General features: G+C 68.8%; 53 protein-coding genes, 2 tRNA genes and 1 pseudogene (1 of these 56 cut by a window edge). 26 read left to right on the forward strand and 30 right to left on the reverse strand.

The window, feature by feature from the left end:
- Positions 1-128: 128 nt before the first annotated feature.
- Complete coding sequence (locus AC1XX3_RS11080; protein WP_483321186.1) at positions 129-425, reverse strand: DUF6703 family protein; 297 nt, start codon at positions 423-425, stop codon at positions 129-131.
- 53 nt (positions 426-478) lie between these two features.
- Here AC1XX3_RS11080 and AC1XX3_RS11085 point away from each other — a divergent pair, with 53 nt between their 5' ends.
- The 6 genes from AC1XX3_RS11085 to AC1XX3_RS11110 all read left to right on the forward strand — a co-directional run bounded on the left by AC1XX3_RS11085 (position 479) and on the right by AC1XX3_RS11110 (position 5,980).
- On the forward strand, positions 479-799 hold the full coding sequence (locus AC1XX3_RS11085) for an antibiotic biosynthesis monooxygenase family protein (protein ID WP_483321187.1): 321 nt from the start codon (positions 479-481) through the stop codon (positions 797-799).
- A 77-nt stretch (positions 800-876) separates the two neighbouring features.
- Positions 877-2,268 carry a glycine--tRNA ligase gene (locus AC1XX3_RS11090; protein ID WP_483321188.1) on the forward strand — a complete coding sequence of 464 codons (1,392 nt, stop codon included), beginning with the start codon at positions 877-879 and terminating at the stop codon, positions 2,266-2,268.
- A gap of 5 nt (positions 2,269-2,273) precedes the next feature.
- Entirely contained in the window at positions 2,274-3,419 is a 1,146-nt protein-coding gene (dusB, locus tag AC1XX3_RS11095) for a tRNA dihydrouridine synthase DusB (protein WP_483321189.1), read from the forward strand.
- 40 nt (positions 3,420-3,459) lie between these two features.
- Complete coding sequence (locus AC1XX3_RS11100; protein ID WP_483322085.1) at positions 3,460-4,536, forward strand: HD domain-containing protein; 1,077 nt, start codon at positions 3,460-3,462, stop codon at positions 4,534-4,536.
- A 29-nt stretch (positions 4,537-4,565) separates the two neighbouring features.
- Positions 4,566-5,036 carry a hypothetical protein gene (locus AC1XX3_RS11105; RefSeq protein WP_483321190.1) on the forward strand — a complete coding sequence of 157 codons (471 nt, stop codon included), beginning with the start codon at positions 4,566-4,568 and terminating at the stop codon, positions 5,034-5,036.
- The gene (locus AC1XX3_RS11110; RefSeq protein ID WP_483321191.1) at positions 5,033-5,980 is read left to right on the forward strand and encodes a hypothetical protein; all 948 of its coding nucleotides are present in this window, start codon (positions 5,033-5,035) and stop codon (positions 5,978-5,980) included. Before AC1XX3_RS11105 ends, AC1XX3_RS11110 begins: the two co-directional genes overlap by 4 nt.
- 6 nt (positions 5,981-5,986) lie before the next feature.
- Here the strand turns inward: AC1XX3_RS11110 and AC1XX3_RS11115 are convergent.
- Positions 5,987-6,322 (reverse strand): annotated as a pseudogene (locus AC1XX3_RS11115) (thiol-disulfide oxidoreductase DCC family protein); the annotation flags it as partial.
- Positions 6,323-6,366: 44 nt separating this feature from the next.
- Here AC1XX3_RS11115 and dnaG point away from each other — a divergent pair.
- On the forward strand, positions 6,367-8,295 hold the full coding sequence (gene dnaG / locus AC1XX3_RS11120; protein WP_483321192.1) for a DNA primase: 1,929 nt from the start codon (positions 6,367-6,369) through the stop codon (positions 8,293-8,295).
- An 83-nt stretch (positions 8,296-8,378) separates the two neighbouring features.
- Entirely contained in the window at positions 8,379-9,233 is an 855-nt protein-coding gene (locus AC1XX3_RS11125; RefSeq protein ID WP_483321193.1) for a sigma-70 family RNA polymerase sigma factor, read from the forward strand.
- 2 nt (positions 9,234-9,235) lie between these two features.
- Here AC1XX3_RS11125 and AC1XX3_RS11130 read toward each other — a convergent pair.
- From AC1XX3_RS11130 to AC1XX3_RS11140, 3 genes are all read right to left on the reverse strand, one after another.
- Positions 9,236-9,308 (reverse strand) — tRNA-Asn (locus AC1XX3_RS11130).
- Between the two features lie 36 nt (positions 9,309-9,344).
- Entirely contained in the window at positions 9,345-9,878 is a 534-nt protein-coding gene (locus AC1XX3_RS11135; protein WP_483321194.1) for a hypothetical protein, read from the reverse strand.
- A 6-nt stretch (positions 9,879-9,884) separates the two neighbouring features.
- Complete coding sequence (locus tag AC1XX3_RS11140; protein WP_483321195.1) at positions 9,885-11,309, reverse strand: alpha,alpha-trehalose-phosphate synthase (UDP-forming); 1,425 nt, start codon at positions 11,307-11,309, stop codon at positions 9,885-9,887.
- A gap of 98 nt (positions 11,310-11,407) precedes the next feature.
- Here AC1XX3_RS11140 and otsB point away from each other — a divergent pair, with 98 nt between their 5' ends.
- From otsB to AC1XX3_RS11165, 5 genes are all read left to right on the forward strand, one after another.
- Complete coding sequence (gene otsB, locus AC1XX3_RS11145) at positions 11,408-12,259, forward strand: trehalose-phosphatase (RefSeq protein ID WP_483321196.1); 852 nt, start codon at positions 11,408-11,410, stop codon at positions 12,257-12,259.
- On the forward strand, positions 12,256-12,453 hold the full coding sequence (locus AC1XX3_RS11150) for a hypothetical protein (RefSeq protein ID WP_483321197.1): 198 nt from the start codon (positions 12,256-12,258) through the stop codon (positions 12,451-12,453). The genes otsB and AC1XX3_RS11150 overlap by 4 nt, the downstream gene beginning before the upstream one ends.
- A 53-nt stretch (positions 12,454-12,506) precedes the next feature.
- A tRNA-Ile gene (locus AC1XX3_RS11155) sits at positions 12,507-12,580 on the forward strand.
- Between the two features lie 178 nt (positions 12,581-12,758).
- Entirely contained in the window at positions 12,759-13,499 is a 741-nt protein-coding gene (locus AC1XX3_RS11160; protein ID WP_483321198.1) for a glycine-rich domain-containing protein, read from the forward strand.
- A 628-nt stretch (positions 13,500-14,127) separates the two neighbouring features.
- Entirely contained in the window at positions 14,128-14,580 is a 453-nt protein-coding gene (locus AC1XX3_RS11165; protein WP_483321199.1) for a glycosyl-4,4'-diaponeurosporenoate acyltransferase CrtO family protein, read from the forward strand.
- A gap of 57 nt (positions 14,581-14,637) precedes the next feature.
- On the opposite strand, the gene AC1XX3_RS11170 is transcribed toward AC1XX3_RS11165, so the two are convergent.
- Genes AC1XX3_RS11170 through AC1XX3_RS11185 form a run of 4 tightly spaced genes read right to left on the reverse strand, consistent with a single transcriptional unit; the run spans position 14,638 to position 18,670 of the window.
- Entirely contained in the window at positions 14,638-15,378 is a 741-nt protein-coding gene (locus AC1XX3_RS11170) for a glycerophosphodiester phosphodiesterase (RefSeq protein ID WP_483321200.1), read from the reverse strand.
- A gap of 20 nt (positions 15,379-15,398) precedes the next feature.
- Positions 15,399-16,775: an ABC transporter substrate-binding protein gene (locus AC1XX3_RS11175; RefSeq protein ID WP_483321201.1), complete on the reverse strand. Its 1,377-nt coding sequence runs from the start codon at positions 16,773-16,775 to the stop codon at positions 15,399-15,401.
- A gap of 54 nt (positions 16,776-16,829) precedes the next feature.
- Complete coding sequence (locus AC1XX3_RS11180) at positions 16,830-17,702, reverse strand: carbohydrate ABC transporter permease (protein WP_483321202.1); 873 nt, start codon at positions 17,700-17,702, stop codon at positions 16,830-16,832.
- Complete coding sequence (locus AC1XX3_RS11185) at positions 17,702-18,670, reverse strand: carbohydrate ABC transporter permease (RefSeq protein ID WP_483321203.1); 969 nt, start codon at positions 18,668-18,670, stop codon at positions 17,702-17,704. Before AC1XX3_RS11185 ends, AC1XX3_RS11180 begins: the two co-directional genes overlap by 1 nt.
- Positions 18,671-18,939: 269 nt before the next feature.
- Here AC1XX3_RS11185 and AC1XX3_RS11190 point away from each other — a divergent pair, with 269 nt between their 5' ends.
- Positions 18,940-19,734 (forward strand): DeoR/GlpR family DNA-binding transcription regulator, encoded by a 795-nt coding sequence (locus AC1XX3_RS11190; protein ID WP_483321204.1) that lies wholly within the window; start codon positions 18,940-18,942, stop codon positions 19,732-19,734.
- A 114-nt stretch (positions 19,735-19,848) separates the two neighbouring features.
- Here AC1XX3_RS11190 and AC1XX3_RS11195 read toward each other — a convergent pair whose 3' ends face one another.
- Together AC1XX3_RS11195 and AC1XX3_RS11200 are read right to left on the reverse strand one after the other, a co-directional pair.
- Positions 19,849-20,163, reverse strand: coding sequence for a hypothetical protein (locus AC1XX3_RS11195; RefSeq protein ID WP_483321205.1), 315 nt, complete (start codon positions 20,161-20,163; stop codon positions 19,849-19,851).
- Between the two features lie 212 nt (positions 20,164-20,375).
- The gene (locus tag AC1XX3_RS11200) at positions 20,376-21,956 is read right to left on the reverse strand and encodes an HNH endonuclease signature motif containing protein (protein WP_483321206.1); all 1,581 of its coding nucleotides are present in this window, start codon (positions 21,954-21,956) and stop codon (positions 20,376-20,378) included.
- Between the two features lie 66 nt (positions 21,957-22,022).
- Between AC1XX3_RS11200 and AC1XX3_RS11205 the strand changes: the two genes are divergently transcribed.
- Positions 22,023-22,520 carry a metallophosphoesterase family protein gene (locus tag AC1XX3_RS11205; RefSeq protein WP_483321207.1) on the forward strand — a complete coding sequence of 166 codons (498 nt, stop codon included), beginning with the start codon at positions 22,023-22,025 and terminating at the stop codon, positions 22,518-22,520.
- A gap of 3 nt (positions 22,521-22,523) precedes the next feature.
- Here the strand turns inward: AC1XX3_RS11205 and AC1XX3_RS11210 are convergent, their stop codons facing one another.
- Positions 22,524-23,195, reverse strand: a complete 672-nt coding sequence (locus AC1XX3_RS11210) for a Type 1 glutamine amidotransferase-like domain-containing protein (RefSeq protein ID WP_483321208.1) — start codon at positions 23,193-23,195, stop codon at positions 22,524-22,526.
- Positions 23,196-23,270: 75 nt separating this feature from the next.
- The gene (locus AC1XX3_RS11215; protein WP_483321209.1) at positions 23,271-24,083 is read right to left on the reverse strand and encodes a DUF72 domain-containing protein; all 813 of its coding nucleotides are present in this window, start codon (positions 24,081-24,083) and stop codon (positions 23,271-23,273) included.
- Positions 24,084-24,114: 31 nt separating this feature from the next.
- Here AC1XX3_RS11215 and AC1XX3_RS11220 point away from each other — a divergent pair, with 31 nt between their 5' ends.
- The gene (locus AC1XX3_RS11220) at positions 24,115-25,551 is read left to right on the forward strand and encodes a CYTH and CHAD domain-containing protein (RefSeq protein WP_483321210.1); all 1,437 of its coding nucleotides are present in this window, start codon (positions 24,115-24,117) and stop codon (positions 25,549-25,551) included.
- Positions 25,545-26,366 (forward strand): NAD-dependent epimerase/dehydratase family protein, encoded by an 822-nt coding sequence (locus AC1XX3_RS11225; protein WP_483321211.1) that lies wholly within the window; start codon positions 25,545-25,547, stop codon positions 26,364-26,366. Before AC1XX3_RS11220 ends, AC1XX3_RS11225 begins: the two co-directional genes overlap by 7 nt.
- 17 nt (positions 26,367-26,383) lie before the next feature.
- Here AC1XX3_RS11225 and AC1XX3_RS11230 read toward each other — a convergent pair whose 3' ends face one another.
- Entirely contained in the window at positions 26,384-27,907 is a 1,524-nt protein-coding gene (locus AC1XX3_RS11230; RefSeq protein ID WP_483321212.1) for a glycosyltransferase 87 family protein, read from the reverse strand.
- Between the two features lie 337 nt (positions 27,908-28,244).
- Here AC1XX3_RS11230 and AC1XX3_RS11235 point away from each other — a divergent pair, with 337 nt between their 5' ends.
- Entirely contained in the window at positions 28,245-29,108 is an 864-nt protein-coding gene (locus AC1XX3_RS11235; protein WP_483321213.1) for an SMP-30/gluconolactonase/LRE family protein, read from the forward strand.
- Here the strand turns inward: AC1XX3_RS11235 and AC1XX3_RS11240 are convergent.
- Genes AC1XX3_RS11240 through AC1XX3_RS11250 form a run of 3 tightly spaced genes read right to left on the reverse strand, consistent with a single transcriptional unit; the run spans position 29,099 to position 32,093 of the window.
- Positions 29,099-30,319, reverse strand: coding sequence for a glycosyltransferase 87 family protein (locus AC1XX3_RS11240; protein WP_483321214.1), 1,221 nt, complete (start codon positions 30,317-30,319; stop codon positions 29,099-29,101). The two genes, AC1XX3_RS11235 and AC1XX3_RS11240, sit on opposite strands and share 10 nt — an antisense overlap.
- Positions 30,316-31,128 carry an HAD family hydrolase gene (locus AC1XX3_RS11245; RefSeq protein WP_483321215.1) on the reverse strand — a complete coding sequence of 271 codons (813 nt, stop codon included), beginning with the start codon at positions 31,126-31,128 and terminating at the stop codon, positions 30,316-30,318. Before AC1XX3_RS11245 ends, AC1XX3_RS11240 begins: the two co-directional genes overlap by 4 nt.
- The gene (locus AC1XX3_RS11250; RefSeq protein ID WP_483321217.1) at positions 31,128-32,093 is read right to left on the reverse strand and encodes a hypothetical protein; all 966 of its coding nucleotides are present in this window, start codon (positions 32,091-32,093) and stop codon (positions 31,128-31,130) included. The genes AC1XX3_RS11245 and AC1XX3_RS11250 overlap by 1 nt, the downstream gene beginning before the upstream one ends.
- Positions 32,094-32,332: 239 nt before the next feature.
- On the opposite strand from AC1XX3_RS11250, the gene AC1XX3_RS11255 reads away from it, so the two are divergent.
- From AC1XX3_RS11255 to AC1XX3_RS11275, 5 genes are all read left to right on the forward strand, one after another.
- Complete coding sequence (locus AC1XX3_RS11255) at positions 32,333-33,412, forward strand: AAA family ATPase (RefSeq protein ID WP_483321218.1); 1,080 nt, start codon at positions 32,333-32,335, stop codon at positions 33,410-33,412.
- Between the two features lie 112 nt (positions 33,413-33,524).
- Entirely contained in the window at positions 33,525-34,508 is a 984-nt protein-coding gene (locus tag AC1XX3_RS11260; protein WP_483322086.1) for a DUF58 domain-containing protein, read from the forward strand.
- Positions 34,505-35,482, forward strand: coding sequence for a VWA domain-containing protein (locus AC1XX3_RS11265; RefSeq protein ID WP_483321219.1), 978 nt, complete (start codon positions 34,505-34,507; stop codon positions 35,480-35,482). Before AC1XX3_RS11260 ends, AC1XX3_RS11265 begins: the two co-directional genes overlap by 4 nt.
- Complete coding sequence (locus AC1XX3_RS11270; protein WP_483321220.1) at positions 35,479-36,465, forward strand: VWA domain-containing protein; 987 nt, start codon at positions 35,479-35,481, stop codon at positions 36,463-36,465. The genes AC1XX3_RS11265 and AC1XX3_RS11270 overlap by 4 nt, the downstream gene beginning before the upstream one ends.
- Before the next feature lie 42 nt (positions 36,466-36,507).
- Entirely contained in the window at positions 36,508-37,224 is a 717-nt protein-coding gene (locus AC1XX3_RS11275) for a YggS family pyridoxal phosphate-dependent enzyme (RefSeq protein WP_483321221.1), read from the forward strand.
- On the opposite strand, the gene AC1XX3_RS11280 is transcribed toward AC1XX3_RS11275, so the two are convergent.
- Positions 37,221-39,152, reverse strand: a complete 1,932-nt coding sequence (locus AC1XX3_RS11280; RefSeq protein ID WP_483321222.1) for a prolyl oligopeptidase family serine peptidase — start codon at positions 39,150-39,152, stop codon at positions 37,221-37,223. The genes AC1XX3_RS11275 and AC1XX3_RS11280 overlap by 4 nt on opposite strands.
- A 140-nt stretch (positions 39,153-39,292) precedes the next feature.
- Between AC1XX3_RS11280 and AC1XX3_RS11285 the strand changes: the two genes are divergently transcribed.
- Positions 39,293-39,790, forward strand: coding sequence for a DUF3145 domain-containing protein (locus AC1XX3_RS11285; RefSeq protein WP_483321223.1), 498 nt, complete (start codon positions 39,293-39,295; stop codon positions 39,788-39,790).
- 4 nt (positions 39,791-39,794) lie between these two features.
- Here the strand turns inward: AC1XX3_RS11285 and AC1XX3_RS11290 are convergent, their stop codons facing one another.
- The 6 genes from AC1XX3_RS11290 to AC1XX3_RS11315 form a co-directional block, all read right to left on the reverse strand.
- Complete coding sequence (locus AC1XX3_RS11290) at positions 39,795-40,766, reverse strand: beta-ketoacyl-ACP synthase 3 (RefSeq protein WP_483322087.1); 972 nt, start codon at positions 40,764-40,766, stop codon at positions 39,795-39,797.
- Between the two features lie 44 nt (positions 40,767-40,810).
- On the reverse strand, positions 40,811-41,794 hold the full coding sequence (locus AC1XX3_RS11295; protein ID WP_483321224.1) for an ABC transporter permease: 984 nt from the start codon (positions 41,792-41,794) through the stop codon (positions 40,811-40,813).
- A gap of 7 nt (positions 41,795-41,801) precedes the next feature.
- The gene (locus AC1XX3_RS11300; protein WP_483321225.1) at positions 41,802-42,740 is read right to left on the reverse strand and encodes a carbohydrate ABC transporter permease; all 939 of its coding nucleotides are present in this window, start codon (positions 42,738-42,740) and stop codon (positions 41,802-41,804) included.
- Positions 42,740-44,566, reverse strand: a complete 1,827-nt coding sequence (locus AC1XX3_RS11305; protein ID WP_483321226.1) for a twin-arginine translocation signal domain-containing protein — start codon at positions 44,564-44,566, stop codon at positions 42,740-42,742. The genes AC1XX3_RS11300 and AC1XX3_RS11305 overlap by 1 nt, the downstream gene beginning before the upstream one ends.
- A 74-nt stretch (positions 44,567-44,640) precedes the next feature.
- Positions 44,641-45,789 (reverse strand): mandelate racemase/muconate lactonizing enzyme family protein, encoded by a 1,149-nt coding sequence (locus tag AC1XX3_RS11310; RefSeq protein WP_483321227.1) that lies wholly within the window; start codon positions 45,787-45,789, stop codon positions 44,641-44,643.
- Positions 45,786-47,126 carry an alpha-L-fucosidase gene (locus AC1XX3_RS11315; RefSeq protein ID WP_483321228.1) on the reverse strand — a complete coding sequence of 447 codons (1,341 nt, stop codon included), beginning with the start codon at positions 47,124-47,126 and terminating at the stop codon, positions 45,786-45,788. The genes AC1XX3_RS11310 and AC1XX3_RS11315 overlap by 4 nt, the downstream gene beginning before the upstream one ends.
- 224 nt (positions 47,127-47,350) lie before the next feature.
- Here AC1XX3_RS11315 and AC1XX3_RS11320 point away from each other — a divergent pair, with 224 nt between their 5' ends.
- Positions 47,351-48,016, forward strand: coding sequence for a GntR family transcriptional regulator (locus AC1XX3_RS11320; protein ID WP_483321229.1), 666 nt, complete (start codon positions 47,351-47,353; stop codon positions 48,014-48,016).
- A gap of 10 nt (positions 48,017-48,026) precedes the next feature.
- Here AC1XX3_RS11320 and AC1XX3_RS11325 read toward each other — a convergent pair whose 3' ends face one another.
- From AC1XX3_RS11325 to AC1XX3_RS11350, 6 genes are all read right to left on the reverse strand, one after another.
- Entirely contained in the window at positions 48,027-49,466 is a 1,440-nt protein-coding gene (locus AC1XX3_RS11325) for an acyl-CoA carboxylase subunit beta (RefSeq protein WP_483321230.1), read from the reverse strand.
- A gap of 1 nt (position 49,467) precedes the next feature.
- Complete coding sequence (locus tag AC1XX3_RS11330; RefSeq protein WP_483321231.1) at positions 49,468-50,727, reverse strand: beta-ketoacyl-[acyl-carrier-protein] synthase family protein; 1,260 nt, start codon at positions 50,725-50,727, stop codon at positions 49,468-49,470.
- Between the two features lie 100 nt (positions 50,728-50,827).
- On the reverse strand, positions 50,828-51,073 hold the full coding sequence (locus AC1XX3_RS11335; RefSeq protein WP_483321232.1) for an acyl carrier protein: 246 nt from the start codon (positions 51,071-51,073) through the stop codon (positions 50,828-50,830).
- 96 nt (positions 51,074-51,169) lie between these two features.
- Entirely contained in the window at positions 51,170-52,168 is a 999-nt protein-coding gene (locus tag AC1XX3_RS11340) for a beta-ketoacyl-ACP synthase III (RefSeq protein ID WP_483321233.1), read from the reverse strand.
- Entirely contained in the window at positions 52,165-53,382 is a 1,218-nt protein-coding gene (locus tag AC1XX3_RS11345) for an acyltransferase domain-containing protein (protein WP_483321234.1), read from the reverse strand. Before AC1XX3_RS11345 ends, AC1XX3_RS11340 begins: the two co-directional genes overlap by 4 nt.
- Positions 53,383-53,539: 157 nt before the next feature.
- Positions 53,540-54,772, reverse strand: a complete 1,233-nt coding sequence (locus AC1XX3_RS11350; protein ID WP_483321235.1) for a PucR family transcriptional regulator — start codon at positions 54,770-54,772, stop codon at positions 53,540-53,542.
- A gap of 77 nt (positions 54,773-54,849) precedes the next feature.
- Between AC1XX3_RS11350 and AC1XX3_RS11355 the strand changes: the two genes are divergently transcribed.
- Positions 54,850-55,507 carry the 5' portion of a PHP domain-containing protein gene (locus AC1XX3_RS11355; RefSeq protein WP_483321236.1) on the forward strand. 380 nt of this gene lie beyond the right edge of the window, so only the first 658 of its 1,038 coding nucleotides appear in the window; the start codon lies at positions 54,850-54,852; the stop codon falls past the right edge of the window.

The raw sequence follows: 55,507 nt of genomic DNA on the forward strand, positions 1-55,507 counted from the left end.
GACGGGCATTACGGTGGGACATGAGGACCTCCGGACGGTAGAAGACTTCGACATCTCCACCGCACCCGGAGGTCCTCGCTACGTCAACCACCCGACCGAAGTGTCACCAACCTCTTGGCCGAGTACAGCTAGAACCGCGTGCTCGCGAGCACGACCACCAACACGATCATCGCCACCCGCATCAGCCGCCCCGACGCCGCCACCACCGGCCAGGACAGATAGCTGATCCAGACCAGGAAGGCCAGCACCACAGCGAACGCGAGCAGGGCCAGCGGCAACGGGGCGAAGGCGCCGACGGCCACCAGCACCAGCGTGGCCACCGGCACCAGCAGGCGCGGCAGCGCGTGCAGCTTGAGCAGCAGCGGGCGGCTGGCGGCCTCGATCCGGGTACGTGACGAGGGTGGGCGGGCGGGGGTGTCAGCCATGCGGGAAGTGTGCCATGAGACGGCGTCCGTCAGCCGAGCCCTACGCTGGCCGGGTGATCGTGCTCAGCAGGTTCCGTGTCCCCGAGGCCGACGTCGCGGGGTTCGTGCCGCAGGCGCGCGCCGCCGTCGAGGTGCTTCGCCAGCGTGACGGGTTCCTCAGCGCCGACCTGGGGCGCAACGTGGACGACCCGGAGCTGTTCACCATCACCACCCGCTGGACCAACGTCGGCTCCTACCGGCGAGCCTTGTCGGGATATGAGTCCAAGGTGGTCGTGGTGCCGCTGCTGTCCCTGGCGGTCGATGAGCCGTCGGCGTACGAGGACGTCGAGCTGGTCGGGGAAAACCAGGCGCGTGGTTCGGTGCCGGGCCGATAACGTCGCGACCGCTAACCTTAGACGTCCGACGCCATCCCAGCCGGGGGTGGCGCGTGTCGTGTGTTTGGAGAAGTTTCGTGGCCCCCACCAGCCGTCTCGACAATGTCATCAGCCTCTGCAAGCGCCGGGGGTTCGTGTTCCCCTCCGGTGAGATCTACGGCGGTACGCGATCGGCCTGGGACTACGGCCCGCTCGGTGTGGAGCTGAAGGAGAACATCAAGAAGCAGTGGTGGCGCAACGTCGTCACCTCCCGCGACGACGTGGTCGGCCTCGACTCCTCGGTGATCCTGCCGACCAAGGTCTGGGAGGCCTCGGGCCACCTGAACGCGTTCGTGGACCCGCTGATCGAGTGCCTCAGCTGCCACCGCCGGTTCCGTGAGGACCACCTGCAGGAGGAGTACGCCGAGCGCAAGGGTCTGCCCGACCCGGACGCCGTCGCCACCACTGAGATCCCGTGCCCGCACTGCGGCACCCGCGGCCAGTGGACCGAGCCGCGGATGTTCAACGGCCTGCTCAAGACCTACCTCGGCGTCACCTCTGACGAGTCGGGCCTGCACTACCTGCGGCCGGAGACAGCCCAGGGCATCTTCGTCAACTTCGCCAACGTGGTGAACACCACCCGGAAGAAGCCGCCGTTCGGCATCGGCCAGGTCGGCAAGTCCTTCCGCAACGAGATCACGCCGGGCAACTTCATCTTCCGTACCCGCGAGTTCGAGCAGATGGAGATGGAGTACTTCGTGGTGCCCGGCACCGACGAACAGTGGCACCAGTACTGGATCGACAACCGGACCGACTGGTACACGGGCCTCGGCATCTCCCGTGACAACCTGCGCCACTTCGAGCACCCGCAGGAGAAGCTGTCGCACTACTCCAAGCGGACCGTCGACATCGAATACCGGTTCGGCTTCGCCGGCAGTGAGTGGGGCGAGCTGGAGGGCATCGCCAACCGGACCGACTTCGACCTCAAGACGCACAGCGAGCACTCCGGCGCCGACCTGTCCTACTTCGACCAGGCCAACAACGAGCGGTTCATCCCGTACGTGATCGAGCCGGCGGCCGGCCTGACCCGGGCGATGATGGCGTTCCTGATCGAGTCCTACGTCGAGGACGAGGCGCCGAACACCAAGGGCGGAGTGGACAAGCGGACCGTGCTCCGGCTGGACCCGCGGCTGTCGCCGGTCAAGGCCGCGGTGCTGCCGCTGTCGCGGAACGAGGCGCTCTCGCCCAAGGCGCGCGACCTGGCCACCGAGCTGCGGGCGTACTGGAACGTCGACTTCGACGACGCGCAGGCCATCGGACGCCGCTATCGCCGACAGGACGAGATCGGCACCCCGTTCTGCATCACCGTCGACTTCGACACGCTGGAAGACGATGCGGTGACCATCCGCTCGCGCGACACCATGGCGCAGGAGCGCGTTGCGCTGTCGTCGGTGCGGGACTATCTGGCCACCCGTCTGGTGGGTTGCTGATCTTGGTGGCTTCTCTCCAGCGGGCGCCCGCCCTGCAGCTCGGACCGTTGACGGTGACCACGCCGGTGGTGCTGGCCCCGATGGCCGGCATCACCAACGCGGCCTACCGGCAGCTCTGTCGCGAGCAGGGGGCCGGGCTGTACGTCTGCGAGATGATCACCTCGCGCGGCATCGTGGAGCGGGACCGCAAGACGCTGCAGATGCTGACCTTCGACCCGGGCGAGACCGTTCGGTCGGTGCAGCTCTACGGCGTCGATCCCGAGACGATGGCGCAGGCGACCGAGATCCTCTGCAACGAGTACGGGGTCGGCCATGTCGACCTCAACTTCGGCTGCCCGGTGCCCAAGGTGACCCGCAAGGGGGGCGGGGCGGCGCTGCCCTACAAGCGGGACCGGCTGGCGGCCATCCTGACTCGGACCGTTCAGGCGGGTGAGCGCTACGGCGTACCGGTGACGATGAAGACCCGCAAGGGGATCGACGCCGACCACCTGACCTTCGTCGACGCCGGGCGGATCGCCCAGGACGCCGGCTGTGCGGCGATCGCGCTACACGGACGGACGGCGGCCCAGGCGTACTCCGGCCAGGCGGACTGGGACGCCATCGCCGAGCTGGCGGCAGCGGTGGACATCCCGGTGCTGGGCAACGGCGACATCTGGGAGGCGTCCGACGCGCTCCGGATGGTCGAGCAGACGGGGGTCGCCGGGGTGGTGATCGGGCGGGGCTGCCTCGGCCGGCCGTGGCTGTTCCGCGACCTGGCCGACGCCTTCGCCGGCCGCGCCACCCGGGTGCTGCCGACGCTCGGCGAGGTGGCGGCGATGATCCGCCGGCACGCCGAGCTACTGGCCGCGCTGATGGGCGAGCAGCACGGCCTGACCGATCTGCGCAAGCACATGGCCTGGTATCTCAAGGGCTTCCCGGTCGGCGGCGAGATCCGGCGCGGGCTGGGTCTGGTCTCCTCCTTCGCCGACCTCGACCGGCAGCTGGACCGGCTGGACCCGGACGTGGCCTTCCCGGTGACCGAGCTCGGTCTGCCGCGCGGTCGCCAGGGCACGCCGCGGGACCGGGTGGCGCTGCCGGAGGGCTGGCTGGACGACACCTCAGGCCGCGAGCTGGACCTCACCGAGGCGGAAGTCGGGATCTCTGGTGGCTGATCCGGAGATCTCCCCCCGGGCGCAGGCCTGGGCGACCACCATGGCGGGGCACACGACCGGTGCCCTGGTCCGCGCCCACGCCTCCTCCTCGGCTCGGGTCGAGCGGGGGACGCCGGTGCACCGCGAGCTGCGCGAGGAGCGCCAGCGGTTGCTGCTGCGTCCGGGCGCCACCTTCGCCGCCGGCGCCGGGCATCGCGCCCGAGACGAGGAACCGGACCCGGAACGGACCTGCTTCGAGCGTGACCGGGACCGGATCGTGCACTCCACCGCCTTCCGTCGGCTGGCGGGCAAGACCCAGGTGGTGGTCTATCCCGACGACCACCAGCGGACCCGGCTGACCCATGCCCTGGAGGTGGCCCAGGTCGCCACCTCCATCGCCCGCGGGGTCGGGGTCAACGTCGACCTCGCCGACGCCATCGCGCTCGGCCACGACTGCGGCCACGGACCCGGTGGACACGCGAGCGAGGACGCCTTCGACCCGTTCATCCCCGAGGGCTACGACCACGGACCCTGGGGCGCCGACGTGGTGCTGGCTGACCTGAACCTGTGTGTCGAGACGCTCGATGGCATCCGCAACCACTCCTGGTCACGGCCGGCCCCGACGACGGTCGAGGGCGAGATCGTCAGCTGGGCCGACCGGATCGCCTACTGCGCGCACGACCTGGAGGACGCCGTCCGGGCCGGCATCGTCGACATCGCCGACCTGCCGGCCGAGGTCGCCGACGTGTGCGGGCGGACCCGGCGCGAGCAGTTGAACACGTTCGTCCACGCCGTGGTCGACGCCGTCAACCAGCACGGCGAGGTGGGCATGGCTGCCGACCAGGCCGGCGCGCTGGCCGGACTGCGGGCCTTCAACTACGAGCGGATCTACGTCCGCCCGGAGTCGCTGGCCCAGTCCCGTGCGGTGGTGGAGGTGCTGCGGGCGCTGGTCGAGTTCTTCCTCGCCCACCCGGACGCGATCTCCACTCCGGTTCCGGCACCACCCGGCAGCGACGCCGCGCTTCGCGCTGCCGTCACCTACGTCGCCGGCATGACCGACCGGTACGCCTTCGCCACGGCCGTTCGCGAGCTCGGTTGGGATCCGGCGCGGCTGCCTCAGGGGATCGACCGCGCCTGACGCCGGCGGCGGTGTGTTGTAATCGGTCGGTGACCGCGACGACCCCCTCGATCGAACCCCGGGGCCGCCCCGGCCGTTGGGCGCGGGCCTGGCGGATCGCGGTGACGCTCGCCGGCATCGTTCTGCTGCTCAACGGCTCGCTGCGGATGAGCGACGACGTCTGGCCCTTCGGGCCGATGTCGCAGTACGCCTTCTCGCCGGCCGACGACGCCACCATCGTGATCACCCGGGTGGAGGGCCGGCTGGCCGACGGCCGCCGGATCGACCTGCCGCTGCGGGTGGAGACCGCAGGCATCGGGCGGGCCGAGATCGAGGCCCGGATCCCACAGATCGAGGCCGATCCGTCGCTGCTGCGCTCGGTCGCCGAGGGCTGGCAGGCCCGGCACCGCGATCAGCCACCGGTGCAGCAGCTGTGGCTGGTCCAAGACGTCACCCGGCTGGTGGATGGCCGCAAGGGCCCGACCGAGCTGGTCGAGCTGGCCACGTGGCGGATCCGATGAGCCCGGATCCGGTGCGGCCGGGTCTCGGCGAACGGGTCACCGGCTGGTTCCTGCCGGTGGTGCCGGCGGCGCGGGTCGCCATCCTGCGCAGCGTCCTCTATGTCTTCGTGCTGCTCGACATGCATCTGCTGGTTCGCGACCCCATCCCGCTCAGCGCCCAGGCCGAGCTCTACCAACCGCTGCTGCTGGCCCGGGTGCTGCACCTACCGCCGCCGAGCGTCCCGCTGGCGTACACGCTGTATGCGGTGCTGTGGATCGGCTGCCTGCTGGGCATTGCCAACCGGGCGCCACGGCTGGCCGGCTTCACCGTCGCCGCCGCCTTCACCTGGTGGACCGCGATCGGGATGAGCTACGGCAAGGTCGACCACGACCACCTGGCCCTGGTGGTCGCGTTGTGGGTGCTGCCCACGGTCGGCGCGGTCCGGGGCCGCTGGCGGTCGACCGAATATTCGGCCGCGGCCGGGTGGGCGCTCAAGTGCATCCAGATCGCGGTGGTGGCGACGTACTTCTTGTCCGCGCTGACCAAGATCCGTAGCGGTGGCTGGAGCGTCACCTCTTGGCCGCAGAGTGCCATCCTGCTGTGGGCCATCGTCCGGCGTCCGCACGGGCTCGGGCAGTTCCTGCTGCCGTACCCGGGACTGCTGCGGGTGATGCAGTGGGGCGCGTTCCTGGCCGAGCTCAGCTCGCTGGTGGTGCTGTGGCTGCGCGGCCGGGCCCTGCTGCTGGCGGCGCTGTTCTGGCTGGGCTTCCATGTCTTCACCGTCGCCCTGCTCTACATCCACTTCGCGCCGACCATCATCTGCTGGCTGGCGTTCGCCCCGCTAGAGCGCTGCGGACCCTGGTTTCGACGGGTCGTAGCCCGGCGGCGGGAGCGCGCAGGCCGGCGAGCCTCCCGGCATCCGCTGCCGGTTGGCGGCGATCAGCCGATAGACAGCCGCGGCTAGCCGGCGGACGCCGGGCAGACCCATCACCGTGCCCAGCAGCGAGTACGGCCGACCGCGATAGCGCAGCCAGGCCGCGAACGCCTCCGCACCGCCGAGCACGGTGCCGTCGGTGCCGACCCACAGCACCTCGCGGGAGGCTCGTTCGGGGGTGGTGCCGAGCGCCGCCAGGTCGCTGAACTGCCACGGCACCAGCTGGGCGTCTTCGGTCTGCCCGGGTGCGCGTCGGCGAAGCCGCTCGGCCACCCAGGTGGCCGAGGTCGTGCAGAAGCCGCAGTCCCCGTCGAAGATCACCAGTGGCCGGGCTCGGGTCGGGGTCGGTGCGGGGCTGTCCACGTTCGTCACTGTAGCTGTGCTGACGGGGGCCGCGGCGTCAGTAGACTGCAGGGGTGGCAGGGCGGATCAACGACGAGGACATCACCGCCGTACGTGACCGCGCGAAGATCGAGGACGTCGTCGGGGCGTACGTGGCCCTGCGGGGCGCCGGTGGCGGGTCGATGAAGGGCCTGTGCCCGTTCCACGACGAGAAGACCCCCAGCTTTCAGGTCACGCCGTCGCGTGGCTTCTTCTACTGCTTCGGCTGCGGCGAGGGCGGCGACGTCATCAGCTTCATGCAGAAGATCGACAACCTGTCGTTCACCGAGGCGATCGAGCGGCTGGCCGACAAGGTCGGCATCGTGCTGCGCTACACCGAGGACTCCGGCCCGCGGCAGCCCGCCGGTGCGCGGATGCGGCTGATGGAGGCGCACAAGGAGGCCGCCGACTTCTACGCCGAGCAGCTGATGACCCCGGAGGCGCTGGCCGGTCGCCGGTTCCTGGCCGAACGGGGCTTCGACCGTGAGGTGGCCGAGAGGTTCGGCATCGGCTTCGCCCCCCGCTCCGGCCGGGCTCTGCTGCAGCATCTGCGGGCCAAGGGATTCCGCGACGAGGAGATGGTCACCGGCGGGCTGATCCGGGAGAAGGGCTATGACTTCTTCCGCGGCCGGCTGCTGTGGCCGATCCGCGACTCCGGCCGGCAGGTGGTGGGCTTCGGTGCCCGCCGGCTGTTCGACGACGACTTCATGCCGGCCAAATATCTGAACACTCCCGAGACGCCGCTGTACAAGAAATCGCAGGTGCTCTACGGGCTCGACCTGGCCCGGCAGCAGATCGGCAAGAAGAGCCAGGCCGTGATCGTCGAGGGCTACACCGACGTGATGGCCGCGCACCTGGCCGGGGTGGATACCGCCATCGCGTCCTGCGGGACCGCGTTCGGCGACGACCACGCCCGGCTGCTGCGGCGGCTGATGGGCAACCACGACGCCTTCCACGGTGAGGTCATCTTCACCTTCGACGGAGACGCCGCCGGTCAGGCCGCGGCGCTGAAGGTGTTCAGCGGCGACCAGAACTTCATCGCCCAGACCTACGTCGCGGTGGAGCCCACCGGGCTCGACCCGTGCGACCTGCGGCTGCAGCACGGCGACGCCGCCGTACGCGAGCTGGTGGCCCGGCGGGTGCCGCTCTATCGGTTCGTGATGACCAACGTGCTGAGCCAGTACGACCTCGACCGCGCCGACGGTCGGCTCTCCGCCCTGCGCGCAGCGGCGCCCCTGGTCGCCAGCATCCGCGACACCGGGCTCATCGGCGGCTATGCCCGTGAGCTGGCCGGGCTGCTCGGGATGGACGTGGAGGAGGTGCGCTCGGAGGTGATGCGAGCCGCCTCGCGCTCGTCACGGAGTCGGGTGGAAGCCGGTCGTCACGACCGGCGGGAGGAGGCGGAGCGCCGGGAGGAATACCGCAGCGGCGCCGAGGTGCCATCGGACGACGACGGTCCGCCGCGTCGGGCCGAGGGTCCGCCGCTGCCCGATCCCCGCGACCGGCTGCTGGCCACCGAGCGGGAGACCGCGAAGCTGCTGATCCAGGCGCCGGGACTGTTCCGACCCGGCTGGGACGGTCTCAGCGTGGCCGACTTCACCCACCCCGCGTACGCCGCGGTGTTCACCAGCGTCGAGAAGGCGCTGGCCGAGGAGGAGAGCGGCGACTGGATCCACCGGGTGTCATCCGCCGCGGAGCACGACCGGATCCGGTCTCTGGTCGCGGCCCTCGCGGTGGAGCCGCTGCCGATCCAGGGTGAGGTGGACGCTCGGTTCGTAGTGGCGCACAGCTCAGGGCTCCAGCTGCTCACCGTGATGCGCCAGATCGCCGACCTGAAGTCGCGGCTGCAGCGGACCAACCCGGTCGAGGAGCCCACTCGCTACAACCAGATGTTCTCCGAGCTGGTGGTGCTCGAAGCCCGCCGCAAGGAGCTGCACAACCGCAGCCTGGGCGCCCTCGACTGACGCTGCTGTGCACAGCGGGTTTCCCGTCCACAGCCCGACCGGCGCCGAAGCGCGACGTCTCGTCGTCGGCCCAGGGTGGAGCCATGACGATGGTGGCGGGAGATCTGGCCCGGGAACGGCTGCTGAGCGCCGCCGACGAGGTTGAGCTGGGCCTCCGGATCGAGGCGGGGGTGCTCGCCCGGGCGGAGCTCGCTGCGGGGCTGGAGGGCGTCACCGGCGCGACGGCGGGGGAGCTGACCGCCCTGGTCGAGGAGGGCGAGCGGGCCCGGCAGCGGTTCATCGCGGCCAACCTGCGGCTGGTCGCGATGGTCGCACGGCCGGCGGCACTGCGCAGCGGTCTGCCGGTGTCCGACCTGTTCCAGGAGGGGTGTCTCGGGCTGATTCATGCCGTCCAGCGGTTCGACTGCCGTCGCGGCAACCGGTTCGCCACCTACGCGTTGTTCTGGGTTCGGGCGTTCGTGGGGGCGGCCACCGCCAGCCACTGCGGGGCCCTCAACCTGCCGTCCGGTCGCGCCGAGCAGCTGCGGGTGGCCCGGGGGGTGCAGAGCCGGCTCACCCAGGCGCTGGGGCGTCCGGCGACCGCGGCCGAGGTGGCGACGGAGCTCGGTCGGGGGGAGGCCTGGGTGTCCGACCTCTTGGCCCATCAGGCGCCGGAGTCGATCGAGGCGGTGGCGGATCGGCTGCCCGACGGCGGCGCCGATCCGTACGAGCAGGTGCTGGCGGCCGATCGACCCGGGGAGGAGCTGCTGGAGCGGCTCAGCGACGACCAGCGGTCGGTGCTGCGGCTGCGGCTCGGCTTCGCCGACGGACAGGCCCGCTCCTATGCCGAGACGGCACGGGCACTGAGCTGGCCGACCGGGCGGGTTCGCCGGTTGGAGACGGCGGCTCTGGAGGAGCTCCGCGGAATCTGCCCGCAGGAGGCCTCGGTACATCTGTGAAGCTCCCCCGGTTGGACTCGAACCAACAACCCTCCGGTTAACAGCCGAATGCTCTGCCAATTGAGCTACAGGGGATCAACGATCGTGCGGTTATGAACCCTACCAGCCAACTCACGCCATGTCGTATTCGGCCCGCACCGATGCGATCGCGGCGTCCGCGATCTCCTGCACACCCTCGGTCTGCCAGCTCAGCCCGCGGCCCAACGTGGCGTGCCAGCTGATGGCGGCAGCAGGATCTGACAGGTCGCGCCGTCCCGCGACGACCACGCCACGGTCGCCGCGGATCGGGATGAACCGCTCGACCATGATGCTCGCCGCCACGCGTTCGCGGAACACTTCTGGCAACTGGCCAGGCTCCACCAGCCGGACGGATCCGCGGCGGCCGCCGTAGCGGACCCAGCTCAAGGTGTCGTTCTCGTTGTTCCACTCACCGCGCTCGATCTCGTGCCAGGCGATGTGCTCCCATCCGTCCGCGTCGCCGACGCTGAGCACGGCCATGGTGGCGACGGCGTACCCGTCGACGGCGGCGGCCCAGGCCAGGATCCGGCGGGGCCACTTCGGTGTCGTCGCCATCGACGCGACGAACGCCTGATGGACCAGCGGAGGCAGACCGCGGCTGCGGCGCCACCAGCCAGGGCGAGGCACGACCGGTCAGCCCTTCGTGCTGCTGAGGTCCTGCAGGAACAGCGACGCCCAGCGGTCGATGTCGTTCTCGAACACCTGGCGGCGCAGGATGCGCATCCGGCGGGCCTTGGCCCGGGCGGAGTCGTTGAACGCCTCCATCAGGCGGTCTTTCATCCCGTTGATGTCGTAGGGGTTGACCAGATACGCCTGCCGCAGCTCCTTGGCCGCGCCGGCGAACTCGCTGAGCACCAGGGCGCCGTCGTCTCCGGAGCGGCACGCGACGTACTCCTTCGCCACCAGGTTCATCCCGTCGCGGAGCGGGGTGACGACCATGACGTCAGCCGCGCGATAGAGGGCGGCCATCTCCTCGCGGGGATAGGACGAGTGGAGGTAGGTGATCGGCGGACGCCCGATCCGCCCGATGTCGCCGTTGATCCGGCCGACCAGCCGGTCGATGTCGTCGCGCAGGATCCGGTATTGGTCGACCCGCTCCCGCGACGGGGTGGCGACCTGGACGAAGACCGACTCCTCCGGGTCGAGCACGCCGTCGGTCACCAGCTCGCCGAAGGCGCGGATCCGTTCCGGCAGACCCTTGGTGTAGTCCAGCCGGTCGACGCCCAAGAAGATGCACTTCGGGTCGCCGAGGTCGTGCCGGATCTTCTCGGCGCGCGCCTTCGTCTCCTCGGTGTTGGCCAGCTCCTGGAGCCCGGAGGCGTCGATCGAGATCGGGTACGCGCGGGCGAGCACGGTCCGGTTGTCCGGCAGCCGTACTTCGTCGCGGTGGGTCTGGTAATGCAGCCGCTGGCGGACCAGGCGGACGAAGTTCTGCGCGCCGCCCGGCAGCTGGAACCCGACCAGATCGGCGCCCAGCAGCCCTTCGAGGATCTGGTTGCGCCAGGGCAGCTGCTGATAGAGCTCGGTCGGGGGGAACGGGATGTGCAGGAAGAAGCCGATCCGCAGGTCGGGCCGTTGGGTCCGCAGCATCTGGGGGACCAGCTGCAGCTGGTAGTCCTGGACCCAGACGACCGCGTTCTCCTCGGCCACCTCGGCGGTCCGGTCCGCGAACCGCTGGTTCACCTTGACGTACGCATCCCACCACTCACGGTGGAACTCCGGGTGCGCGACCACGTCGTGGTAGAGCGGCCACAGGGTGCCATTGGAGAAGCCCTCGTAGTATTCCTCGACCTCCTGGGCCGACAGCGGCACCGGGACGAGCTGCAGGCCACTGTCGACGAAGGGGTCCAGCTCCTCGTCCGCGGCGCCGTGCCAGCCGACCCACGCGCCGTCATTCGCGCGCATGACGGGCTCCAGCGCGGTGACGAGCCCACCCGGCGACGTCCGCCAGTCGGTGGAGCCGTCCGGCAGCTCGATCCGGTCAACCGGCAACCGGTTGGCCACCACCACGAATGACGCGGTGGGGGTGGGGTCGGACTTCCGTGGCTTCGTACTCATTGGCTCGCGGCCTCCCTAGGCGTGTCCGACTGACCCTAACGGGTCGGCTGGGGCGAGCCGACTGGTGCCCGCGCCGACCGGTCTGAGAAGGTCAGATCATGAACTCGACAGGACCCGTCTCCGACCTGGGAATCGCCGCGATGCAGGCGGTGATGGAGCGACCCGGTGACACCTTGGTGGCCGTGGACTTCGACGGCACGTTGTCCCCGATCATCGACGACCCGGAGCAGGCGTACGCCCATCCCGCAGCGGTGAATGCGCTGTCGCGACTCGGCCACTACGTCGGCACCGTCGCCGTCATCACCGGCCGCCCGGCGCGCACCGCCGTCCGACTGGGTGGCTTCGCGGAGGTGGTCGGGCTGGAGTCCATGATCGTGTTGGGTCAGTACGGCGTGGAGCGCTGGGAGGCGTCGACCGGGGAGTTCATCATCCCGCCGGAGCCGGACAGCGTCGCGGCGGTGGCCGAGGAGCTGCCGAAGATCCTGCAGCGCCTGGGGTTGACCGGCGTGCGGGTCGAGAACAAGGGGCGGGCGATCGGTGTGCACACCCGCGAGCTGGACAACTCGGTCGAGGCCTTCGAGCAGCTGGCTGAGCCGCTCGGTGACCTGGCCGCGGCACACGGGTTGCTGATCGAGCCCGGCAAGAACGTACTGGAGATTCGCGCGCCCGGGATCGACAAGGGCGAGGCGCTGCGCAACCTGGTGGCCGAGCGTGGGGCGCGCCAGGTGATCTTCGCCGGCGATGACCTGGGCGATCTGCCGGCCTTCCGTGCAGTCGAGCAGCTGCGGACCGAAGGGGTGCTCGGGCTGTTGGTGTGTTCCGCCTCGCACGAGGAGGATGCGCTGACTCAGATCTCCGACCTCATCGTGGAGGGTCCTGAAGGTGTGGCGGAGTGGCTGTCACGGTTGGCGGACAGCCTGGAAGCGCGACGGGGTAGCGTCGGAGGATGACCACAGAGCGGAACCACGACGAGGCAGCCGACCACGACCGGGTGGAGGAGCGTGCACACCTGCTCCCCGAGGAGCTGGCCGTCGGCAGCGACGACCCCGAGGCTCAGGCGGCGGCCATCCTGGCCGAGTCCGAAGAGCGGGTGATGGATCCCGAGGGCACCCGCAAGGAGTCCAGCCAGACACTGGGTGAGTAGGTCCTCCCGGGTCGGCGCCGGTCGGGCTAGGGTGTCCGTCGGGTCGACGACCCGGGGCGGTAGCTCAGCCGGTTAGAGCAGGGGACTCATAATCCCTGGGTCGTGGGTTCGAGCCCCACCCGCCCCACTCCTGCAAGATCGGAAAGCATCACTCTGGCTGCAGCAGACCGGTCCAGCTGTGTGTCCGAAGCGCGGCAGCCTCGAACCCGTGGTGAGGTACCGTCACTGGGCCGGGTGTCGACGAGGCCCTGCCCTGACATCGGCGGCATTCGCACTGCGGGGCCGTCTTGAGAGGGAGCTTTTCCGTGCCGCTCGCCATCGTCGAGTTCTCCGTGATCACTGTTATCGCCATCGCACTTCTCTCGTTGCTCGCGTTGATGGCTCTCGTCCGCCTCGCGCTGACCGTCCGCACCCTGATTCTCCGCCGCAGCAACCGCAGGCAGGGGACGGCAGCCGCCTCCTCGTCCGGTCGGCGTGTCGACCGCGCCTTCGTCCTCGGGTACACCTTCCCCGCGGGGATGCTGGACCGGGTCCTGGAGCGGTGCCCGCGCGAGGCTGACCGGTCCGAGGTTGAGCTGGGGCTGCGCCAGTTCCTGATCGCCGCGGGAGAGGCCGCAGCTGACGGGGCGGGCGCAGGGATGCCGAGCCGGACTGTCGACGAGGCGTGGCACGAGTTCATCACCTACACCCGCGCCTACGCCGTCTTCTGCAACCAGGCGTTCGGCCGGTTCCTCCACCACGAGCCTGAGGTGACGATGACCGGTGAGCAGTCCTGGCAGGACCAGGCGGCGGCGATGGCCCGCACCTGGGACTCCGCCTGCCGGACCGAGCATTTGGACGAGCGCCGCACCGACGTTGCTCCCGCCCTGTTCCGTTCCGATGTGACTGCAGAGGTCGAGGGGGCGAGGTCCTATGTCGCATCGTGCGGCGAGAAGCCGGGCAGCTGCCAGGTCGCCGACGGCACCGTCTGCGTGGCCCACCAGCTGCGGGAACCGGCTGAGCCTGTGCACTGGCCCATGGGCAGGCACCTCGTCTGGAGCGATTAGTTCGACCGCCTCCTGTGCCGGGCGATCAGCGGAACCGTAACGTTATGAAAGGCTTCTTGCTGCGGGCGTAAGAAGTCGTCCCCTCGCTGCTGCGAAGGAACCTTGTCAACCGCTGCCGCACGCAGACCTGGGGCCCCTGGGTCGCGGTTCGAGCCAACCCGCCCCACTCGTCCTCGTCAGAAGGACGGCATCACCGTTCGGCTGCGGGTGCCGTACACGTGGTGGTGCTGGCGACCTCGCTCAGTAGCTCCCGGGCGCTGCGGGGATCATCGGCGGTGATGCCGTCGACTCCGAGAGCGATGGCACGGTCGGCGTCGATGGCGCCGCGCAGGGGCCAGGCGCAGACCCGGATCCCGTCCGCTGCGCCGACTGCACCACCTCGGCAGCCAGACCGTCCCAGCCGCTGTAGAGGAAGGCTCTGGCTAGGATCTGGGGATGACGGGGGATCGACGAACACGAGCAGTAGCACGCGCGGTATCCGGGTGATGTGATGGCAGCGCCTAGTGGACAACTTGGCACGGCGACTGCGGGTCTGGTGATCGGTCTCGGACTAGCGGTCGCTGGCTGGTTCGCCATCGGACCCGATCACCTCGCCTACGCGTTCGTTGTCCAGGGCGCCCTTCTCTTCATGGCGCTCCTGACAGGTCCAGCACTGGTGGACGTTGCCCGCTACCGCTACCGGGTCAGACCATTCGAGCCACGGATTTACACCCTGCTGGGAGCGGAGGCACTCCGACGCTTACTCGACCTCGTCGGCTGGAACAGGATCATCAAACAGATGCGTGAAACAGAGCAAGGAGCATCAGGCACAGCCCGCTTCCTTAGAGGGACCGAGCAGTCCGAAACCGGTCACCTTGTCGGCTTCTCCGCTACCGCAGTACTGGCCATCCTGGCCGCAGCTACCGCACATCCTCGAGGCGCTGCACAGATTCTGCTTCTCGGGATGATCCTTCACGTGTATCCGGTCATGATCCAGCGCAGCACCCGCTTTAGAGTCACCAGCCGTCGAACCACATCAATGGAAGCGGACGCTGAAGGGTCCCTACGGGGCGCCGAGCAAATCCACACAGGCGAGGTGTAGGCAGTCCACCCGCGCAGGACGTTCCTTATTCAGAGGGCTCGGCCAGGTGATGAGCGATCACCGTCTGGCCGCCTGTCCTGTGGACGCCGTCGCGCCGCCACCGCCGGCACCCACAACCTGGCTCAGCCACTGGCGGGCGCTGCGGGGATCATCGGCGGTGATGCCGTCGACTCCGAGAGCGATGGCACGGTCGGCGTCGATGGCGTCGCGCAGGGGCCAGCCGCAGACCCGGATCCCGTCCCGCTGCGCCGACTGCACCACCTCGGGAGTCAGACCGTCCCAGCCGCTGTAGAGGACCTCGACCCCGAGCTGACGCGCCGTGGCGCCGGCCTCGTCGGTATACCTGCTGACGATGAAGCCCCGTTCGATCTCGGGCAGAGCCGTACCGACCTCCTCGAGCACCTCAGGGCGAAAGCAGGTGATCAGCCACCGCGCCGGCTCGGGCCGATTGCGGAGCAGATCGGCGACGACCGGCACGGCGGCCGGTGCCTTGATCTCGATCTGCAGTGGCACGGTGGTGAGGTCAAGCACCTCCGGCAGCGACATCAACCGCTGCTCGCGGGGCAGCGGGACACCGCGCAGCTGTTCCCAGGTGAGCTCGCTGACCGGCGTAGCGTCGGCGGCGCCCCCCGTCACCCGGACCAACGTGGCGTCGTGGCTGATCACCGCCACGCCGTCGGCGCTGAGGCGCACGTCGAACTCGATCTCGTCCGCGCCGTGGCGCTCGGCGGTGACCATGCTCAGTGCCGTGTTCTCCGGCGCATGGGCCATCGCTCCGCGGTGTCCTGTTATCACCATCTGCTTCTCCTTCGTTGTCATCAGGCTGCCAGCTTCGTCGGATACTGCTTGGCAATCTTGTCGGTGCTTCGCTGCAGGTCTTTGGCGGTCGCCCGCATGATGGCGACCGGATCCTCGGCGCCAGCGTAGATCCGCTGCAACGACGTCTTCATCTTGGTGATGCACGTCGGCACGTACCGTCGGACCAGGTCGGGACCCGAGGCGATTTCCAGCTGCTTCACCGCCAACCCATAGTTGGGGTTGTCGGCCGACAGCTGTCGGATCACCGACGACGTGCTGGCACTGGTGGTGCAGGGCAGATACCCGGTCTGTGCAGCCCACCCGGCGGACTGCTCCTCGGCCGCCAAGAACTTGATCAGCTCGAAGGCCGCTTGCTTGCGTTCCGCGCTGGAATAGCGCAGGACTGCGAGACCTCCGCCTCCTGTCGGCACCCCGGTCTGTGCCTGCTTGGGCAAGAAGCCGGCACCGACATCGAAGGTGGCCGTCTTAGAGATCTTGGTCAATGATCCGGTCGAGGCCTGGATACAGGCGACCATGCCGCTGGTGAAGTCGTTGACGTGGTCCTGTGCGAGATAGCCCGCCTTGTCGACGTGGATGATGTCGTGCTCGAACTGGGCCGCGGCCAGCGACTCCGGTGAGTCCAGGGTCACGTCCAGGCCCTGGGAGATCCCACCATCGAAGCTCCACAGGGTCCCCTGGAAATACCAGTCGTCGGAACCGGCGTACGCCCGCATCCGCGGTGTGGCGCCGCGATAGTCGATCGTGGCGACCTCGCGCCCCCAGTCGCGGAACTCGTCCCAGGTCGCTGGTGCCCGGCGCGGCAGGCCCGCCGCCGCCAACAGGTCGGCGTTGAAGTACATCAACGGTGTGGACCGGGCGAAAGGAGTCCACCAGATCGAGCCGCCCACCCGGCCTTCGTTGAGCAGCCGTGGGTGGAAGGCCTCCGGGCTGAAGCTGGCGTCGAAGTAGCCATCGAGAGGTTCCAGGGTCTCGTTCAGGTAGTAGCGGTTCCACGAGACGTCGGACAGGACGGCCAGGTCCGGGATCTGACGTGCCTGCAGGCCGGCCGCGAGTTTCTGGTCGACGCCGTCGTAGCCCTCGAACGTCTGGACCTCGACGTAGATGTCGGACTGGGTCTGATGGAACTTGTCGATCAGGCCCGCGAGGATGCCGAGGTTGTCCCCGGTGAAGGAGCTCCAGAAGACGATCCGCAACCGCCCGGCGAACTCTCCCGGCACTCGGCCCTTCGGCTGCTTGTAGTCGACGCCGAGGCTTCCACACCCGGTGAGTGCGATGCCGCCGAGAGCAGCGGCACTGAGGGTCGATGTCAGCAGGCGGCGACGGGTGAGGGTCGCAGGCCCCGCCGACGACAGGGGAGCAGCAGATGATCCGGACATGGCGCAGAGGTTTCCTTTGCGGTAGGAGCGTGCGGAGCCGCGACGAGTGGGCGGTCAGCGGGAGACGGCGGCGCCGGTCAGGCCGGAGACGATGTAGCGGCGGGCGATGAGGAAGAGCACCAGCATCGGGGCGATCACCAGCACGGTGCCTGCCATGATCGTTCCCCAGTTGTCGACGCCCTCGTTGCTCTTCAGAAACATCAGCCCGATGGTCAGGGTGCGCATGTCGTCGGAGTTGGTGGCGATCAGCGGCCAGATGAACCCGTTCCACTCATCGATCAGAGCCAGCAGCGCGACCGTGATCACGGCCGGTCGGGAGATCGGCACCACGAAGTGCAGGAGCCGCCTCAGGTGGGAGGCTCCGTCGAGCTCTGCGGCTTCCAAGACCTCGCTCGGCAGCGAGAGGAAGTGTTGCCGCAACAAGAAGGTCCCGAACGCCGACGCGACACCGGGCAAGATGATGCCGGCGTAGCTGTTCACCAGACCGAGCCGGCCGATGGTGATGAAGTTGATCAGCAACGTCACATGTCCGGGCACCATCAGCGCGCCGAGCATCAGCAAGAAGATGATCCGTTTGCCGGGGAACGGCAAGAAGGCGAAGGCGTAGGCGGTGAGTACGGCGAGCACCAGTTTGAGTGCTGCCCCGACGATGGTGATGATCACCGAGTTCACGAGGTAGCGGCCGAACGGCGCCGCCCGCCAGGCATCGGCGAAGTTGCCGAACTCCAGGCTCGGCGGTATCAGCTTGAGCGGCCAGCTGTAGATGTCTGCGCTGGGCTTGAGTGCTGAGGACGCCAGCCAGTACAGCGGAATCACGAACACAAGTGCCACCACGACCAGCAGCAGGTAGCGGACGATCCGGCCCGGACCTTTGCGGCTGCCATGGTTCTGCTGCTGGGGCAGGGTGAGCGTCGGCGACGTTGCCATCAGTAGTGCACCTTCCGTTCGACGAACCGCAGCTGGATCGCGGTCACGACCAGCAGGATGGCGAACATGATCATTCCGCCGGAGGCGGCATATCCGGCGTCGAAGCTGCGGAAGCCCTGGTCGTAGATGAACCAGCTCAAGGTGGTGGTGGCGCCACCCGGGCCGCCGCCGGTCATCATCGCGATGACATCGAACGACTGGAAGGCACTGATGACCGTCGTCACCAAGACGAAGAAGGTGGTGGGGGACAACAGCGGGAAGATCACCTGCCAGAAGGTCTGCCAGTTGTTCGCGCCATCCAGCATGGCGGCCTCGCGGACGTCGCGGGAGATTCCCCGCAGGGCCGCCAGATAGATGATGGCCACGAACCCGACGTCCTTCCAGATCGAGACGATCAGCAACGCGGGCAGTGCCCACGTCGTGGAGGAGGTCCACGCAGGCGAGTCGACACCGAGCAGGCTGAAAGCGGCCCGCGAGAGGCCGTAGTTGGGATCGAAGATGAACAGCCAGATCGCTGCGATGGCCGCGCCGGACAGCACATGGGGCAGGAAGCCCACAGTGGTGACGAAACCGCTGCCGCGGAGGTTTCCGGCCAGCAGCACAGCGATCGCCAGTCCCAGACCGCCGCAGCCGACCACGATGACCACAACCCAGATGGCGGTGGTGCTCAGCACCTTGAGGAAGTTGGGGTCGGTGAACAGCTCGGCGTAGTTCTCGCCGCCGACGAACGTGGGCGTCGGACTGATCATGTCCCAACGGGTCAGGCTCAGATAGATGTTGCCGATCACCGGCCAGTAGGCGAAGACGGCGATCAGGATGAGGTTGGGGAAGGCGAACAGCGCGAACAGGGCGTACTCGCGGCGGCGTCGACGTCGACGGCCGGGTCTGGTGAGGCTGGAGGTTTGCGCGGGAGCGTCGGTCTGCACCGACTCCCGACGGAGGGTGGCCGTCACACTGTTGACACTCACCGGGCCATCTTCACACCGTCTTGTGATAGGAGTCAACGAGTTCTCGACCGCTATTCCGGATCGTTGCGCGGTCCCTGGGTGGGCCCGACCGGATCTTAATCCGCTAGTCAGAGAAGGATTCCGAGCAGGGCGCGGGCAGGAATGGCGGCATCAGCCCCGAAGTTCCAGCTCAGGATTCACCCGTGGTTCACCTGTTAGATATCACGGGGCCAATGTTAGATTTGGCCGCCACGCGGACCAGCCGAGAGTCGCGGGCAAAGGGGGAAGTGATGGCAGCCAACCGCGATCAGCGCAGAAGCGCGATCCTCGACCACCTGGTGGAGGTGGGGACCGCGTCAGCGAAGAGTCTCGCGGAGCGTTTCTCCATTTCGGTGATGACGGTGCACCGCGACCTCGACGAGCTGGAGCGCCGCGGCGCGGTACGGAAGTTCCATGGCGGCGCCAGCGTCGATCGGACGAGCAGCTACGAGATAGCCGCGACCATCCGCCGGAGGCTCGCCGTCACCGAGAAGGTGGCCCTCGGCCGGGCGGCGGCCCGAGGAGTACGCGACGGCCAGTCGATCATGCTCGACGACTCGACCACGGTCGCGACCATGGTGGAGTTCTTGACCGGGTTGGACGGTCTCCGGGTCGCCACCAACTATCTTCCCTCCCTCAACCGGCTGGCCCCGCAGTCGCAGCTGCTGGTGCAGGCGATCGGTGGCCGGTATGACCTGAGCCACGAGTCCTTCCTCGGTATCGGGGCTGTCCAGGCCGTGCAGGCACTTCGAGTCGACACCGTCTTCCTCTCCACGACCACAGTTGATGCCGCCGGGCTGTATCACCAGGAGGAGGCGACTGTCGCCCTGAAGCAGCAGATGATGCGGTCGGCCCGGCACCGGGTGCTGCTCGTCGACGGCACCAAGTTCGGGCAGACATCGCTGCATCGGGTCTGCGGCTGGGACCAGATCGACGAGCTGCTGACTACCGAGCCGGTCGACCCTGAGCTGCTCGCTGCGGTAGCGGAGCAGGGGGTCCGGGTGACGCGCGTGACAACCTCAGACGAAAGCACGCCTCAGGAGTGACGCGTGGTGAACCACCCGCACGCCGAAGTGGCTGCCCCCACCGGTAGCGCTCTCATCTGGTGACAGCACCTTCTGGAGTGAGGGTGCCTGCCCCGCGATCCGGCACCCACCACGCTATGGCCGCACGTTCATGTCCTGCTGTACCCGCCCGAAATACCGTGCGAGGAACATGCTCATCGCCGCGCCGCCGATGGCGAGGCTGACGCGCTCGGCGGAACTGGTACCGCCCTTGGGTAGAGCGAGCATGCCCAGGCCTGCGTTCGTCGCACTCCAGACGACATTGGTCTCGGGGGACGACTCCCCACGGCCGGGCGGGTTCCCGAACGGTGACGGGAAGCGTCGACCTTGCACCCCGCTCACGCCATGTGGCACGGCATTGACCAGCAAAGCTCCTGCGACGAAGCCACGAACCAAGCGACGAACAGACATGGCGTTTCCTTGGCGAGCCGCCGACGAGCGGCTCGGGGTGAGTGAGGGTGGATATCGAGGTGACCACGGCTGCTCCTACGTCAAGGGGCTAGGTCTCCGTGGCACGACGAACGTACCGGGGGCGTCACGGCTCGCGCCGAGGGGTACGGACTTGGGTGCAGGCCTACGTCAGCTCGCAGGTCTCTTCCTGCGACGAGGCTAGGTGGCTCAGTTCACGCTGCGGCTGTAGCAATGGCGGGAGCGCGGCGTTTCCGTTGCAGGGCGGTGGCGGTGTGCCAGATGCGGTCGGTGAAGGCGTTGTTGCCGAGGGCTTGGGTGCCTTGGTTGGTGACCAGGTAGATCCAGCCGTGGGGTGATCGCCAGAGGTATTCCCCGGGTACGGGTTGGCGGAGTCGCCAACGGCCGTGCGTCTTGAGGCGGTGGTGTCCTCGGTCGAGGGGTCCGAGGTTGGCCAGGCTGGTCTGTTGGGGTGGTCCTGGGTTGGCGTAGGGGATGGTGTGGTCGAGGTCCATGGTGCGGCTGAGGCTGGTGCTGTAGGGGAAGGCGTCGGCGGGGTTGCGGAGTCGGAGGGCTTCGCGGTGGCGGTGCGGGATCTCGTACGCGTCCACCGGCGCCGGATACGGGTCGAGCACCGGGCGGACCGTGATCGTGTTCGGGGTGTTGGCCAGGAATCGGCGGATTTGATCCACCGTGACGGGGCCATCACCCTCGATCCGACCCACGAAGCCACCGATGGTGCCCGGGCCGTCGCCTTCGGCCCCACCCCCGGTTCTGCCGACGACGGATGGATTCGCGGGGTCATGAGGGCCGGCGCCGCCGGTGTCGGGAGCGTCGGCGCCGCCGGTGTCGGGGGCGCCCTCGCGGGTTGCGGCCATTAGGGCTTCGTGGCTGAGGTGAATGTACAGCGTGGTCTGCGGCCGCGCCTTCACCGGATCCACTGTCGGTCCGTCGAACCGCACCGACTGATGCGTGTCCACCGGCTCCGGTCCTTCGGCGGTCGGTTCGACCTGATCACACGGGTCACCCTGGTGGGCTTGCAGCAGCGCCAACGCCGTCGCCGGCTGCCCGAGAATCCCGATCGCCTTCGACCGCCGCACCCCGACCGGACCGGTATCGCCTTCCAGCTGAAGAATCTCCGCGATCCGGTTGACCATGGCGACGAACCAGACCACGTCACCGGCGTTGGCCCGGGCGACTAGCACTTTGAGGCCGCCGACTTCGGTGCGGCCGGCGCGGACGAACCGTTCGGCTTCCCACAGTCGGGCCCGTGCTTCCGCTCCGACGGGGTCGGCGCTCATCACCGCCGCCTGCAGCAGGTTCTCAAACCGTGCCCAGGAGATCGCGCCGATCGGACCGGCCACCATGGCATCCACGATCGCCGCTGCGTCGGCTGACAGGTGGCGGGTGTGCTGGGCGACCTTACGCGCCTTCCACCCCCGCACCTCCCCGGCGAGGACTCGCGCCCAGAGCCGCGGGAAGCGGTGCCGCAGATCCAACGCATCGGCCATCTGCGCCGACGCAGCACCGGTGGTGGTCTCCTGCAACGCCCCCAACTCGCCAGCGGCGTACTCCGACACCAACGGTGTCCCATCGCCACCGAGCTGACGGAACCGTTCCTGCCACGGCGGCCCATCGACCAGCACAGCAGCCGGATCGGGTCCGTGCAGGTCAGCCCAGTGCGCCGCAACCACCAACAACCGTGTCTCGGCCGCCACCACCATCCGGTGCAGCTCCGCGACACACGTCGCAGTCGCCGACGTGTCAGCCGGCAGCTCCATCCCAGAATCGAACATACGTACAATTTACGACCCACCACTGACATTTCACCGCACTATCCACAGCCCTGCGAAGATGGCTGCATGCGCGTCGTCGTCCTCTCCGACACTCACAGCCCACGGTTCTGGAAGGGCTGCCCGCCGGCCGTCGCCGCTCAGCTCGAGGGCGCGGACCGTATCCTGCACGCCGGCGACGTCTGCACCGCCGAGGTCCTCACCGAGCTCGAGCAGTTCGCGCCGGTCACCGTCGTGATGGGCAACAACGATCGCCCGGAGGTCGCCCACTGGGGCGCCCCCGAGACCATCGAGTTCGATCTCGGCGGGGTACGTACGGCGATGATCCACGACTCGGGTCCGGCCGCCGGCCGGGTCCGTCGGCTACGGCAGCGGTTCCCGTCGGCGGAGCTGGTGATCTTCGGACATTCGCACATCCCGATGGACGTGACCGAGGGGGACCTGCGGATCTTCAACCCCGGCTCGCCCACTGACAAGCGACGCCAGCCGTACGGCACCTTGGGCATCCTGACTGTCGCGGACGGCGCGCTCATCGGAGCCGAGCTGGTCCCACTGCCGCGTTCCTGAGCGTCAGCCGAGGTCGATCACGGAGCCCGGAGCGAGCTGGCTGACGGTCCCGTCGGCGTCGATCCGCCACGACCCAGCTGGGCCAACGAGGCGCCCGCCGGACCCGTGCACCACCGCGCCGCCGGCTTCGGGCAGGCAGAGCACCGGGATCCCGCGCTCCACCGCCCAGGGCGTTATCGCGGTCACCCGATCACGACGTGCGTGCGGCAGCACGGCGTACGGGCCGACCAGGCCCAGACCCGTGGTGGCGGTGAGGCCGACGTCGTTGGGATCCATGGCCGCGGCGGTGTCGATGTCGGCCCCGGCCAGCACCGCCCCGGCGCTGCCGCCGTAGTACCGCCCGCCGCCGGCCAGGAACCGACCCACCGCGTCGCAAAGACCGGCACGTCGCACCGAGTCCAGCAGCGCGTACGTGTTGCCACCGCCGACCATCAGCAGGTCGAAGGCGGTGAGCTCGTCCGCCGTACGCCCATCCAGCAGCGACCACATCGCCACGCTCACCGAGGAGCCGAGCGCGCCGGTCAGCCAGGCCAGCGCCGACGGATGTCTCTCGACCGGAAGCGCGACCGGCCAGTAGAGGACTCGGTCACCGTCGCGCACCATCTCCTGCCACAGCAGACCTTCGTCGTCGGCCGAGCCGCCGCCACCCAGATACACCGCTCCCGCGTCCGTCATGGCCTCAGTGTGCCGCAAGCAGCTCCCGGGACTCGCGGCCATGACGCTGAGCAATCTTGAGCATCCTTGCCCGCGTCAGCGCACCCGCGCCAGCAGCTCCATCGCGTCGAACGGCGCCCGCACCTTCACGTCGTTGTCGAAATAGACGTACACGTCCTGACCCAGCTCTGACCAGGCAGTGATCTCCGCGGCCCATCGGTCGAGGGCCTCGGGGGTGTAGCCGCTGGTGTAGAGCTCGACGTCGCCGTGCAGCCGGACGTAGCAGAAGTCCGAGGTCAGCTCCTTGATCACCGGCCACCGGCCCGCGGTGTCGGCGACCACGATCGCGATGTCGTGCTCGCGGCAGACCGCGACGAAGTCCGGGTCCAAGAAGCTGGCGTGGCGAACCTCCAGGCAGTGCCGCAGCGGCCGGCTGGGGTCAGCAGCCGTCACCAGGGCGCGGTCTTCGGGCACCCTGGCGTCATGGCCGGCGGCGAGCGCGGCTGCCTCGCCGGCGGTACGCGGCAGCAGCGAGAAGAAGGCAGTCAGCCGCTCCCGGTCGAACCCCAGGTTCGGCGGCAACTGCCACAGCAGCGGTCCGAGCTTGCCGTCGAGCGCCAGCACGCCGGAGGCGAAGAAGTTGGCCAGTGCGGTGTCCACTCCGGCCAGCTTCTTCAGGTGGGTGATGAACCGTCCGCCCTTCACCGCGAAGACGAAGTCGTCGGGGGTCTGCGCATACCAGGACGCATAGCTCGTCGGGCGCTGTAGGGAGTAGAACGAGCCGTTGATCTCGATCGAGTTGAGCCGCTCCGCCGCATAGCGCAGCTCTTCGCGTTGCACCAGGCCAACGGGATAGAACGACTTGCGCCACCGGGGATAGTTCCACCCCGATATTCCGACCCTGATCATGGCGCCATCCTAGAGTTGCAAGAATGGGGCGATGGTCCGACTACAGCTGGAGCGCGAGGACAAGTTCGACGTCGACCCGGGATTCGTCCTTCCGGATCTGAGCGACCTGGGAGGCGACGGAGAGCGGATCGAGGTCGCCACCCACGAGCTGGAGGCGACTTACTACGACACCGCCGGGTCCGACCTGCGCCGAGCGCGGGTGACGCTGCGCCGCCGAATAGGTGGCAGTGATGCCGGCTGGCATCTCAAGGTCCCGGCCGGGAAGGCGCGGACGGAGGTGCAGAGCGGGTCTCGGCACAAGACGGTGCCACGTACGCTCGTCGACGCCGTTGCCGGCGTCACCCGCGGCCACGAGCTGGAGCCGACGGCGACCATCTCCACCACCCGGCACGTCACCCGCTTTCTCAGCCCGGCCGATGAGCTGGTCTGCGAGGTCGCCGATGATCATGTCCGCACGGCCACGCTGGGCGCCGAGTCGACTGTGCAGGAGTGGCGCGAGATCGAGGTCGAGATCGGGCCGGCCGGCACCGAGGAGATGCTGACCACCATCGGCGACCGGCTGCTGGCCGCCGGCGCGCGACGCTCCGCCCTGGCCAGCAAGGTGCAGCGAGCTCTCGGCGGGCCGCTGGAGAGCAGCGAACCGGACCTGGACACGCTCGGTGGTCTGGTCTCGGCCTACGTGGCGACGCAGTGCGACGCCGTCGTCGCCGGGGACCTCGGGCTCCGGTTGGGCCGGCCGACGGTCCACGCCAGTCGAGTGGCTGTCCGGCGGCTGCGGAGCACGCTGAAGACCTTTGCCGACGTGTTCGACTCTGACGCCGTCGCCGCGCTCGAGCCCGAGCTGGTCTGGTACGCAGGTCTGCTCGGTCACGTCCGCGACTGCGACGTGCTGGCCGAGCGGCTCGCCGCGCAGATCGCCGCCCTGCCCGCCGAGTACGTCCTTGGCCCGGTCAGTGCCCAGGTCGAGACGGACCTCGCCGGCGAGCGGAAGGAGCGACTGGCGCACGTCACCGCAGCGATGGCCACCGACCGCTACCGGGACCTGCTGGAGTCGCTGCACCGATGGCGCTACGACCCGCCGCTCACCGAGGCCGCGGCGGAGCCGGCGACCAACGCCAAGGCCTACCTGAAGAAGGCGCGCCGCAAGCTGGCCAAACGGCTGAAAGGAGCCGGGCGCGACCCCGAGCAGCTCCATCGAGCCCGCAAGGCCGCGAAGCGGCTGCGGTACGCCGCCGAGCTCGCGGAACCGGCCCTGGGAAGCAGCGCCAGCAAGATCATCTCGCGGGGCAAGCACCTGCAGACCGACCTCGGAGAGCACCAGGACGCTACAGTCAGCGCGGACTACCTGAGAGGGCTCGCGGCCCGGATCGGCACCGACGAAGGCCACAACGGCTTCACCTACGGGCTCTTGGTGGCCGACGAGCTCAACCGGGCTCAAAGGATTCGTGAAGGGTTAAAGGCATGGTGATCCGCCGTCATTCAGTCCTGCTCACCGGGGCAGCCGGGACAGTCGCAGGTCAGCTGCTGCCCGCGTTCCGGGACCGCTACGACCTCACCCTGGTCGATGTCCGCGCCACCGACCGCGACGGCGCACCCGTCGACGGAGTGCAGGTGGTCGACCTGCTGGAGGCCGACCGGTCCACGCTGATCGAGCTCTGCGGTGGGATCGACACCATCGTGCACTGCGGCTATCTCAGCGGCGACGGCTACGCCAGTGAGCGGCGCAACGTCGACCTCGCGCAGCGGCTGCTCGACGTGGCGTCGGAGACCGACGTGCAACGCGTGGTCTGTGCCAGCACCAATCAGGCCTCGAAGTGGTACGAGCAGCCCTACTACGCGGGTCGGATCGACCGGGTCGGCCCAGAGGACTACCCGCGGCCCGACAGCTTCTACGGCTGGGCGAAGGCAGCGTACGAGTCGTTGGGTTTCCTCTACGCCTGCGGATCGCTCGGCACCTCGGTCGAGGTGGCGATGATCCGGATTGTGGCCCCCCGCCGGATCTCGGCGGCGAGCTTCGCCGACCGGCCGCTGAAGCAGTACCTTCGCGACATCGCCGGCTACATCAGCGAGCGTGATCTCCAGCAGCTGTTCGTGAAGTCGATCGAGGCAGCCAGCTTGGACGACAAGTTCGGGGTGCCGTTCCAGATCTTCTACGGCGTCTCCGACAACGCGCGGAAGTTCTGGAGCATCACCAACGCCCGCGAGGTGATCGACTACCAGCCCGTGGATGACTCCGAGGTGGAGTTCGCCGACGAGATCGCGGCCATGCTGCGCCGCGGCTGAAGCGAGCCCGTTCCAGGTCAGGGCTGGGGGATCCGGAGGCGGTATTTGCCGGCCTTCTTCAGCACCGGCCAGTCGGCGATGGTGTCGGCGGTCCGGTCGGAGAAGCCGGCTCTGCGGTTGTAGCGCACCACGATGCTCGCCTCACCCGAGCGGAGGTAGCTCAGGGCGTACGCCTGCCACTGGCGGTTGTTGCGTCGCGACCCGCCTTCCGGCTTGTCGTAGGAATGGCCGCCGAGGTCGGCTTCGAACCGGCAGCCGCGCTGGAGGTTGCGGCTCAGCACGTTCATCGCGATCAACGCGCCGGCGTCGTCGGCGGTGACACAGCCGGGAAGGTCTGCCACCGCTGCGCCCAACGTCTTGCCCGGGAAGGTGGCGCCTCGGGTGTAGTCGGTCAATGGGAGGGCCAGGAGCAGCACCAGCGCGACCAGCCCGGCCGCGACTGCGAGCCCCAGCGCGCGAGATCGACGGCGCAGCAGCACGATCAGCTGGTGCGCGCCGGCGCCGAAGACCACAGCGAACGGGGGAGCGATGAACCCGGTGTAGTGGAGGAACCACGACGGTGTGACCAGAAGCATCCCGGTCAGCACCGCCAGCAGCACCGCCGGCAGCCGTCCCTGGCGCGTTCGCCAAGCCAGCACGACGATCACCGCGCACGCCAGCAGGACCAGCAGCAGCATGACGCTGAAGCGTTCCGGCAACGACCACAGCCGCAGACCGGTGAGCGAGTTGAGCCGGAAGGCAACGGACTCGCCGTCCCGGCGGCGACCCAACTGGTCGGCGACGACGTAGCGCCACATGGCCCTCGGCGCGGCCAGGAAGAAGGGCAGACAGACGGCGGACGCACCGATCACGCCGCCGAGCACCATCCACCCCGCCCGCCGCAGACCGGCGCCCCAGTCCCCGGACCGGCCGGTGACCACCAGGTAGTAGCCGGCCATAACGAGGACCGGGACCACGCCCCAGATCTTGATGCCGGCGGCCAGCCCGAGCATGATCCCGGCCAGCAACAGCCTGCGGTCGCTCGGGTACGGGCGCCGGGGGCGGGGGCGGACGATCACCAGGGCGAGCAGCAGCAAGGTGTTGGCCGGACCCTCCAACAGCGTCAGATGCTCGCTGTAGATCGCCGGATGGAACAGGGCGTACGCCAGTCCGGCGAAGACTGCGGCCACCCGCCCCAGCCGACGGACGGCCGCCATGGCCAGGGCCGCGTTCACCGCTCCGAGCGCCATCCAGGCCAACCGGGCGACGGCGAGTCCGAGGCTGTCCTCGGTGAGGCGACCGAGCAGCGCGAACGGGGCCAGGGCGACGGTGATGCCCGGCGGGTGCAGCAGCAGGAAGTCGGCGTACGGCAACCGACCGTTGACCAGGCCGACAGCGGAGGAGTAGTAGACGGTGTCGTCGTAGTTCCCGAGACCGAACAGGCCGTTGCCGCGATAGGTCGGGATGAAACGGGCCAAGAAGGCCAGCACCAGAACGGCCGCCACCGCCAGCCACCAGCCGTACCGCAGCGTCGCATCGCGCGGCGCCAACGGCTGGTCCATGCCGGCCAGTATGCTCCCGGATCTCCTGGCGACGCCGCCATCTGCGCCCAGTCGCGTGTGTCGGTGGCGCCGGCGAAGAATCCCGGGCTCAGGGATCTAGAGTGGGCACGCCTTGAGTCGGTCCGGCAGCAGTCCGTGAGCCGAACATCGGTGGAGGTGTCGGTGCAGCAAGATCTGGGCTGACATCAACTTCACCACGGCACGACCTTTGACCTGACGAAGGAGCTGGACGCTGTTGCCTGATGAAACCGTGACCACTGGAACCGTGACCAATGGAACCGCGACCACTGGAACCGTGTCTGGGCGGGGATCTGAGCGCATCCCTGCGGAGTTTGTGGTGCACGACCCGCGGTTCGCCGGCACCAGCGGCGACCGCTTCTTCGAGGTGCCGTTCCGCGGCGGCCGGTGGCTGGAAGGACCGGCGTACCACGCCGCCGGACGGTTCTGCCTGTTCAGCGACATCCCCAACGACCGGGTGCTGCGCTACGACGAGGTCACCCACCAGGTGGCCGAGTTCACGTCGTCCGACGACGCCTTCGCCAACGGCCGTACGCTCGACCGCGAGTCACGCTTCGTCACCTGTCAGCACGGAACCCGGTCGCTGACGCGGCTGGAGCACGACGGCTCGGTCACCGTGCTGGCCGACCGCTTCCACGGCGCACGGCTCAACAGCCCCAACGACGTGGTGACCACCGCCGACGGCAGCATCTGGTTCACCGACCCGAACTATGGCATCCGTAGTGACTACGAGGGCCACGCAGCCGAGCAGGAGGTCGACGGACAGTACGTCTATCGACGAACTCCGGATGGCGAGCTGGCCGTGGTAGCCGACGACTTCACCCAGCCGAACGGCCTGGCCTTCTCCGCCGCGGAGGACCGGCTGTTCGTGGTCGACAGCGAGGAGCACCACATTCGCGTCTTCGACCGGGCGGACGGCCGGCTCACCGGAGGCGAGGTGTTCGCGGCCGACCCGCGCGGCTACGACGGCATCCGGTTCGACGACCAGGGTCGGCTCTGGGGAGCGGCCGACGACGGTCTGCACTGCTACCACCCGGACGGCAGCCTGCTCGGCGAGCTCCGGGTGCCCGAGGTGACCGCCAACCTCACCTTCGGTGGCCGGCAGAACAACTTCTTGTTCCTGACCGCGACCACCTCGTTGTATCTCCTGCGGTTGAACTTCCGCGGCGCGCGCTATCCCTGAGCGGGCACGCCGGCCATCGCTCGTGAGGCCCGGCTGATCCGGCGGGCGAGAATGAGAGCCGAGACCACGACCGCGGTGCCCAGCGCGGCGGTCGTGGTGGCCAGCGCCTGCTCGTACCAGCGCCACTCCAGCTCGACGTTGCCGCCGTTCGGCAGCCGGCGAAACGGTGCAGCCACGACCCAGCCGACGAAGACCCAGCCGAGGACCAGGAACCAGTCAGGTCGAGGTGGGGTGATCCGGTTCCGATACGGCGACCCCCACAGGCACAGCGCGAACGGCAGCACCCAGACGAAGTGGTGGGACCACGAGACCGGTGAGGCCAGCAGCCCGGCGATCCCGCACAGCGACACCGCCAGCGGTACGTCGTCGAGGCGGTGCCACGCCACCGCCGCCCAGCAGCCGAGGACGGCGATGACGCCGGCCAGCAGCAGCGCTGCGGCCGACACCGCCGCCGTGACGCCGAAGATCCGGATCACATCCGCCACCACCGACTGGTTCGTGTAGTAGATGATGCTCATGCCGAGCCCGGTGTCGCCGCGCACCAGCCGGCCCCAGAAGTCGGCCGAGACCCGCGGGGCGATGATCGCCGTCACGAGGGTGGCCGCAACGGCGGTGACCAGCACCACCGTGGCGTCGCGGTAGCGACGGGCCGCCATCAGGTAGAGCCAGAAGATGGCCGGGGTCAGCTTGATGGCGGCCGCGAGCCCGGTCAGGACCCCGACCGGGAGCAGCCGGCGCCCAGGCAGCGCCCGGGGGCCGGGCACCAGGTCGAGCACCACCAACGCGACCAGCACGATGCCGACCTGACCGAAGGCCAGCGACTGGGTGACCGGTTCGACGAAGTACACCGCAGCGCTGGCCACCAGGCTGAGCGGCCAGCCGGTCAGTCCGAACCGGTGCAGGATGGCCACCACCGCCAGCGCACCGGCGGCGGTCCACAGCACCTGCACCAGGGGGGAGGGCAGCAGTGCCATCGGCGCCGCGAGGAGCGCGGCGAACGGTGGATACAGGAACGGCAGCGAGCCCGGCAGCGCGTAGATGTCGCCGCCGGCCAGCAGGGTGCCACCCGCTCGGCGGTAGACGTCGAGATCCACCATCTGCGGTCGCCAGGGAAAGAACATCGTGCCGCCGGGGAAGGTGGTGGCACCGACCCACAGCGCCAAGAAGACGGGCGCGACGACCACGGCGATGCCGCGGAGGGCGCGGTTCACCGAAGCCAGGCCTCGATCGTGCGACCCACGCCGGAGTCGTCGTTGCCGGGCACCACGGTGACCGGCAGGTCGTGCAGCAGGGGATGGGCGTTGGCCACGACGTGCGGCTGGCCGACCCAGGTGAGCATCTCGAGGTCGTTGGGCATGTCGCCGAAGGCGGCCACGTCGGACGCGGCGATGCCGAGCCGCTCGCAGCAGCGCCGCAGCATCGACGCCTTGCTCACCCCGGGGGCACTGAGCTCGACCAGCCCCACCACGCCGGTGGCGGAATGGGTCACTGTGAGCGTCTCCGCGACCACGTCGCGGACCCGTTCCAGCAGCTCGTCCGCAGCCATGCTGAGGTGCTGCGCGAGCAGCTTGACGAAGCCATCGCCGCGAACGATCTGATCCAGCGGTGCACTGTAGACGGCGGGGTCCTCGCGGACCGCATCATGCGGGAGGCGGTAGGCGGGCTCGTGACCGAACCGGTGGCCCGTCTCGAAGCCGAACGCCACGCCGGGCACAGCCGCCTGGATCTGCTGGATCGCCGTCACGGCCACGGCCGGGTCCACGCTGATCTGGTCGACGATCTCCCGGCTGCCGAGGTCGTAGAGCACCGCACCGTTGCTGCTGATCACCGTCGGGTGCGCCCCCGGCAGATCGGCGATCACGTCCAGCCAGCGCACCGGGCGGCCGGTCGCGAACAACACCGGGATGCCGGCGGACTGCGCAGCCTGCACGGCTGCGGAGTTGCGCGCGCTGACGGTGCCGTCCGGCGACAGGAACGTCCCGTCGAGGTCGGAGACGATCAGCCGAGGGACGGCGGCCATCACAGCTTCGACCCCGGAGTGTTGCCACCGCCGCCGGACTCCGTCCCCGAGGGAGATGGCGACCCGCCACCGGACTCGGTCCCGCTCGGTGACGGGGAGCCGGACGAGGGGGAGCCCGACATGGATGGGGTCTGCGACGGTGAGCCACCGGTCGGCGACGGTGAACCCGACTGGGGCGAGGGTGAGCCGGACTGGGGCGAGGGCGAACCCGACTGGGGCGACGGCGAGCCTGACTGCGGCGACGGCGAGCTCGACTGCGGTGGTGGGCTGCCGGAGCCGCCCGTGGGTGGCGGTGGGGTCTGCGGCGGCTGGTTGCGGAAGATCAGGATCGCGATCAGCACAGCGAGCGCGGCCAGCAGCATCATCAGCAGCCAGGACACCAAGATGGTGCGCCAGCCGGCGTGGTCGTAGCGACCGGGCCACGGCAACGGCCACAGGCGGGCGAGGCCGGGGCGGATCCGGTCGATCCAGTAGTGCCGGTAGTCAGGGCCCGACGGTGCCCCCTGTGGGGCGAGGCTGGCGAGCTGCACCTCGTCCAGCACCCGGGCGGCCTCCCGCGCAGCGGCGGGGGACCCGTCGTAGGCCAGCGCCGCCCACGGAGCCTCCGGGCGTTCGTCGGGGGCTACCGGCTCGTCACCGGTGCCGGTGAACTTGCGGCTGAGCCGACCCTGGTCCTGCCCTTGGCCGCCCCGCGCGAGCACCGTGTCGATGTGCATGGCGTTGATCACCCCGGCCAGCCGGTCCCGGGCAGCGGCATCAGCGGCCGCGCCCTCGGACAGCAGAATGACCATCGCCGGGACGTTGTCGGCGGTGTGGGCTGTGTAGACCACGCCCGACGCCGCGGCCGTCAGCCGAGCGTCCAGCCAGAAGTCGCCGATCTTGGGTGGGTCCTCGGCGACCAGGGGGCTGACCGGGACGTAGTCCTGCCCGTTCGGCGGCTCGGGCGGCGGTGCGGGCGATGACATCGCCCCAATCTCACCACATCGCCGCGTCATTACGGCAACGGCGCTCCACGGCCCGGGCTCGTGGTCTGTGGCGCGACTCGGTACCAGCGTCGCAGGGTCGGCGTACGGGGTCTGCGACAATTGAGGGGTTCTGCCCCGGCGGGCGGGTATCTTCGAGTCCGCCGCGGTCGGTCGACGGGGGTCATCGTTCGGCAGACGTCAGTACGGCATGTCCAAGCGCACGCGACAGGGAGAAGTGAGTGACCAGTCCCACCACCAGCCATGCTCAGCCGTCCGGACAGGGGCTGAGCAACCAGCAGGCTGCGCGGTTGCTGGGTGAGGCCATCGCCCAGGTCCAGCGGGTCATCGTCGGCCAGGAGCACATGGTCGAGCAGTTGATGGTCGCTCTGCTGGCCAAGGGCCACTGCCTGTTGGAGGGCGTGCCCGGGGTTGCCAAGACGCTCGCCGTGCGCAGCTTCGCCACGGTGGTCGGCGGCGAGTTCGCCCGGATCCAGTTCACCCCCGACCTGGTCCCCTCCGACATCGTCGGTACTCGTATCTACAAGGCCAGCGAGGAAGGGTTCGACGTCGAGCTCGGCCCGGTCTTCGTCAACTTCGTCCTCGCCGACGAGATCAACCGCGCCCCGGCGAAGGTGCAGTCGGCGATGCTGGAGCTGATGGCGGAGAAGCAGGTCTCGATCGGTGGCCAGACCCACCCGGCGCCGCAGCCGTTCATCGTGATCGCGACCCAGAACCCGGTCGAGTCCGAAGGCGTCTATCCGCTGCCCGAGGCGCAGCGCGACCGGTTCCTGCTCAAGGTGGATGTGCCGTACCCGCGCGGGAACGAGGAGTTCGAGATCCTGCGGCGGATGAGCGTCGACCCGCCCAGCGCGCAGCCGATCCTCAACCCGGACCTCATCCTGCAGCTGCAGCGGAAGGCCTCCGACGTCTTCGTGCACAACCTGGTCGCCGAGTACATCGTCCGCCTGGTGCTGGCCACCCGGACGCCGGCCGAGTTCAACATGCCCGACCTCACCTCCGTGATCCAGATCGGCTGCTCGCCCCGCGCCACGCTGGGCCTGGTCTCTGCGGCCCGCGCGCTCGCCCTGATCCACGGCCGGGACTACGTGCTGCCGACCGACGTGCAGTCGGTGGCCAAGGACGTGATGGCGCACCGGCTGGTGCTCGGCTTCGACGCGGTGGCCGACAACATCGAGCCGGCCCAGGTGGTCGAGCGGATCATCGCCATGGTGCCCCCGCCCACCCCCGTCTGGAACAACTCCTCGTCCCAGCAGCAGCCCAGCCGCAACCACGGCCAGCCCCAGCCCGACTTCCACTGAGGCGCCTGTGAGCTATCCGCCGCCGGGCTACCCGCCGCCCGGGTTCCCGCCCCCCGAAGCCGCGCCGTCCGTACCTGCTGCGGAGCTGGGTGCCGTCGGCTCGGTCGTGGGGATGCCGATGCGGGCCACCATCCCGCTCAACAAGCTTGCCCCCGAGGCGGCGCTGCGTCGGCTCGAGCTGACCATCGTGCGCCGGCTGGAGGGGTTCCTGCACGGCGACCACCTCGGCCTGCTGCCCGGTCCGGGCTCCGACGCCAACGATGCCCGGGTCTACCGTCCGGGCGAGGACGACGTACGCAAGATCGACTGGGCCGTGACCGCCCGGACCACCGTGCCGTACGTCCGCGACACCATGGCCGACCGCGAGCTGGAGGTCTGGGGACTGCTGGACGTCACCCCGTCGATGAACTGGGGGACCGAGGGCGTCACCAAGCGCGACCTCGGGATCGCCGCGATCGCCACCATCGGGTTCCTCAGCCAGCGGATGGGTGACCGCTTCGGCGGCTATCTGATGCGGCCGGACTCGCTGCGGCGGCTGCCGGCGCGCTCCGGTCGGTCCGCACTGTACGGCCTGCTGCGCAGCATGCTGAACGAGCCGTTCGTGCCCGACCATGCCCGGGGCTCGATGACGCTGGCCGATGCCGTCGAGCAGCTGTCGAGGACCCAGCGCCGTCGCGGCCTGCGGGTCATCGTCTCGGACTTCCTCTCACCCGGTGACCACGAGCTGGACCCCAATGTCGAGCCGGAGTGGGAACGGTCGATGCGTCGTCTCGCGGTCCGCAACCAGGTGCTCGCCATCGAGGTCGTGGATCGCCGCGAGATCGAGTTCCCCGATGTCGGCGACATGCTGATCCGCGACCCGGAGACGAGCTTCGAGCGCTATGTGAACACCGCTGATCCGAACGCCCGGGCCCGGATGGACGCCGCCAGCGCCGCTCAGCGGGAACGAATCCGGATCGCTCTTCGTCGTGCTGGTGTCGGACATATCCAGCTGCGGACCGACCGTGACTGGGTGCAGGACATCGCCAGGTTCGTCCTGGCCTATCGTCGGGTGGCGAGCATGCTGCACGCACCACCCCAGGGAGTGGCCAAGTGAGTCCCCAGCTGTTGCCGCAGCTCGCCTTCCTCAACGGCGGTCGACTGTGGGTGCTGCTCGTGATCCCGCTGCTGATCGCGGCCTACATCTTCGCCAGCCGGCGCAAGAACCGGCGCGGGATGCGGTTCACCAACACCTCGATGCTGGATGTGGTGATCCCCCGGCAGTCGCAGTGGCGCCGCCATGTCGCGGTGGCCCTGTCCATCTTGTCGCTGGTCACCTTGACCGTGGCGTTCGCGCGGCCGAAGACCACCATCGACGTCCCCCGCGAGCGCGCTACCGTTGTGCTGGTGATCGACGCGTCGCTGTCCATGGAGGCGACCGACGTGAAGCCGAGCCGGCTCGATGCGGCCAAGGCCGCGGCGGTGAAGTTCGTTTCGGACCTGCCCGAGAAGTACAACGTCTCGGTCGTCTCGATGGCCGGTAGCGCTTCGGTGCTGGTGCCGCCGACACTGGCCCACAACACAGTGGAGAACGCGATCAACGGCATCCGGCTGCAGGAGTCCACCGCCATCGGCGAAGGCATCGCCACCGCGATGCGCGCGCTCCAACAAGCACCCAAGGATCCGGACAAGCCAGACTCCGTCGCGCCCGGTGCCATCGTGCTGCTGAGCGACGGGTCCAACACCGTCGGCCGCGCGCCGCAGCAGGCCGCCGCCGAGGCGCGCGACGCCAAGGTTCCCATCTACACGATCGCCTACGGCACCGAGAACGGCTACGTCGACCTGGACGGCAAGCGAGAACCCGTCCCGGTGGACCACACCCAGATGAAGGAGATCGCCCAGATCAGCGGCGGGGAGTATTTCGCCGCGGCCAGCGCCTCCCAGCTCGAGCGGGTCTACGAGAACATCGGCTCCGAGGTCGGCTACGAGAAGGCGGAGCGTGAGATCACCGCCAGGTTCGCGGGCTACGGGCTGGCCTTCGCCGTGCTGGCCGCGCTCGGCGCCATCTCCTTGGGTGCGAGGTGGCCGTGAGCACCGCCGGCGTCCTCCAGCTCCTCCCGCTGCTCACCTTCGAGCGACCGTCGCGGCTGTGGCTGCTGTTGCTCATCCCGGCGCTCGTCGGTCTCTACCTGTGGCTGGTGCAGCGCAAGCGCAACCGCGCCCAGCAGGTCGGCCGGACGATGCTCGACCTGGTCATCCCGCGGGAGACGGCGTGGAAGCGGCACCTCGCCGTGGGGCTGTCCATCCTCAGTCTGCTGACCCTCACGCTGGCCTTCGCCAAACCGCAGGACGAGGTGATGGAACAGCGTGAGCGGGCCACGATCGTGGTCACCATCGACGTGTCGTTGTCGATGGAGGCTGCGGATGTGGAGCCGAACCGGCTGGAGGCGGCCAAGACGGCGGCGAGCGAGTTCGTCACGTCCCTGCCGCCGCGGTTCAACGTGGCGCTGGTGTCCTTCGCCGGCACCGCCACCACCTTGGTGCCGCCGACGCTGGACCGCGGCGCCGTCACCGCCGCCATCGACGCGCTTCAGCTGCAGCCGTCGACCGCGATCGGCGAGGGCATCTACACCTCACTTGCCGCACTGACCCAGCTGCCACCGGACCCCGACGACCCCGAGGCGGTGGTCCCGGCCCGGATCGTGCTGCTCAGCGACGGCAAGACCCAGGTCGGTCGACCCGCCGACCAGGCCGCCCGGGTCGCCAAGGAGGAGAAGGTGCCGATCTACACCATCGCGTACGGCACCGAGAACGGGTTCATCGAGGTCAGCGGTCGCCGCGAACCGGTGCCGGTCGACCACGCCGAGCTGGCCCGGGTGGCGAAGATCTCCGGTGGTGAGGCGTATTCGGCCACCTCGGCGGGGGAGCTGAAGGACGTCTACAAGGACATCCGCTCGTCGGTGGGCAAAGAGGCAGTGAAGCGCGAGGTGTCAGGCCGCTACGCCGGCGCCGGTCTGTTGTTCGCCTTCCTGGCCGCTCTGGGTGTCATCTCCCTCGGCGCGCGCTGGCCGTAGGCGGGTCACCACCCGGGTCGGGGCCTGCACTAGGGTCAAGGGATGGGCACCATCGCAGACAACCTGGCCACCGTACGACATCGGATTGGCCGGGCCTGCGAGGACGCCGGCCGCGACCCGGCCTCGGTCCGGCTGCTCCCGGTCAGCAAGACCCACTCTGCGGAGCTGATCACCGAGGCCTACCACGCCGGTGAGCGGATGTTCGGCGAGAGCAAGGCGCAGGAGCTGGCTGACAAGGCCGAGCAGCTGGGCGGGCTGGCCGATCTTCGATGGGCAGTGATCGGGCACCTGCAGACCAACAAGGCCAAGCAGGTGGCCCAGTACGCCAGCGAGTTCCACGCGCTCGACTCCGCCAAGGTGGCCGAGGCGCTCGACCGGCGGTTGGGCAACGCGTTTCGCTACCTCGACGTCTACCTGCAGGTGAACTCCTCCGGTGAGGACTCCAAGTTCGGTCTCGACCCCGAGGACGTCGAGCAGTTCGCGCTCTCGATGCGCCAGTACCAGTACCTGCGGGTCCGCGGGCTGATGACGCTGGCCGTCGCCTCCGATGACGCCGCCGAGGTGAGTGCCTGCTTCGTCCGGATGCAGGAGCTGCAGGAGCGGCTCCGCAACCTCGACAAGGCTCCGGGCACCTATGACGAGCTCTCGATGGGGATGTCGGGAGACCTCGAGCTCGCCATCGCGCACGGTGCCACCGTGGTACGGGTCGGCACCGCGATCTTCGGCGCCCGACCGCCGGCCGACCTCGGCGACGACTAGGACAGGTTCTCGATCTCGATCGGCACCAGCTCGTCGGCCGGGGTGAAGCCGAACACCCGGCCGAGGAAGTACAGCTGCGCCTCGATCGAGGACCGGATGTTCTCCGCCCGGCGGAAGCCGTGTCCTTCGCCTTCGAACACCAGCAGCGCCACCGGCAGCCCTTTGGCCCGCGCGGCAGCGGCCATCGTCTCCGCCTGGTTCAGCGGGACCACCCGGTCCACTGATCCCTGCAGCAGCAGGATCGGTGCACTGAGCTGGTCGACGTGGGAGATGGGGGACCGGTCGCGGTAGACGTCGCGGGCCTCGGGATAGGGACCGACCAGCCCGTCGAGATAGCGCGACTCGAACTTGTGGGTGTCGGCGGCCAACGCAGCCAGGTCTCCGACCCCGTACGAGCTGATCCCGGCCGCGAACACATCGGTCGCCGTCAGCGCCCGCAAGGTGGTGTAGCCGCCCGCGCTGCCGCCCCGGATGGCCAGCCGGTCGGGGTCGGCGAGCCCTTGCTCACCCATGGCCAGCGCCCCGGCCGCACAGTCAGCGACATCCACCAGGCCCCAGGCGCCCTTCAGTCGCTCGCGGTAACGGCGCCCGTAGCCGGTGCTGCCGCCGTAGTTGACGTCGAGGACGGCGAACCCGCGGCTGGTCCAGTACTGCACGCCGATGGCGAAGGTGGCCGGCGAGAACGACGTCGGGCCGCCGTGCGACGTGGTCAGCAGCGGCGGCAGCGTCCCGTCCGGCGCCGTGAAGTCCGGGTTGGTGGGCGGGTAGTACCAGCCGTACACGGGGCCTGCCGCGCTTGACCAGGACACCGGCTGCGCCACCGACACCAGGTCCGCCGGCAGGCTCACGTCCGAGGCCCGCCGGATCTCGGTCCAGCGGTTCTGGGCCAGGTCCAGCCGGCTGAGCGTGCGCGGCCGGTCCTCGTAGCTCAGCAGGGCCGCGGCCAGCTGAGAGTTCGATGTCACCGCCGTCGCGCCGACGCCCGGGTCCAGCCGGGTCAGCTCGCCGGTGGACAGGGTCAGCCGGCCCACGCTGGTAGCACCGTTGCGGCTCCAGGTGCAGAGCACCTGGTCGTCGTCGATCACCGCGTACGGGTTGTCGCCGAGCGCCCACTGCGGACCGCAGAACTCCGCGTCGCCCGGGTGCAGCGGCCACTGGCGATCGCCGTCATCGGCGTAGAGGTTCCACCAGTCGCTGCGGTCGGAGACGAACAGCAAAGTGCCCGACGGGGTCCACCGCGGCTGGAGCACCGACTCGGCGTCCCCGCCGGCGACCACTCGCGTCCCGCTCAGGTCGGCGTCGGTCAGCTCGCCCACGCACAGGGTCGTCACGTCCCACGGCATGGCGGGGTGGTCCCACTGCACCCAGGCCAGCTGCCCGGCTGCCGACAGCTCCGGTGTGGAGTAGAAGTCGGACCCATGACACAGGACCCGGCCGGCGTCGGCGTTCTCGCCGTGCAGGTCCAAGGCGACGATGGTGTTCTCCGGCTCGCCCGAGCCGCGATGGTCTTCGCGGACAGCGAGCACCAGCGAACGGTCCGGGTGCACCCGCAGGTCACCGAAGCGCACGTCACCACCGAGCGTCGCGGGCGCCGGGGTGAGGGCGACGGGGGTGCTGCCGGCGGCGACGCGATAGAGGCGCCCGTCGGCGAAGTCGGAGAACACCGCGATCCCGTCGCGGACCGCGTACTCGCCGCCGCCGTATTCGTGCACCCGGCTCCGGACCGAGAACGGCGCCGGACTCAGCTCCGTGGCGACCGCGTCGGCCGACTGCCGCCACAGACTGGACCGGCCACCCTGGTCCGCGCGCGACTCGACCCAGTAGACGTCGTCGCCGTCGACCAGGGGAGAGCTGAGTCCGACGGTGGCCGAGGTCAGGTGGTCGATCGTGACCGGGGACTTCCAGGCGCCGTAGTTCGCAAGAGGCATGGCGTCCACTGTACGAGTCCTACGTGTGGTGCTCGTGAGGTGGATGGTGCAGAATGGGTCACGATTCACCAGTACGGGCAGACGCAGAGGATGTCGGGGAAGGCAGCCCTCACGCTGTCTGGTCTCGCACTGGAGGATCGATGAGTACGACACGTGGAGTCTTGTACGTCCACTCGGCGCCGTCTGCGCTGTGCCCGCACATCGAATGGGCCGTCGGCGGCGTCTTTGGCGCGCCCACGTCCCTGGACTGGATCGCGCAGCCGATCGAGCGCTCCACCTATCGCAGCGAATATTCCTGGACGGGTCCGGTGGGCACCGCAGCACGGCTGACGAGTGCGCTCAAGGGGTGGCGCAAGATCAGGTTCGAGGCGACCGAGGAGGCCACCGGGTCGAGCGAGGCCGAGCGTTACTCCTACACCCCGACCCTCGGCGTCTTCCACGCCATCACCGGCATCCACGGCGACATCATGGTGCCGGAGGACCGGATCAAGCAGGCAGTGGTGACCGCCGCGCTCGGCGGCCAGGATCTGTTGGCCTCCCTCGACCAGCTGCTCGGCAAGCCGTGGGACGACGAGCTCGAACCGTTCCGCTACGCCGGCGATGGAGCCGCTGTGCGCTGGCTGCACGAGGTGGTCTGACCGGTCAGCGGGCGCGGGGCGTCCGTACCACGGTGCCCGCGTAGGCGAAGCCACCACCGAAGCCGAACAGCAGCACCGGCACGTCCGGCGCCAGCCCGCCGGCGTGCCACAGCTTGGACAGGGCGAGCGGGATGCTGGCGGCCGACGTGTTGCCGGACACGGTGACGTCGGTGGCCACGATCGCGTCGTCGGCCAGCCCGAGCTGACGCGCCAGCGGCTCGATGATGCGCAGGTTCGCCTGGTGGGAGACGAGCGCGGCGATGTCTGGGAGGTCGTAGCCGGCTCTGGCCACGGTGTCTCGGGCCAGTCCTGACGCCTTGCTGATGGCCCAGCGGAAGACCGACTTGCCCTCCTGCTCGAAGGTCAGCTTCGGCGCCTCGATCCGGACGGCACCGGCCAGCTCCGGCTCCGAACCCCAGGTCACCCGGCTGACCCCCTCGACGCTGCTGCGGGCCAGGACGACAGCACCGGCGGCGTCGGCGGTGAGGACACAGGTGCTGCGGTCGGTCCAGTCGGTGAAGGCGCTCAGCTCCTCGGCGCCGATGACCAGCGCCGTGTTGGCCGACCCGGCCCGGATCGCCTGGTCGGCGAGAACCAGTGCGTGGACGAAGCCGGAACACGCCACGTTGACGTCGAGGATCGCCGGTCCAGCGGCGCCGACTGCCACCGAGACCCGGCCGGCCACATTGGGCGAGCGATCCTGGGCGGTGCAGGTGGCGACGATGATCAGATCGAGCTCGGGGCCGGCCAGGCCACTGTCGGCCAATGCCGCCCGCGCGGCCGCGATCGACAGCTCGGTGACTGTCTCGTCCTCGGCGGCCAGATGCCGGGTCTGGATCCCGGTCCGCTGCCGGATCCACTCGTCGTTGGTATCCACCATCGTGGCCAGCTCGTCGTTGGTCATCACCCGCTCGGGCTGGTAATGGCCCACGCCGATGATCTCGGAGAAGCGGCCGTTCGGGTCGAAAGAGGGCATCTCGGACACGGCGTCACCTTAGCGCGGCACGCTGTCGAGGGCGGTCAGAAGAGGCTCTCCTTGGCCACCCGGCGGGCGAGCCAGTTCGCCAGCAGCAGCATGGTCAACGCGATGACCGACTTGAACAGGCCGATCGCGGTGGCGTAGGAGTACTGCGGCAGGGCCGAGACGAAGGCCACCCGGTAGGAGTAGGTGTCGATCACCTCCGACACGCTCTGGTTCAGCGGGTTCTGCATCAGCAGCACCTTCTCGAAGCCCACCGAGAGCACCGAACCCATGTTGAGGATCAGCAAGGTGATGGTGACCGGCAGGATGCCCGGCATATCGATGTGCCAGATCCGCCGCATGATGCCGGCGCCGTCCACTCGGGCAGCCTCGTGCAGCTGGGGGTCGATACCGGACAACGCGGCCAGGTAGATGATCGCGGAGTACCCGAGGGTCTGCCAGGCGCCGGACCAGACGTAGGTGTGCCGGAAGAGATCCTCGCTGAGGAAGTCGACCGGGCGTCCGCCCAGGCCACTGATCAGCTGGTTGACGATGCCGCCGTTGGGGGAGAAGAGCATGATGATGATGCCCACCACCACCACCGTCGAGATGAAGTGCGGCGCGTACGTGATCAGCTGCACGCTGCGGCGGAACTTGCTGCTGCGGACGGTGTTGAGCAGCAGCGCGAGCACGATGGGCAGCGGGAAGAGGGCGATCAGCTCGTAGACGTTGAGGATCAGGGTGTTCTTCAAGATCGGCCAGAACTGATACGACGTGAGGAACTGCTCGAGATACTTGGTTCCGGCCCAGGCGCTGCCGGTGATGCCCTTCGCGACGCTGAAGTTCTTGAAGGCGATCTGCAGACCGTACAGCGGCCAGTACAGGAAGAGCACGGCGTAGACGGCTGGGGGGAGCAGCAGGACGTACAGCTGCCAGCTGCGCAGCATCCGTCGACCCAGGCCGTTGCGCTGAGCTGCGCTGAGTGGTGTCTTGCCGCCATCCGGCGGCGGCGCCACACCGGTGATGAGCTCTGTGGTGGTCATCGCGTCCCTACTTCAGTGAACCGATCAGGGCACCTTTGACGAAGTGCTTCTGGACGAACGGGTAGGCGATCAGCGGCGGCACCATGGCCACCACGATCAGGGCGTACTTCAGCTTGTCGAACAGCTCTTTGCGGCGGAGCAGCTCGCCGACGTCAGGACCACCGAGCTGGGCCGGGTTGACGGCGCTCTGGGCCAAGATGTCGCGCAGCACGAGCTGGAGTGGATAGAGGTTGGCGTCGGTCAGATAGATGAAGGCCGAGAACCAGCCGTTCCACTGGGCGATGCCGTAGAACAACAAGTTGACGGCGATGATCGGCTTGCTGAGGGGCAAAGCGATCCGGAAGAAGAACCGGAAGTCCGACGCCCCATCCACCCGCGCTGCCTCAAGCATCTCGGTGGGGACGTTCATCTTGTAGAACGTCCGGGTAATGATCATGTTGAAGACGCTCATCGCACCGGGGAGGATGATCGCCCACCGGGTGTCCAACAGGCCCAGCTGGCGCACCACGATGTAGGTCGGGATGATACCGGCGGACAGCAGGGTGGGGATCAGGAAGAAGAACGTGATCAGGCGTCGGAAGGGTAGGTCGTCCCGCGACAGCGGGTAGCCGGCCAGGATGGTCAGCGCTGTCCCGAGTAGGCCACCGACGATCGCGTAGATCATCGAGTTCACGAAGCCTGTCACCAACTGTGGCGACGCCAGGATCGTCTTGTAGGCATCGGTGTTGAAACCGACCGGCCAGAGCTTGACCGCGCCGGAGTTGATCGCGGCGGCGCTGGAGAACGAGGAGCTGAGCACGTAGATGAGCGGGTACAGCACCGACAACGTGAACATGCCCAGCACCACGTAGTTGATCACATAGAACGCGCGGTCGGACTTGGGCTCTCGGATCGGGCGGTCGACCCGCGCAGTTGCGCGGGCCGACTCAGCCTCGGCGACAGCCATTACTTCGGCCGCCGGTCGTACGCCTCCTGATGCAGCTGCAGATACTGCTCCAGCCCCATGGCGTCGAACTTCGCTACGTAGTCGTTCCAGGCGGCGTCGTCGTTGATGTCCAGGTCCCCGACGGCGAACTTGGCCAGTCCTTGCCGTACGTGGTTGTAGATGGAGACGGCGGTGTCAGCCTTCTGCGCGGCGCCTGCCTCGTCGAAGATCAGCGGCGGGAGCATGAAGTCCTGCGGCTGCTTGAACGGCTCGTACACTGTGGAGGCCTCGTAGAGGTCCCGCTCGAAGTCAGGGGCCTTCGGATCGATGTACTGACTCAGACGGAAGTCGTTCGACCGGTACATGATCGAGTACTGGCTCCACGACTCGCCCTGCGGGGCAGGGAACTTCTGCAACGCGAACACAGCCTGCTTGCCGTTGATGCCCTTGGTGTCGGCCTTGGCCCAGTCCCAGTTGTCGCCCTGGGTGCCGCCGTAGCCGCCCATCAACCCTTCGAGCTCCATCTGGTAGTCGGCCCACTGCACCATCAGCTCCGGGTTGGCGCACTTGGTGGTGATGACCATGCCCTCGCCGCGGTAGCCGTAGTAGTTCCACGCGGTGTAGGCCACGCCCTGCGGACCCTTCAGCGGCGGCACGGCGACGTAGTCGCGCCACAGTGCGCCCTCGTCGTAGTTGATGTCGACGAAGCTGCCCCAGTAGTAGGCGCGGACGAAGCCGAGTCGGCCCTGGTTGCCGGCCTTGAGGAACGCCTCGTCGGGCATCGTGAAGGTGTCACGCGGCAGCAGACCGTCGTCGAAGAGGGAGCGCAGGAACTTCAGTCCTTCGCGCCACTCGGGCTTGTTGGCCACCAGGTCGACCTTGCCGTTGTCCAGCCGCAGCCAGCCGCCGTTCTGGTCACCACCCGGGTTGTAGAGGAACGCGTTCATGATGAACCGGTCGATCTGGTTGTTGACGTTGGCGGCGAACGGGATGAGGTTCTTCTTCGGGCTCGGGTCGTTGTCCTTCATGGCCTGCAGCAACTGCCGGAGCTCTTCGGTCGTCGTCGGGATCTTGCCGCCGACGGCGTCCAGGTACTTCTTGTTGACGAAGGCACGGCTGTCGCTGACGCGGCAGTGGTAGCAGTCGTTGATCCCGCGGAACTGGTACGTCTTCCCGTCGGTGGCCGCCATCAGGGCCTTCCAGTCGGGATAGTCGGTCATCTGGCGACGCATCTCGGGCGCGTAGGTCTCGATGTAGTCGTCCAGTGGAGCGAAGATGCCCTGTTGTCCGTAGAGCGAGATCTGGTCATCGGAGAAGGGGATGCCGACGAAGGCGTCGGGAAGATCGCCGGAGGCCAGCATGGCGTTGATCTTGGTCAGGTCGACCGAGCCGTCCGAACCGCGGATCAGCACCGCCTGGTACTCGACCTTCAGGCCGGTACGCTTCTCCAGCCACTGGCTGAACTTGTTCTTGTTCCAGTCGCCGACGATCTGGGCATCCTGCTGGACGACAACTTTGAAGGTCTTCGAGCCGTCGGAGAACGGCTTCTTCTCGCTGGCTCGAGGGCCGACATAGCCCTCGGGATACTGTACGCCGGGCGTCTCCGGCCCGAACTGGACCTGTTCCACACCCTCGAGGCCCTCGGGGGTGACCGGGCCCTCGTCACCGTCGGAGGAGCAGGCGCCCAGCAAGCTGGGAACGCCCACTGCTCCGGCGCCCACCGCAGTCGCCTTCATGAAGGTGCGTCGAGACAGGCTCGAGGAGGACCCCACCTTGGATTGGTTAGATGACATCATTCGCATTTGCTCCACTTCGTCTCGCGTCGGCTCTGACAGCGGGTACAGCATCACTAAAGATCGGATCTATTGTCAATAGGTGAAGCATGATCCCGCCTTGGTGTGGAACGGTGGGCGCGGCGCGGTCAAGCTACGGTCATCGCTGTGAGAGCGTCGCGGTCCCAGGCGATGCCCAGCCCCGGTACATCCGGCGCCGTTGCGCGCCCCTGGCGGACCAGGATCTCCTCGGTCATCACCGCCCGCAACTGCGGGATGTGCTCCAGGTACAAGGCGTTCGGGATGGCGCACACCAAGGGCAGATGAAGCTCCATCAGGAAGTGTGGGGCAATCTTCACGTTGTAGCTGGCGGCGAGGTGTGCCACCTTCAGCCACGGCGTGATCCCGCCGATCCTGGCGACGTCGACCTGCAGGATCCCAGCTGCTCCCTGTCGCAGGTACTCCGCGAACTGGGTCGGGGCGTACATGCTCTCGCCCACCGCGATCGGGATGCTGGTCGACGCGGCAAGTGCGCGGTGGCCGCCGATGTCGTCAGCCGGCAACGGCTCTTCGAACCAGAAGATGTCGACCGGCTCAAACAGGGCCGCTCGTCGTTTGGCCTCCGCCACCGTCAGGCTCTGGTTCGCGTCGACCATGATGTCCATATCGTCGCCGACGGCTTGACGAACCGCCTGCAGCCGTTCGGCGTCCTCGTGACCACGCGGCTTCCCGACCTTGATCTTGACGCCATGCAGACCCCGGCCTTTCGAGGCGAGAGCCTGCTCCACGAGCGCCGCGCCGTCCAGGTGGAGCCAGCCACCCTCGGTGTCGTAGACGGCCACGTCCGGCCGGGCACCGCCGGCGAGCCGCCACAACGGCAGCTGAGTAGCGTGGCTTCGGGCGTCCCAGACGGCCGTGTCCAGGGCAGCCAGGGCCAACGCGGTCAGCACCCCTGTCGTGGTCGCCCTGGTGACGTCGAGAGCGGCCATCCAGATGGCCTCGTAACGGTGCACGTCCAGGCCGATGATCTTGTCCAGCAGGGCCGAGCGCAGCAGGCTCAGCACGGCCTCCCCGCCGGTGCCGATGGTGTAGGAGTAGCCGAGGCCGGCCACGCCCGAGGCCGTCTCGATCTCCACGAAGATCGTCTCTTGCTTGACGAAGCTCTGCATCGCGTCGGTGCGTTTGACCTCAACCGGGATGTCGCACAGCCACGCGCGGGCACGGACGATCGGGTCGCCGTCCGGCACGACCGGTGAATCAGCGCAGCTGGCGTCGGCGATATCCGCCGAGCTGCTCATGTGCGTGCCGCCAGCTCGATCGCGATGACGTCGACGAGCGCTCCGGTCGGCGTCGGGGCGTTGATCCTCAGCTCGCCGGTCACCTCGTCGGCACCCTTGAGCAGCTCGTGCACCTCGACGTTCGTCGTGTACGCCAGGTCGGTGCCGGTCGCCAGCAACCGCACCTGGCGCACCCGGGTGACCGGCAGGCCGCGAACCACCACGTGCTCCACCGGGAGCATGACCAGGTGGAGATAGACCGTGTCGCCCCGGCGGGTCACCGGGCCGTAGAACTCCACGGTGGGCTCCGGATCGACGCCGAGGACGCTATCGCGGTGCACCGTGAGCCACCGACCGATTCCCTGCAGTGCCTCCACCTGCTGCGGCTGCAGTGCTCCGGTGCCGGTGGGTCCGATGTTGAGGAGCAGGTTGCCGCCGCGGGCGACGACCTCGATCAGGGTGCGGACCAGGGAACGTGTGCTCTTGACCACGGTGTCGTCTGGTCGGTACGCCCAGGACTCCCCGATGGTCAGGCACAGCTCCCACGGCCCAGCTGGGGTCTGACGGGGCATGCCCTGCTCCGGGGTCTCGTAGTCGCCGTTGCCGGGAAGCCGCCCGTTGATCACCACATCGGGCTGGAGGGACTTGATCAGGGCGCGGAGGTCGCGCGCGGTCCATTCCTCCTCGGTACGTTCCCACTGGCCATCGAACCAGAGCAGGTCAATGGTCCCGTAGCGGGTGAGCAACTCGGTCAGCTGGCCACGGAGGTACTCCAGATAGCGTTGCCACGCCTCAGGGCTCGGGCGCCGGTAGGGACTCGGGACGGAGTCCGCCATGCCCAGCCGGTACGGGCGATCGGCGTCAGTGAAGGCTGGATAGTCCGGATGGTGCCAGTCAGGCAGGCTGTAATACAGGCCGACGCGGATGCCTACTCGGCGCAGTGCGGCGGTGTACTCGGCGGTCACGTCGCGGCCGAAGGCCGTATCGGCGATGCCGAAGTCGGAGTGCTCGGAGTGGAACATGTTATAGCCGTCATGGTGGCGGGCAGTGAAGACGGCGTAGGTGGCACCGGCGTCTCGGAGGACGGCCGCGAGGCGATCGGCGTCCCACTCCACCGGGTTGAACGTAGCCGCGGTCGAGTGATACTCGTCGACGCCCAGGACGGCTTCCGGACCGTCCTTCCCGGGAATGATCGACACACCGACCAGCGGCCAGGAGATCTCGATGCCGCGCTGGCTGCAGTGGTCCCAGTGGATGAATACTCCAAATCCTGCGTGTCGGAACCACTCGCCCTCGGGGGTGAGTCCTCGTTGCTGAGCCTGCACCAGGTGCCCGGGGTCGGACGTCATCGCGGTCATATCTGCCTCTCATCGTCGGATAATATAGGATATAGGAATTTCCGGCTGGGCTGTCTAGGGTTCCGGCGAAGGATCTGCCGACGGAGGTGGGGATCGATGCCCCGCGTCTCGCACGCCCCAGTGACTCCGTGAGAAGGTTTGGTGTGGGCTCGCAGGAGGCAGTTGACGAATCGGCGTCTGCGCCGGAGGGTCGTACCACGGCCACCACGCAGGGTCGGTCGGCAGTGCGCACTGTGCTCGCCGACACGGTGTACGAAGCGGTGCTGACCCAGCTGATCGACCACACCCTGGAGCCAGGCGGCCGTATAGGAATCGATGCACTCGCCCGCGATCTGGACGTGTCCCCGACCCCGGTGCGCGAGGCGTTGGCCCGGTTGGAGTCGGAAGGTCTCGTGCAGAAGGTCCCGCTGCGGGGATACACCGCGAGCCCGCTGCTGGACGCGGACGGATTTCGCCGGTTGTTTGAGATGCGCAGCCTGCTGGAGCCGTATGCGACTGGCCGTGCCGCTGAGCGCATTGAACCGGCCGATATCGCGGCGCTGGAAAGTTCTATTCAGGCGATGCGCCGGATCTCCAGTAACGCGGAGTTGGGCAGTCGGGAAACCAGCCGCGACTTCGCCGTTGAGGACGCTCGGTTACACGCGATCATCGCTGCAGCAAGTGGCAACTCGTTGCTCGCCGAGGGGATTGAGCGGCTGCGCGCACACCGACATCTCTATCGGCTCTACTTCGTCCGCGGGATCGCGGAAGAGACCAACCGGGAGCACGAGGACATCACCGCGGCACTGCGGGAGCGGGCACCCGCGGCAGCCGAGGAAGCGATGCGTCGCCACATCGAGCAGTCCCGACGGCGGTTGGAGCGTGCCTTCGCAGAGCTGCCTCCGCGCTAGCGATGCCGGCTCACAGGGGAATATTGGTGTGCTCGCCTCGCTTGCCGCTGTCGGCCTCGGCGACGGCGCGCGCGAGAGCTGACCGTGTCACGGCCGGGGACACGATCTGGTCCACCACGCCGATCTCGACGGCCTTCGCCACGCCGCCCGCGATCCGCTCGTGCTCGGCGGCGAGCTCGGCCTCGACCTGCGGTCGTACGTCGTCGGCCACGGCAGCCAGCTTGCGGCGGTGCAGGACGCGCACAGCGGCCACCGGACCCATCACCGCGACCTCCGCCCCCGGCCAGGCGAAGACCTTGGTGGCCCCCAGCGAGCGGGAGTTCATGGCGATGTAGGCGCCGCCGTAGGCCTTGCGAGTCACCAGCGTGACGCGCGGGACCACGGCCTCGGCGAACGCATGCAACAGCTTGGCGCCGCGGCGGACCACGCCGTCCCACTCCTGGCCCACCCCGGGCAGATAGCCGGGCACGTCGACCAATACCACCAGCGGCACGCCGAAGGTGTCGCACATCCGGACGAAGCGGGCGGCCTTCTCGGCGCTGAGGGAGTCGAGGCAGCCACCGAGGCGCAGCGGGTTGTTCGCCACCACCCCCACGGTGCGACCGCCGAGACGACCCAGTGCGACGGTGACGTTCGGCGCCCAGCGGGCGTGCAGCTCCAGCGTCGTGCCCTCGTCCAGCACCCCGTCGATCAACGGGTGCACGTCGTACGCCCGCCGGGGGGACTGTGGCAGCAGCGCGGCCAGGTCGACGTCGGGGACGTCGTCGGCCACCGTCGCCTGCATCGAGAGCAAGGTGGTGAGGGTGCGGCCGCGCTCGAGCGCGTCCGCCTCGTCGTCGGCGACGATGTGGACCACGCCGGACCGGCGCCCGTGGGTGTCCGGCCCGCCGAGGCGCAGCATGTCGACGTCCTCACCGGTGACGGAGCGGACCACGTCGGGACCGGTGACGAAGATCCGGCCCTCGGGCGCCAGGATGACGACGTCGGTCAGCGCCGGACCGTACGCCGCACCGCCGGCCGCGAACCCCAGCACGATGGAGATCTGCGGGATCTTGCCGGAGGCCTGGGTCATGGCGTGGAAGATCTTGCCCACGGCGTGCAGCGAGATGACGCCCTCGGCCAGCCGGGCGCCACCGGAGTGCCAGATGCCCAGGACGGGGACCCGGTCGGCCATCGCGCGCTCATACGCCTTCACCACCACGTCGCAACCCTGCAGGCCCATCGCCCCACCCATCACGGTGGCGTCGGAGCAGAACGCGACCACCCGACAGCCGTTGATGGTGCCGATCGCCGCGAGCATGCCGGAGTCGTCGTCTGGCGTGATCAGCTCCACCGAGCCCGGGTCCATCAGCGACTGCAACCGGAAGTTGGGATTACGCGGGTCCAGCTCCCGGGGCAGCTTCTCCTTCACCGGGGCCGGCTTCGGGGTGGCGTCGGCGGTGGTGGTCATGTCAGGCTCCCGTGGCGTACTGGTTGGTGAAGGCCACCGCGACGTTGTGTCCGCCGAAGCCGAAGGAGTTGTTGATGCCGGCGATGTCGCCGTCGGGAAGCTCGCGGGCCTTGGTGGCGATGTCGATGCCGAGGTCGGGCTCGGGGTTGTCGAGGTTGATGGTGGGGGGCACCACCCGGTGGTGCAGGGCGAGCAGGGTGGCCATGCACTCCAGCGCTCCGGCGCCGCCGAGCAGGTGCCCGGTCATCGACTTGGTCGAGGTGACGATGGCATCGGTGTCCTCACCGAGCGCCTGCCGGATCGAGCTGGCTTCGGTGGCGTCGCCGGCCGGAGTCGACGTGGCGTGGGCGTTGACATGCACGATGTCGGAGGCGGCGAGGTCGCCCTCGACCAACGCCTTGCGCATCGCCTTGGCCTGCCCGTGACCGGTGGGCTCGGGCGCCACCATGTCGTGTGCGTCGGCACTGATGCCGGCGCCGGCCAGCTCGCCGTAGATCCGCGCGCCGCGGGCCTGTGCATGCTCGAGGGTCTCGATCACGAAGATCACCGCACCCTCACCCATCACGAAGCCGTCCCGGTCGATGTCCCACGGTCGCGAGGCCCGCTCGGGATCGTCGTTGCGGCGGCTCATCGCCTGCATCTGGCCGAAGGCGCTGAGGGTCATCGGGTGGATGACGCCCTCGGTGCCGCCGACCACGGCCACGTCCGCGCGACCCAGTCGGAGCATGTCGAGTCCCATCGAGATGGACTCGTTGCTGGAGGCGCAGGCGGAGACCGGGGTGTGCACGCCGGCCGTGGCGCCCAGCCGCAGGCTGATGTTGGCCGCCGGCGCGTTCGCCATCAGCATCGGGATCGCCATCGGGCTGACCCGGCGCGGTCCCTTCTCCTTGAGCGTGTCCCAGCTCGACAGCAGGGTGGTCATGCCGCCGATGCCGCTGGCGACCACGACGCCGAGCCGGTCGCGGTCGATCGGGTTGTCGGGGCCGAGACCCAACCCGGCGTCCTTCCAGGCTTCCATGGCCGCAACCACGGCGAGCTGCGCCGAGCGGTCCAGCCGCCGGGCCTCGACCCGCTCCAGGATCTGGGTGGGGTCGACGGCGGCAGGGGCCGCGATCTTCACCGGCAGCTCCTCGACCCAGGGCTCCTCAAGCCGGCGGACGCCGGACCGGCCGGCCAGCATGGCCTCCCAGGTGCTGGCGACGTCGCCACCCAGGGGGGTGGTGGCGCCGAGTCCGGTGACGACTACGCGGGTGCGACTCATGGGGTGTGCTCCTCAGGGTCAGGCTCAGACGGTGTGGCGTTGGCGACGGCGTCGCCGGGCGGGGTCGGGGCCACCGAGGTGTCGGTGGCCCCGTGCCGTGTCAGGAAGCCGCGCGCTCGATGTAGGCGACGGCGTCGCCGACGGTCTTGAGGTTCTTGGCCTCTTCGTCGGGGATCGAGACCGAGAACTTCTCCTCGGCGGCGTAGATGATCTCCACCATCGACAAGGAGTCGACGTCCAGGTCGTCGGTGAACGACTTGTCCAGGTGAACGTCGTCGGCCGGCACGCCGGCGACCTCGTTGACGATCTCAGCCAGGTCTGCGCGGATCTCTTCGGTGGTGGCCATGAAAGGCGCTCCTTTTCCTTGTGTGTAACAGTGCTGCCCGGATGGGTTGTTCCCGCCGGGTGAGCGGCAGCGCTCGCCCGACGAAGCATGGGGGTCCTAGGGGAGGACGATGACCTGAGCGGCGTAGACCAGCCCGGCACCGAAGCCGATGATCAGGCAGGTCTGGCCGCTGCGGGCCTGGCCGGACTCCAGCAGCGCCTCGATGGCCAGCGGGATGGAGGCGGCCGAGGTGTTGCCCTGGACGGCGATGTCGCGCGCGACCACCACGTCCGACGGCAGCTTGAGTGCCCGGAACATGGCATCGGTGATGCGCATGTTGGCCTGGTGCGGGACGAAGACATCGAGATCCTCGGGAAGGAGCCCGGCGACGTCCATCGCCTCGGCGGCGACCTTGGCCATGGCGTAGGACGCCCACTTGAAGACGGGGTTGCCGTCCATCTGCAGCACCGGCCACTGAGGCTGCTCGGCGGCCATCACCACGTCCCAGGGCTCGCTCTGGGTGATCAGTCCGGCCTGCTCGCCGTCGGAGCCCCAGACGACCGGGCCGATGGCCGCGGTGGTGCTCGGACCGATGACCGCGGCACCTGCGCCGTCGGCGAAGATGAAGGCCGTGGACCGGTCGCCGGTGTTGGTCATGTCACTGAGCCGCTCCACCCCGATGACCAAGACATACTTGGCCGCCCCGGTCCGGACGAACGAGTCGGCCATCGCGGTCCCATAGCAGAATCCGGCGCAGGCCGCCGAGATGTCGAAGGCGGCTGCCCCCTTCGCGCCCAGCTCGGCGGCGATCGTGGTCGCGACCGACGGAGTCTGGGAGAGATGCGTCACGGTGGAGACGATGACGGTGTCGATCTGGCCCGGCTCCACGCCGGCTCGCTCGATCGCCTTGCGCGCCGCGGCCACGCCCATCATCTGGACGGTCTCGTCCTCGCTGGCCCAGCGCCGCTCGCGAATGCCGGACCGGGTCCGGATCCACTCGTCGGAGGAGTCGATCATGGTGCAGATCTCGGCGTTGTCGACGACGCGGCGGGGACGGTAGCCACCGAAGCCGAGGATGCTGGCGAACCGGGACCCGGTCGAAACCGTCAGCGTCATCGCGACACCTCCGTGGCATCGTGGCTCTCCACCGTCGGGTACAGCCGCAGCAAGGGCTGGCCGGGTGCCACCGGGTCGCCGTTCTCCACCAGCCACTCGACCACGATGCCGCCGTGCGGCGCGCTGACCGGGATCTCGTCGCGCAAGTTCTTCACCAGGCCGACGGTGCTGTTCAGCGGCAGCACCGAGTCGGTGTCGATGTCGTCGGTCCGGGTGAACTGGCCCTTGCCCGGCGAGACCACCAGACGCCAGGTCGGATTTCCGGCGATGGGGGAGGAGTGCGTCTGGCCGCCGTGCTTCTGGACGAAGTCCATCGCCGCCGGGAGCTGGTCGGGTGTGTTGAGAGCGAACAGCTCGACGCCCTTGAGATTGCGCTTGGCGATGCCGGTCAGCGTGCCGGCGGGCGGCATCTCGAGCAGACCGGTGACGCCGAGATCGGCCATGGCCGCCATGCAGAGGTCCCAGCGGACGGGGGAGGCCACTTGACCGACAAGGCGCTTGAGCACGTCCTGGCCGTCGTGCACCACCTGGCCGTCGGCGTTGGACAGCAGCCGGGTCCGTGGGTCGTGGGTGGAGATGGCGCGGGCCAGGGTGGCGAGCTGGGCGACCGCCGGCTGCATGTGCACGGTGTGGAAGGCGCCCGCGACGCTCAGCTGGATCAGCCGGGCCCGCGCCGGCGGGGTGGCCGCGAAGGCGGCCAGCTGCTCGACGGTGCCGGCGGCCACGATCTGTCCGCTGCCGTTGTGATTGGCGGCAGTCAGCCCGTGGGCGGCGATCGAGGCCAGCACCTCGTCCGGGTTGCCGCCGATCACTGCCGTCATCGAGGTGGGGGTGGCAGCGCTGGCGGTGGCCATCGCGCGTCCCCGCTCCCGGACGAAGACCATGGCCTGCTCGGCGGAGAGCACGCCGACGCCGGCCGCGGCTGTGATCTCGCCGACGGAGTGGCCGGCGGTGACCCCGATGAAGCCGAAGGCATCAGTCGGGTGCGGGAAGAGCTCGAGGGCCGCCAGCAGGCCGGAAGCCACCAGCAGTGGCTGGGCGACGGCGGTGTCGCGGATGGTCTCCGCGTCGGCGACCGTGCCGTAGTGCGTCAGGTCGAGACCCGAGACGGCCGACAGCCAGGTGAGGCGATCGGCGAAGGACGACTCGGTCAGCCAAGGGCCGAGGAAGCCGGGGGTCTGTGCGCCCTGACCGGGCGCGACGATAGCGAGCACACCTTTACTCTTTCGTGACCTGACCGGTCACGTCGTGCAGGACACGACGAATCTGTCGACCCGGTGTTGTAGGAACCCTACAAACCGCTCGTCACCTCCGGGTGGCCCGCCGGAGACCAATCTGGCTTCCCCGGCAACGATCCCGGCCCCGTCGGCGCTACTCGGGCGGTGTGTCGGTGTTGGTAGATCCGATCAATCGCCCCAACGTGAGCGAGAGCCGCAATGCGTACGCATCGCGGGGGTCGGTGGGGGAATATCCGCTGATCTCGGTGATCCGACGTAGCCGGTAGCGCACCGTGTTGGCGTGCACGAACAGCGCCCTGGCCGCACCCTCGACCGACGATCCCTGGTCCAGAAAGGTGACCAGCGTCTCCAGCAGCCCCCCGCCGGCGTTCGCCAGCGGGTCGTACAGGTCGCGCGCCAGGGCGCGGCGGGCATGACCGTCGCCGGAGAGGGCGCGTTCGGGCAACAGCTCGTTCGAGCCGACCGGCCGGGGCGCCTCCGGCCAGGCCGGCGCGGCGCGGTACCCGGCCAGTGCGGCCCGGGTGCTGACGGCGGCCTCCATCAGATGGTCGACGGCGGGTCCCACCACGATCGGCCCGGGGCCGAAGAAGCCGGCGAACTTGCGGACCACCTCGACCGCATGGTCGGCGGTGGCCAGCTCGGTGCCGCCCAGCACCAGCACCAGTCGGTCGCCCTGGACGGCGCCCAGGGTGTCCACACCGGCGATCGCGGCGATGTGCCGGATCGACTCGACAGCCTGGGCCGGGTCGGTGTCGGGCGCCTCGCCCACCACGACCACGACCGAGGCGGTGGAGCGCCAGCCCAGTGTCGAGGCGCGCGACAGCACCGCCTCGTCGGTCTCACCCCGCAGCACCGCGTCCACCACCAGTGACTCCAGCCGAGCGTCCCAGGCGCCACGCACCTCGGCGGCACGGGCGTAGATCTCGGCGGCGGCGAAGGCCACCTCTCTGCTGTACTGGACGATCGCCGCGTGCAGGATGGGCCGGTCCGGGCGCGGCATCACCTCGTCGATCTGGTGCTCGACCACGTCGATGGTGGTCCGGACCAGCTCGACGGTCTGCGACAGCGAGATCTTGCGAGCGAGCTCACGGGGTGCGGAGCCGAAGACGTCGGAGGTGCTCGGTCCGGCGGGGTCCGGTTCGGCGAACCATTTCACGAAGCCGTCGATACCCGCCTGGGCCACCAGGGTGATCCAGGACCGGTGCTCGGCGTCCAGCCGCTGGAACCAGCGGTGCCGGTTCTCCATCTCGGCGATGGTCGCGGTGGTCATCGCGCCGCTGACCGCAGACAGTCGTCTGGCGACGGTGGCCCTGGTCTTCGCCGAAGGGAGCAGGGACTTGTTGATCCCCCGCACGGTTGCCGCCATAGGGTGAGCCTAGTGTGCGGCCGCAGGTGGCCGGACCAGGAAGGACAGTCGGTGAGTCAACGTCATCTGGGGCCGAGATGAGCGGCGGCGTGGACCCGGTCGGCGCCCTGCGCGAGATCGGCTTCTTGCTTGAGCGCAGCCGTTCCGACACCCATCGGGTCAAGGCGTACCGCAACGCGGCCGACGCAGTCGCCGCGCTGACCGACGCCGAACGGGCCGCCCACACGGCGAACGGCAGCTGGAACACCGTGGCGGGAATCGGTCCGAAGACCGCGCTGGTGATCAGCCAGGCGGTCGCCGGCGCGGTGCCGGACTATCTGGCGCAGCTGCGCGACGCCCGCGAGCCGCTGGCCCGGGGCGGGACGTCAATGCGAGCGGCGCTGCGCGGCGATCTGCATTGCCACTCGACCTGGTCCGACGGGGGCAGCCCGGTGGAGGAGATGATGGCGACGGCCCGCTCGCTCGGCCACGAGTACTGCGCGATCACTGACCACTCACCGCGGCTGAAGGTGGCCCGCGGACTCAGCGCCGAGCGGCTGCGGCAGCAGATGGAGCTGGTGGCGGATCTGAACGAGGTGATGGCGCCGTTCCGCGTGCTGCAGGGCATCGAGGTCGACATCCTCGACGACGGTGACCTCGACCAGGATCCCGGCTTGCTCGCCGAGCTGGACGTGGTGGTGGCCAGCGTCCACTCCAAGCTGCGCTCCGATTCGGAGACCATGACCCACCGGATGG

It is taken from the genome of Microlunatus sp. M237 (genome assembly GCF_056896895.1).

Excerpts from the sequence above, each read along its gene's own strand:
- AC1XX3_RS11335 (WP_483321232.1), bottom strand. The coding sequence starts at position 51,073 with ATGGCCACCACCGAAGAGATCCGCGCAGACCTGGCTGAGATCGTCAAC.
- AC1XX3_RS11125 (WP_483321193.1), top strand. The coding sequence starts at position 8,379 with ATGACGATGGTGGCGGGAGATCTGGCCCGGGAACGGCTGCTGAGCGCC.
- AC1XX3_RS11305 (WP_483321226.1), bottom strand. The coding sequence starts at position 44,566 with ATGCTGTACCCGCTGTCAGAGCCGACGCGAGACGAAGTGGAGCAAATG.
- AC1XX3_RS11220 (WP_483321210.1), top strand. The coding sequence starts at position 24,115 with ATGGTCCGACTACAGCTGGAGCGCGAGGACAAGTTCGACGTCGACCCG.
- AC1XX3_RS11245 (WP_483321215.1), bottom strand. The coding sequence starts at position 31,128 with ATGGCCGCCGTCCCTCGGCTGATCGTCTCCGACCTCGACGGGACGTTC.
- AC1XX3_RS11170 (WP_483321200.1), bottom strand. The coding sequence starts at position 15,378 with ATGGTGATAACAGGACACCGCGGAGCGATGGCCCATGCGCCGGAGAAC.
- AC1XX3_RS11200 (WP_483321206.1), bottom strand. The coding sequence starts at position 21,956 with ATGTTCGATTCTGGGATGGAGCTGCCGGCTGACACGTCGGCGACTGCG.
- AC1XX3_RS11205 (WP_483321207.1), top strand. The coding sequence starts at position 22,023 with ATGCGCGTCGTCGTCCTCTCCGACACTCACAGCCCACGGTTCTGGAAG.
- AC1XX3_RS11350 (WP_483321235.1), bottom strand. The coding sequence starts at position 54,772 with ATGGCGGCAACCGTGCGGGGGATCAACAAGTCCCTGCTCCCTTCGGCG.
- AC1XX3_RS11285 (WP_483321223.1), top strand. The coding sequence starts at position 39,293 with ATGAGTACGACACGTGGAGTCTTGTACGTCCACTCGGCGCCGTCTGCG.
- AC1XX3_RS11100 (WP_483322085.1), top strand. The coding sequence starts at position 3,460 with ATGGCGGGGCACACGACCGGTGCCCTGGTCCGCGCCCACGCCTCCTCC.
- AC1XX3_RS11230 (WP_483321212.1), bottom strand. The coding sequence starts at position 27,907 with ATGGACCAGCCGTTGGCGCCGCGCGATGCGACGCTGCGGTACGGCTGG.
- AC1XX3_RS11140 (WP_483321195.1), bottom strand. The coding sequence starts at position 11,309 with ATGAGTACGAAGCCACGGAAGTCCGACCCCACCCCCACCGCGTCATTC.
- AC1XX3_RS11310 (WP_483321227.1), bottom strand. The coding sequence starts at position 45,789 with ATGAGCAGCTCGGCGGATATCGCCGACGCCAGCTGCGCTGATTCACCG.
- AC1XX3_RS11080 (WP_483321186.1), bottom strand. The coding sequence starts at position 425 with ATGGCTGACACCCCCGCCCGCCCACCCTCGTCACGTACCCGGATCGAG.
- AC1XX3_RS11225 (WP_483321211.1), top strand. The coding sequence starts at position 25,545 with ATGGTGATCCGCCGTCATTCAGTCCTGCTCACCGGGGCAGCCGGGACA.
- AC1XX3_RS11330 (WP_483321231.1), bottom strand. The coding sequence starts at position 50,727 with ATGAGTCGCACCCGCGTAGTCGTCACCGGACTCGGCGCCACCACCCCC.
- AC1XX3_RS11165 (WP_483321199.1), top strand. The coding sequence starts at position 14,128 with ATGGCGCTCCTGACAGGTCCAGCACTGGTGGACGTTGCCCGCTACCGC.
- AC1XX3_RS11295 (WP_483321224.1), bottom strand. The coding sequence starts at position 41,794 with ATGACCACCACAGAGCTCATCACCGGTGTGGCGCCGCCGCCGGATGGC.
- AC1XX3_RS11340 (WP_483321233.1), bottom strand. The coding sequence starts at position 52,168 with ATGACGCTGACGGTTTCGACCGGGTCCCGGTTCGCCAGCATCCTCGGC.
- AC1XX3_RS11195 (WP_483321205.1), bottom strand. The coding sequence starts at position 20,163 with ATGTCTGTTCGTCGCTTGGTTCGTGGCTTCGTCGCAGGAGCTTTGCTG.
- AC1XX3_RS11150 (WP_483321197.1), top strand. The coding sequence starts at position 12,256 with ATGACCACAGAGCGGAACCACGACGAGGCAGCCGACCACGACCGGGTG.
- AC1XX3_RS11215 (WP_483321209.1), bottom strand. The coding sequence starts at position 24,083 with ATGATCAGGGTCGGAATATCGGGGTGGAACTATCCCCGGTGGCGCAAG.
- AC1XX3_RS11260 (WP_483322086.1), top strand. The coding sequence starts at position 33,525 with ATGCCGATGCGGGCCACCATCCCGCTCAACAAGCTTGCCCCCGAGGCG.
- AC1XX3_RS11210 (WP_483321208.1), bottom strand. The coding sequence starts at position 23,195 with ATGACGGACGCGGGAGCGGTGTATCTGGGTGGCGGCGGCTCGGCCGAC.
- AC1XX3_RS11275 (WP_483321221.1), top strand. The coding sequence starts at position 36,508 with ATGGGCACCATCGCAGACAACCTGGCCACCGTACGACATCGGATTGGC.
- AC1XX3_RS11190 (WP_483321204.1), top strand. The coding sequence starts at position 18,940 with ATGGCAGCCAACCGCGATCAGCGCAGAAGCGCGATCCTCGACCACCTG.
- AC1XX3_RS11180 (WP_483321202.1), bottom strand. The coding sequence starts at position 17,702 with ATGGCAACGTCGCCGACGCTCACCCTGCCCCAGCAGCAGAACCATGGC.
- AC1XX3_RS11300 (WP_483321225.1), bottom strand. The coding sequence starts at position 42,740 with ATGGCTGTCGCCGAGGCTGAGTCGGCCCGCGCAACTGCGCGGGTCGAC.
- AC1XX3_RS11290 (WP_483322087.1), bottom strand. The coding sequence starts at position 40,766 with ATGCCCTCTTTCGACCCGAACGGCCGCTTCTCCGAGATCATCGGCGTG.
- otsB (WP_483321196.1), top strand. The coding sequence starts at position 11,408 with ATGAACTCGACAGGACCCGTCTCCGACCTGGGAATCGCCGCGATGCAG.
- AC1XX3_RS11175 (WP_483321201.1), bottom strand. The coding sequence starts at position 16,775 with ATGTCCGGATCATCTGCTGCTCCCCTGTCGTCGGCGGGGCCTGCGACC.
- AC1XX3_RS11280 (WP_483321222.1), bottom strand. The coding sequence starts at position 39,152 with ATGCCTCTTGCGAACTACGGCGCCTGGAAGTCCCCGGTCACGATCGAC.
- AC1XX3_RS11325 (WP_483321230.1), bottom strand. The coding sequence starts at position 49,466 with ATGACCACCACCGCCGACGCCACCCCGAAGCCGGCCCCGGTGAAGGAG.
- AC1XX3_RS11110 (WP_483321191.1), top strand. The coding sequence starts at position 5,033 with ATGAGCCCGGATCCGGTGCGGCCGGGTCTCGGCGAACGGGTCACCGGC.
- AC1XX3_RS11250 (WP_483321217.1), bottom strand. The coding sequence starts at position 32,093 with ATGTCATCGCCCGCACCGCCGCCCGAGCCGCCGAACGGGCAGGACTAC.
- AC1XX3_RS11315 (WP_483321228.1), bottom strand. The coding sequence starts at position 47,126 with ATGACCGCGATGACGTCCGACCCCGGGCACCTGGTGCAGGCTCAGCAA.